At 52.5% G+C, this 57,671-nt stretch carries 51 protein-coding genes (1 of these 51 running past the window's edge); 35 read left to right on the top strand and 16 right to left on the bottom strand.

Annotated features, from left to right (window positions below; translation table 11 throughout):
* The 3 genes from EDI29_RS09865 to EDI29_RS09855 form a co-directional block, all read left to right on the top strand.
* Positions 1 to 309, top strand: partial view of an amino acid ABC transporter permease gene (locus EDI29_RS09865; protein ID WP_137740831.1) — the end only. It extends 363 nt beyond the left edge of the window; only the last 309 of its 672 coding nucleotides appear in the window; the start codon falls outside the window, past its left edge; its stop codon occupies positions 307 to 309.
* Positions 310 to 318: 9 nt separating this feature from the next.
* Positions 319 to 1,080 carry an amino acid ABC transporter ATP-binding protein gene (locus EDI29_RS09860; RefSeq protein ID WP_107168957.1) on the top strand — a complete coding sequence of 254 codons (762 nt, stop codon included), beginning with the start codon at positions 319 to 321 and terminating at the stop codon, positions 1,078 to 1,080.
* 77 nt (positions 1,081 to 1,157) lie between these two features.
* Positions 1,158 to 2,315 carry a M20 peptidase aminoacylase family protein gene (locus tag EDI29_RS09855; RefSeq protein ID WP_137740759.1) on the top strand — a complete coding sequence of 386 codons (1,158 nt, stop codon included), beginning with the start codon at positions 1,158 to 1,160 and terminating at the stop codon, positions 2,313 to 2,315.
* A 57-nt stretch (positions 2,316 to 2,372) separates the two neighbouring features.
* On the opposite strand, the gene EDI29_RS09850 is transcribed toward EDI29_RS09855, so the two are convergent.
* The 7 genes from EDI29_RS09850 to EDI29_RS09820 all read right to left on the bottom strand — a co-directional run bounded on the left by EDI29_RS09850 (position 2,373) and on the right by EDI29_RS09820 (position 10,595).
* Positions 2,373 to 3,173, bottom strand: coding sequence for an amino acid ABC transporter ATP-binding protein (locus EDI29_RS09850; protein ID WP_137740758.1), 801 nt, complete (start codon positions 3,171 to 3,173; stop codon positions 2,373 to 2,375).
* Positions 3,174 to 3,215: 42 nt separating this feature from the next.
* Positions 3,216 to 4,325 carry an amino acid ABC transporter permease gene (locus tag EDI29_RS09845; RefSeq protein ID WP_137740757.1) on the bottom strand — a complete coding sequence of 370 codons (1,110 nt, stop codon included), beginning with the start codon at positions 4,323 to 4,325 and terminating at the stop codon, positions 3,216 to 3,218.
* Between the two features lie 10 nt (positions 4,326 to 4,335).
* Entirely contained in the window at positions 4,336 to 5,559 is a 1,224-nt protein-coding gene (locus tag EDI29_RS09840) for an amino acid ABC transporter permease (protein WP_137740756.1), read from the bottom strand.
* Between the two features lie 125 nt (positions 5,560 to 5,684).
* A complete protein-coding gene (locus tag EDI29_RS09835; protein ID WP_137740755.1) occupies positions 5,685 to 6,737 on the bottom strand; it encodes an amino acid ABC transporter substrate-binding protein in 1,053 nt (350 codons plus the stop codon).
* 265 nt (positions 6,738 to 7,002) lie between these two features.
* Entirely contained in the window at positions 7,003 to 7,764 is a 762-nt protein-coding gene (locus EDI29_RS09830; RefSeq protein WP_137740754.1) for a sulfite exporter TauE/SafE family protein, read from the bottom strand.
* Between the two features lie 75 nt (positions 7,765 to 7,839).
* Positions 7,840 to 9,165 (bottom strand): MmgE/PrpD family protein, encoded by a 1,326-nt coding sequence (locus EDI29_RS09825; protein ID WP_137740753.1) that lies wholly within the window; start codon positions 9,163 to 9,165, stop codon positions 7,840 to 7,842.
* Between the two features lie 77 nt (positions 9,166 to 9,242).
* Positions 9,243 to 10,595 carry an MmgE/PrpD family protein gene (locus tag EDI29_RS09820; RefSeq protein ID WP_137740752.1) on the bottom strand — a complete coding sequence of 451 codons (1,353 nt, stop codon included), beginning with the start codon at positions 10,593 to 10,595 and terminating at the stop codon, positions 9,243 to 9,245.
* Between the two features lie 336 nt (positions 10,596 to 10,931).
* On the opposite strand from EDI29_RS09820, the gene EDI29_RS09815 reads away from it, so the two are divergent.
* Positions 10,932 to 11,582: a GntR family transcriptional regulator gene (locus EDI29_RS09815; protein ID WP_137740751.1), complete on the top strand. Its 651-nt coding sequence runs from the start codon at positions 10,932 to 10,934 to the stop codon at positions 11,580 to 11,582.
* A 587-nt stretch (positions 11,583 to 12,169) separates the two neighbouring features.
* Here the strand turns inward: EDI29_RS09815 and hemY are convergent.
* The 4 genes from hemY to hemC are packed head-to-tail and all read right to left on the bottom strand — an operon-like array spanning position 12,170 to position 16,192.
* Positions 12,170 to 13,363: a protoheme IX biogenesis protein HemY gene (gene hemY, locus EDI29_RS09810; protein ID WP_137740750.1), complete on the bottom strand. Its 1,194-nt coding sequence runs from the start codon at positions 13,361 to 13,363 to the stop codon at positions 12,170 to 12,172.
* Positions 13,364 to 13,365: 2 nt separating this feature from the next.
* Complete coding sequence (hemX, locus tag EDI29_RS09805) at positions 13,366 to 14,490, bottom strand: uroporphyrinogen-III C-methyltransferase (protein WP_137740749.1); 1,125 nt, start codon at positions 14,488 to 14,490, stop codon at positions 13,366 to 13,368.
* 23 nt (positions 14,491 to 14,513) lie between these two features.
* Positions 14,514 to 15,254 (bottom strand): uroporphyrinogen-III synthase, encoded by a 741-nt coding sequence (gene hemD / locus EDI29_RS09800; RefSeq protein WP_137740748.1) that lies wholly within the window; start codon positions 15,252 to 15,254, stop codon positions 14,514 to 14,516.
* Positions 15,251 to 16,192: a hydroxymethylbilane synthase gene (hemC, locus tag EDI29_RS09795; RefSeq protein ID WP_137740747.1), complete on the bottom strand. Its 942-nt coding sequence runs from the start codon at positions 16,190 to 16,192 to the stop codon at positions 15,251 to 15,253. Before hemC ends, hemD begins: the two co-directional genes overlap by 4 nt.
* A gap of 333 nt (positions 16,193 to 16,525) precedes the next feature.
* Here hemC and EDI29_RS09790 point away from each other — a divergent pair, with 333 nt between their 5' ends.
* Positions 16,526 to 19,084, top strand: coding sequence for a class I adenylate cyclase (locus tag EDI29_RS09790; protein WP_137740746.1), 2,559 nt, complete (start codon positions 16,526 to 16,528; stop codon positions 19,082 to 19,084).
* 240 nt (positions 19,085 to 19,324) lie between these two features.
* A complete protein-coding gene (locus tag EDI29_RS09785) occupies positions 19,325 to 20,497 on the top strand; it encodes an MFS transporter (RefSeq protein ID WP_137740745.1) in 1,173 nt (390 codons plus the stop codon).
* A 12-nt stretch (positions 20,498 to 20,509) separates the two neighbouring features.
* On the opposite strand, the gene cyaY is transcribed toward EDI29_RS09785, so the two are convergent.
* Entirely contained in the window at positions 20,510 to 20,830 is a 321-nt protein-coding gene (gene cyaY, locus EDI29_RS09780; protein WP_107170507.1) for an iron donor protein CyaY, read from the bottom strand.
* Positions 20,831 to 20,889: 59 nt separating this feature from the next.
* Between cyaY and lptM the strand changes: the two genes are divergently transcribed.
* The 10 genes from lptM to EDI29_RS09735 all read left to right on the top strand — a co-directional run bounded on the left by lptM (position 20,890) and on the right by EDI29_RS09735 (position 30,426).
* Complete coding sequence (gene lptM / locus EDI29_RS09775; protein ID WP_107170506.1) at positions 20,890 to 21,075, top strand: LPS translocon maturation chaperone LptM; 186 nt, start codon at positions 20,890 to 20,892, stop codon at positions 21,073 to 21,075.
* A 77-nt stretch (positions 21,076 to 21,152) separates the two neighbouring features.
* Positions 21,153 to 21,977, top strand: a complete 825-nt coding sequence (gene dapF, locus EDI29_RS09770; protein WP_137740744.1) for a diaminopimelate epimerase — start codon at positions 21,153 to 21,155, stop codon at positions 21,975 to 21,977.
* Positions 21,974 to 22,678 carry a DUF484 domain-containing protein gene (locus tag EDI29_RS09765; protein ID WP_107170504.1) on the top strand — a complete coding sequence of 235 codons (705 nt, stop codon included), beginning with the start codon at positions 21,974 to 21,976 and terminating at the stop codon, positions 22,676 to 22,678. The genes dapF and EDI29_RS09765 overlap by 4 nt, the downstream gene beginning before the upstream one ends.
* Complete coding sequence (gene xerC / locus EDI29_RS09760) at positions 22,675 to 23,610, top strand: tyrosine recombinase XerC (RefSeq protein ID WP_137740743.1); 936 nt, start codon at positions 22,675 to 22,677, stop codon at positions 23,608 to 23,610. The genes EDI29_RS09765 and xerC overlap by 4 nt, the downstream gene beginning before the upstream one ends.
* A complete protein-coding gene (yigB, locus tag EDI29_RS09755; protein WP_137740742.1) occupies positions 23,610 to 24,326 on the top strand; it encodes a 5-amino-6-(5-phospho-D-ribitylamino)uracil phosphatase YigB in 717 nt (238 codons plus the stop codon). The genes xerC and yigB overlap by 1 nt, the downstream gene beginning before the upstream one ends.
* Before the next feature lie 82 nt (positions 24,327 to 24,408).
* The gene (uvrD, locus tag EDI29_RS09750) at positions 24,409 to 26,571 is read left to right on the top strand and encodes a DNA helicase II (protein WP_137740741.1); all 2,163 of its coding nucleotides are present in this window, start codon (positions 24,409 to 24,411) and stop codon (positions 26,569 to 26,571) included.
* Positions 26,572 to 26,701: 130 nt separating this feature from the next.
* Complete coding sequence (locus EDI29_RS09745; RefSeq protein WP_137740740.1) at positions 26,702 to 27,448, top strand: cyclase family protein; 747 nt, start codon at positions 26,702 to 26,704, stop codon at positions 27,446 to 27,448.
* Positions 27,449 to 27,637: 189 nt separating this feature from the next.
* Positions 27,638 to 27,694 carry a YsgD/CorL family protein gene (gene ysgD, locus EDI29_RS23205; RefSeq protein WP_349814568.1) on the top strand — a complete coding sequence of 19 codons (57 nt, stop codon included), beginning with the start codon at positions 27,638 to 27,640 and terminating at the stop codon, positions 27,692 to 27,694.
* A 166-nt stretch (positions 27,695 to 27,860) separates the two neighbouring features.
* Positions 27,861 to 28,811, top strand: coding sequence for a magnesium/cobalt transporter CorA (gene corA, locus EDI29_RS09740; protein ID WP_137740739.1), 951 nt, complete (start codon positions 27,861 to 27,863; stop codon positions 28,809 to 28,811).
* Between the two features lie 556 nt (positions 28,812 to 29,367).
* Entirely contained in the window at positions 29,368 to 30,426 is a 1,059-nt protein-coding gene (locus EDI29_RS09735) for an AbrB family transcriptional regulator (RefSeq protein ID WP_137740738.1), read from the top strand.
* On the opposite strand, the gene rarD is transcribed toward EDI29_RS09735, so the two are convergent.
* Together rarD and EDI29_RS09725 are read right to left on the bottom strand one after the other, a co-directional pair.
* A complete protein-coding gene (gene rarD, locus EDI29_RS09730; protein WP_137740737.1) occupies positions 30,392 to 31,321 on the bottom strand; it encodes an EamA family transporter RarD in 930 nt (309 codons plus the stop codon). The genes EDI29_RS09735 and rarD overlap by 35 nt on opposite strands.
* Before the next feature lie 90 nt (positions 31,322 to 31,411).
* A complete protein-coding gene (locus EDI29_RS09725; RefSeq protein ID WP_137740736.1) occupies positions 31,412 to 31,900 on the bottom strand; it encodes a thioesterase family protein in 489 nt (162 codons plus the stop codon).
* A gap of 254 nt (positions 31,901 to 32,154) precedes the next feature.
* On the opposite strand from EDI29_RS09725, the gene pldA reads away from it, so the two are divergent.
* The 3 genes from pldA to rhtC all read left to right on the top strand — a co-directional run bounded on the left by pldA (position 32,155) and on the right by rhtC (position 35,661).
* Positions 32,155 to 33,027 carry a phospholipase A gene (gene pldA, locus EDI29_RS09720; protein WP_137740735.1) on the top strand — a complete coding sequence of 291 codons (873 nt, stop codon included), beginning with the start codon at positions 32,155 to 32,157 and terminating at the stop codon, positions 33,025 to 33,027.
* 133 nt (positions 33,028 to 33,160) lie between these two features.
* A complete protein-coding gene (recQ, locus tag EDI29_RS09715) occupies positions 33,161 to 34,987 on the top strand; it encodes an ATP-dependent DNA helicase RecQ (protein ID WP_137740734.1) in 1,827 nt (608 codons plus the stop codon).
* Between the two features lie 50 nt (positions 34,988 to 35,037).
* Positions 35,038 to 35,661 (top strand): threonine export protein RhtC, encoded by a 624-nt coding sequence (rhtC, locus tag EDI29_RS09710; protein WP_005969249.1) that lies wholly within the window; start codon positions 35,038 to 35,040, stop codon positions 35,659 to 35,661.
* Between the two features lie 70 nt (positions 35,662 to 35,731).
* Here the strand turns inward: rhtC and rhtB are convergent, their stop codons facing one another.
* Positions 35,732 to 36,352 carry a homoserine/homoserine lactone efflux protein gene (rhtB, locus tag EDI29_RS09705; protein ID WP_014701754.1) on the bottom strand — a complete coding sequence of 207 codons (621 nt, stop codon included), beginning with the start codon at positions 36,350 to 36,352 and terminating at the stop codon, positions 35,732 to 35,734.
* Positions 36,353 to 36,484: 132 nt separating this feature from the next.
* Between rhtB and pldB the strand changes: the two genes are divergently transcribed.
* Positions 36,485 to 37,522: a lysophospholipase L2 gene (pldB, locus tag EDI29_RS09700; protein WP_137740733.1), complete on the top strand. Its 1,038-nt coding sequence runs from the start codon at positions 36,485 to 36,487 to the stop codon at positions 37,520 to 37,522.
* Positions 37,523 to 37,570: 48 nt separating this feature from the next.
* Complete coding sequence (yigL, locus tag EDI29_RS09695) at positions 37,571 to 38,371, top strand: sugar/pyridoxal phosphate phosphatase YigL (RefSeq protein WP_010294521.1); 801 nt, start codon at positions 37,571 to 37,573, stop codon at positions 38,369 to 38,371.
* 98 nt (positions 38,372 to 38,469) lie between these two features.
* Here the strand turns inward: yigL and glpT are convergent, their stop codons facing one another.
* Entirely contained in the window at positions 38,470 to 39,819 is a 1,350-nt protein-coding gene (gene glpT / locus EDI29_RS09690) for a glycerol-3-phosphate transporter (RefSeq protein WP_137740732.1), read from the bottom strand.
* 320 nt (positions 39,820 to 40,139) lie between these two features.
* Between glpT and glpA the strand changes: the two genes are divergently transcribed.
* The 14 genes from glpA to EDI29_RS22900 all read left to right on the top strand — a co-directional run.
* On the top strand, positions 40,140 to 41,810 hold the full coding sequence (gene glpA / locus EDI29_RS09685; RefSeq protein ID WP_167494495.1) for an anaerobic glycerol-3-phosphate dehydrogenase subunit A: 1,671 nt from the start codon (positions 40,140 to 40,142) through the stop codon (positions 41,808 to 41,810).
* Complete coding sequence (glpB, locus tag EDI29_RS09680) at positions 41,800 to 43,062, top strand: glycerol-3-phosphate dehydrogenase subunit GlpB (RefSeq protein ID WP_137740731.1); 1,263 nt, start codon at positions 41,800 to 41,802, stop codon at positions 43,060 to 43,062. Before glpA ends, glpB begins: the two co-directional genes overlap by 11 nt.
* Positions 43,059 to 44,267, top strand: coding sequence for an anaerobic glycerol-3-phosphate dehydrogenase subunit GlpC (gene glpC, locus EDI29_RS09675; RefSeq protein ID WP_137740730.1), 1,209 nt, complete (start codon positions 43,059 to 43,061; stop codon positions 44,265 to 44,267). Before glpB ends, glpC begins: the two co-directional genes overlap by 4 nt.
* Positions 44,268 to 44,781: 514 nt before the next feature.
* A complete protein-coding gene (locus tag EDI29_RS09670) occupies positions 44,782 to 47,394 on the top strand; it encodes a sigma 54-interacting transcriptional regulator (protein WP_137740729.1) in 2,613 nt (870 codons plus the stop codon).
* Positions 47,395 to 47,773: 379 nt separating this feature from the next.
* Positions 47,774 to 48,739, top strand: a complete 966-nt coding sequence (locus EDI29_RS09665; RefSeq protein WP_137740728.1) for a hydroxyacid dehydrogenase — start codon at positions 47,774 to 47,776, stop codon at positions 48,737 to 48,739.
* Positions 48,740 to 48,971: 232 nt separating this feature from the next.
* Entirely contained in the window at positions 48,972 to 49,454 is a 483-nt protein-coding gene (locus EDI29_RS09660) for a PTS sugar transporter subunit IIA (protein WP_137740727.1), read from the top strand.
* Entirely contained in the window at positions 49,451 to 50,626 is a 1,176-nt protein-coding gene (locus tag EDI29_RS09655; protein WP_137740726.1) for a glycoside hydrolase family 88 protein, read from the top strand. Before EDI29_RS09660 ends, EDI29_RS09655 begins: the two co-directional genes overlap by 4 nt.
* A gap of 23 nt (positions 50,627 to 50,649) precedes the next feature.
* Positions 50,650 to 51,144 carry a PTS sugar transporter subunit IIB gene (locus tag EDI29_RS09650; RefSeq protein ID WP_137740725.1) on the top strand — a complete coding sequence of 165 codons (495 nt, stop codon included), beginning with the start codon at positions 50,650 to 50,652 and terminating at the stop codon, positions 51,142 to 51,144.
* Positions 51,145 to 51,155: 11 nt separating this feature from the next.
* Positions 51,156 to 51,959 (top strand): PTS mannose/fructose/sorbose/N-acetylgalactosamine transporter subunit IIC, encoded by an 804-nt coding sequence (locus EDI29_RS09645; RefSeq protein ID WP_137740724.1) that lies wholly within the window; start codon positions 51,156 to 51,158, stop codon positions 51,957 to 51,959.
* The gene (locus tag EDI29_RS09640) at positions 51,952 to 52,809 is read left to right on the top strand and encodes a PTS system mannose/fructose/sorbose family transporter subunit IID (protein WP_137740723.1); all 858 of its coding nucleotides are present in this window, start codon (positions 51,952 to 51,954) and stop codon (positions 52,807 to 52,809) included. The genes EDI29_RS09645 and EDI29_RS09640 overlap by 8 nt, the downstream gene beginning before the upstream one ends.
* A gap of 109 nt (positions 52,810 to 52,918) precedes the next feature.
* Positions 52,919 to 53,743 carry a Cof-type HAD-IIB family hydrolase gene (locus tag EDI29_RS09635; RefSeq protein ID WP_137740722.1) on the top strand — a complete coding sequence of 275 codons (825 nt, stop codon included), beginning with the start codon at positions 52,919 to 52,921 and terminating at the stop codon, positions 53,741 to 53,743.
* A gap of 60 nt (positions 53,744 to 53,803) precedes the next feature.
* Positions 53,804 to 54,985 (top strand): mannose-6-phosphate isomerase, encoded by a 1,182-nt coding sequence (gene manA, locus EDI29_RS09630; protein WP_137740721.1) that lies wholly within the window; start codon positions 53,804 to 53,806, stop codon positions 54,983 to 54,985.
* Between the two features lie 601 nt (positions 54,986 to 55,586).
* Positions 55,587 to 57,461 carry a heparinase II/III domain-containing protein gene (locus EDI29_RS09625; RefSeq protein WP_137740720.1) on the top strand — a complete coding sequence of 625 codons (1,875 nt, stop codon included), beginning with the start codon at positions 55,587 to 55,589 and terminating at the stop codon, positions 57,459 to 57,461.
* 15 nt (positions 57,462 to 57,476) lie between these two features.
* Positions 57,477 to 57,671: hypothetical protein (locus EDI29_RS22900; protein ID WP_206664360.1), on the top strand; the 195-nt coding region annotated here is incomplete at its 3' end.

Genomic DNA, 57,671 nt, shown 5'->3' with positions numbered 1-57,671 from the left:
ACGGAAGCGGGTCTATCCATTGGCATGAGTAAAGCGCAGGTCTATCGCCGTATTGTGTTGCCTCAGGCGATGTTGAATGCGCTGCCAGCGACGGGGAACACCTTCATTTCCCTGATTAAGGATACCTCGGTGGCCTTCGCGCTGGGCGTCTCCGAACTGTTCGCGGAAGGCAAGATGATTGCCGCTGAATCTCTGCGTTTCTTTGAGACCTTCCTGGTCGTGGGTCTGATTTACTGGATGGTGATTGTTGTTTACGCCTGGCTGCAAAAACAGCTGGAGAAGAAACTGAATCACTCGCTACAGCGATAAGGGGCTGACATGATCAGTGTAAAGAATCTTTCTAAACGCTTTGGCGATCAGGTGGTGTTGGACAACATTAGCCTCGATATCGCGAAAGGCGAAGTCGTGGCGATTATCGGCCCCTCCGGCTCGGGTAAATCCACGCTGCTACGCTGTCTGAACCTGCTGGAAACGCCGGAGTCAGGCACGATCAAAATTGGCGACCAAACGCTGGATACGCATCGTTACTCCTCCAAGGAGGCTTACGCACTGCGCCGTCAGACGGCGATGGTGTTCCAGAGTTATAACCTGTTTAAGAACAAGACGGCGCTGGAGAATGTAACGGAAGCGCTGATTGTCGTGAAAAAAATGCCGAAGAAGCAGGCGGATGAAATTGGTCTGGCTTTGCTGGAGCAGGTCGGCCTGCTCCCGCAGGCGGCGCAGTATCCGGTGACGTTGTCCGGTGGGCAGCAGCAGCGCGTGAGTATTGCACGTGCGCTGGCGGTCGATCCGAAAGCCATTTTGTTTGATGAACCGACCTCGGCGCTGGACCCAGAAAGGGTACACGAAGTGCTTCAGGTGATTCAGAAGCTGGCGAAAAACGACACCACGATGGTGATCGTTACCCATGAAATGCAGTTTGCGAAAGAAGTGGCCGACCGGGTGATCTTCATGGCGGATGGTCACATCGTTGAGGAAGGCCCGGCAGAGCAGGTGATTAGCTTCTCGGACAACCCGCAAACCCAGCGTTTCCTGCGTCAGTTGACCAAGCTGCCTGAGCCGCTTGAATACGATATTTAACGCACACGTAGACACACCTGCACGCCTGAACAAGGCCGCCCTGCCAGACAGGGCACGATAATGTGGAGCAAGAATTGATGAGAACAGCACCTCAGCACGAGCCTCTGGCTCAGTTTATTCAGGCATTTCGCCACGATTTACACCGCAACCCTGAACTGTCGAATCAGGAGTTCGAAACCACGAAGAAGATTCGCGCGGTACTGGAAAAAGAAGGGATTCGCGTTCTCGATCTGCCGTTGAAAACCGGTCTGGTCGCAGAAGTCGGTGGTCTACAGGAAGGCCCATTGGTCGTGGTGCGTTCGGACATCGACGCCCTGCCGATTGAAGAAGAGTCTGGCGTAGAATTTACGTCGCTTAACAAAGGCGTGATGCACGCCTGCGGCCATGATTTTCACTCTTCCGCAGCGCTGGGTGCGGCGATTCTGCTGAAGAAAATTGAGCCTGAGCTGAAAGGCACGGTGCGAATTTTGTTTCAGGCTGCTGAAGAAACAGGATTGGGCGCGCCGGAAGTCATCGCTGTTGGCGCATTGGACAATGCGGTAGCGATTTTTGGTATTCACAACGATCCAACGCTGCCGGTTGGCGTCATCGGTGGGAAAGACGGTGCACTGACGGCGGGCGTTGACCGCTTTGAGATCAAGATCGCAGCGAAAGGCTGTCACGCCGCGAAGCCGCATGAAGGCAACGATCCGATTATCATTCTGGGTCAGCTGATTTCTGCTGTACAGACCATTATCAGCCGCACAGTATCGTCCGACAATAACGCGGTGGTGTCGATTACGCAGGTACATAGCGGCAGCACCTGGAACGTTATCCCCGACACGGCCTATGTTGAAGGCACGGTCAGAACGTTCAATCAGGCCGCGCGTGATTTAATTGAACAGCGTTTTCGTCAGATCGTTGCGGGTATCGCCAGCACCTTTGGCGCGGAAATTGAGTTCCTGTGGCACGCAGGGCCGCCCTCGGTGATTAATACGCCAGAGTGGGTTGAGTTTGCGCTGAATGTGGCGAGTGACGAAGGGTTTGAAGCGCGTCGCGTGGAAGCCAGCCCGATTGGTGAAGATTTTGCGTTCTATCAGCAGAAATTGCCGGGTACGTTCATGATGGTTGGCTCCGGCGGACCGTATGCGCTGCATCACCCGAAATTCCGCGTTGACGACCGCGCGCTGTTCCCGACGGCACACTATCTGTATCAGGTGGCGAAGCAGAGTTTAGAACAGCTGTCTTCCCGCTAATCCACGGTTAAGCCATGCTATCCGCGTCGATTCCTCGGCGCGGATATTTTTTGCCTACTAATGGCTCAGAATCTGATCCAGGAATTGGCGTGTACGCGGGTGTGATGGCGTGTTGAAGAAATCTTGCGGTGGGGCGGATTCCACAATGCTACCGTCGGCCATCAGAATGACCTTATCGGCTACCGTCTTGGCAAAACCCATCTCATGGGTGACGACGATCATCGTCATGCCGGATTCTGCCAGATCGAGCATCACATCCAACACTTCTTTAATCATCTCCGGGTCCAGCGCAGACGTGGGCTCATCAAACAGCATGATTTCCGGCTGCATACACAGCGCCCTGGCAATCGCCACGCGCTGCTGCTGGCCGCCAGAGAGCTGTAGCGGGAATTTGTGCGCCTGATTGGCAATATGCACCTTCTCCAGATAGTGCATCGCTAAATCGATGGCTTCTTGCTTTTTACGCTGTTTGACCAGCGTTGGACCGATCGTCAGGTTATCCAGCACGCTTAGGTGGGGAAACAGGTTGAACTGCTGGAACAGCATACCGATACCGGAACGTATACGGTTGATGTTCTTGATGTTGTCGTTAACTTCGATGCCATTCACGCGGATATGGCCGTCGTGGTGTTCTTCCAGTCGGTTAATACAGCGGATGAGTGTGGATTTACCAGAGCCGGAGGGGCCGCAAATCACCACGCGTTCGCCTTTCTGCACGTTAAGCGTCACGTTATTCAACGCCTGAAACGCACCATACCATTTGCTGACAGCGTCGATCTCAATGATGACGTTGTTGTCTGTAACAACATTCTTTGTAACTAAGGTGTCTGGAACGAAAGTGTCTGCGGCTAAGCTCATGATAACAAAGCTCCTGTCTGTATTTTCATCAACGGCTGTCGCTTAACCGTGATACATTTCTGGGTTACGGCTGGCGTCAATGCGTTTTTCTACCCACAGCGCGTAGCGTGAGAGCAAAAAGCCAAACAGCAGATAGATAGCCGAGATAAAAATATAGGTTTCAATGTAATAGCGCCGCCATAGTGGGTCCTGCATCACTGAACTGGTGGCGGTGAGAATGTCGAACAGCCCAATAATGATGACGAACGAGGTATTCTTCATGGCGGCGATAATATGGTTGGTCATGGCGGGCAGGCAGATACGCAGCGCCTGCGGCAGGATGATTTTGGTCGTGGTGTGCCAATAGCTGAGATTGAGCGCCATCGCTGCTTCATATTGCCCACGCGGAACGGACTGTAAACCGCCACGAATCACCTCGGCCTGATAGCAGGCGAAAAACAGCGCGATGCCGATGATGATGCGCAGCAGCTTGTTGATTTCCATGCCTGCGGGCAGGAACAGCGGGAAGACATTAACGGCGACGAACAGAATTGTGATGAGCGGCACACCGCGCAGACCCTCGATAAAAATAACCGACAAACCGCGTAGAAAAGGCAGTGGCGATCGCCGCCCCAACGCCAGCAAAACCGAAACTGGCATACCGATGACAACCGTGCCGCTAAACAGCAGAATCGTCAGCGGTAAACCGCCCCATTCGCTGGAAGGTACATGAGATAAGCCAAACACGCCGCCGGACATCAGGATGGCGATGGCGACCACTGCGACAGTCCACAGCGGTAAGAGGACGCGTGAATGCCAGAAGCGCGGCATCAGCGACAGGCCAAGCGCCAGAAACCAGATTCCCATCGCCAACACCAGACGCCAGTGTTCATCGTAAGGATAAAGGCCAAACAGGATGGGGCGATGTTTTTCCACGATCACTGCCCAGCAGGCGCCAGCGGCCACACGACAAACGTCTGGGTCAGCGGTGTACCACACGGCATCGAGAATGCCCCAGTGCAGCAGTTTATTGCCGACGTTCCACATCAACACCACTAGCAGCAGTGTGAGTACGGTTTGCGGCACGCTGCTGAACAGGTGGCGACGTAGCCACAATAGCGTCGTGCGCAAGCGGCTGGGAACAGCGGAGAGTGACAGTGTCGGAAATAACATACGGTGCTCCTCAGCGCTCTTTGATGGCGACGACGCGGTTAAACAGATTCATCAGCAGCGATGTCACGATGCTGACCGTCAGGTAAACCACCATCATGATGGCAATCACTTCGAGTGCTTGACCGGTCTGGTTCATCAGCGTGTTGCTGATATTCGCCAGCTCCGGGTAACCGACCACGACCGCGATCGAGCTGTTTTTTGACAGGCTGACATATTGACTGGTCAACGGCGGAACGATGACGCGCATAGCCTGTGGAATGATGATGTGGCGCATCATATGCCAGGGTGAAAAAGACAGCGCGCGTGCCGCTTCCAACTGGCCTTTGGGGATAGACTGAATCCCTGCCCGCACGATTTCTGCGATAAACGCAGAGGAATAGAGCGCAATGCCGAGCAGCAGCGCGGTAAATTCGGGGCTGATGGTAAAGCCGCCGCGGAAGTTAAAGCCGCGCAGGATCGGGCGATCAAGCTCTGCCGGTGCGCCAGAAAGCCACCAAACCAGCAGCGGTAACCCGATGATCGCGGCCAGCGTCAGGCGACCTGTCGGCAGTGCGCGGCCTCGACTTTCCCGAACATAGCGCGCTACGCGGGTCAGGATCAGACTAATCAGGACGGCGGCGAGTAGCGCGATCCCCGTCCACAGCCAGCCGTGATGCGCAGCGGGGACGGAAAAAGACAGGCCGCGATTGGTCAGAAATCCCAGGCTACCAAGCTCGATGGCGTCGCGTGGCGAGGGCAAATTACGGATCACCACCGACCAGAAAATCACCTGCAAGATCACCGGAATATTGCGCATCAGCTCGATGTAGCCCCCGGCGAGTCGCGCCAGCAGCCAGTTACGGGAAACGCGGGCGATGCCGACGGAGAAACCGAGCAGCGTAGCGAGTACGATGCCGCATAGCGTGACGTACAGGGTATTGAGTAACCCGACGCCAAGCGCGCGCAGGTAGCTGTCGCGTGGGGTAAACGCGATGAGTTTTTCACCAATCTCAAACTGTGCGGTGTGATCAAGAAAACCGAAGCCAGTGGCAATGTTTTGTGAACGCAGGTTTTCGACCACATTGGCGTATAGCCAGTAGCTGAAAGCGACAATCAGGAAGCCGAGCAGGCACTGATAAATCCAGGCACGCAGCGCTTTGCTGTCAAACGCATTCAACAGACGGTGCGAATAAGATAGCGTTCCCGGCCACGGTGGTGCAGAGGCTGATGACAGCGTCTTGTTTGGTGATTTCATTACCGGCGGTCTTTTCTTCTGGTCAGTACCGCTGCTCAACATGCGACCTGATAGCGGTAGGGCGTGAATGCGATGGCATGGCATCAGCTCAGAGATTTCCGGGCTGATGCCGATGGTTTAGTGAATTAACGAATGGGCAGGCCGTAGAGCAGACCACCTTTCGTCCAGAGATTATTCAGGTCGCGTTCCAGTGGTGCCGGGGTGTCTGGCCCGAAATGACGGTTATAAATATCGCCGTAATTCCCCACCTGTTTAATCAGGTTGTAAGCCCACTGATTACTCAGTCCCAGTTTCTGACCATAATCACCGGTGACTCCGAGCAGCGCCTGTTCGTCCGGGTCTGTTGATTTGAGCTTGCTGTCCACGTTCTTTTGGCCAATGTCCATCTCTTCCGCATTGAACGTGGCGTAAACCACCCACTTCACGATGTCGTACCACTGGTCGTCACCCTGACGAACTGCCATTGCCAGCGGTTCCTTTGAATAAATCCCCGGCAAAATCACGTGGTCAGCGGGTTTTTCCGCATCAAAGGTACGCACGCCAGGCAAAGCTACTTTGTCACGGGCAATGACGTCGCAGCGCCCAGACAGATAGGCCGCGACATACTCTTTATTGTTCTCTATAACCACTGGGGTGTAGTGCAAATTGCGCGACGCAAAAATCTGCGCGACGTTGCGCTCGGTGCTGCTGCCCGGCGTGATGCAGACGGTCGCGCCGTCCAGATCTTCTACCTTCTTCACATTGGCGCTGGCTCGTACCATAAAACCCGTTCCGGTGTAGAAAGTCGGGGGGGCGAAGTTCAGCCCCAGTGAGGTGTCACGAGATAAATCGGCGGTAATATTGCGTGACAGCACGTCAACTTCACCCGACTGAATTGCCGGGAAGCGTTGCGCGGTAGATAGGGCGGCAAAACGTACTTTGTTTGCATCACCAAAAATAGCGGCGGCTAACGCGCGGCAGTAATCGACGTCCAGCCCGGTCCATTGTCCTTTACTATCAATCGCGGAAAAGCCGTGACGTGCCGGGTGCACGCCGCAAACCAGCTCGCCGCGTGCCTTGATCTTTTTGAGTGTCTCGCCGTTTCCTGTGTCAGCGGCGTTAGCGTGTGTGACGGGCAGCAGAAGCCCCCCTAAAGTCAGCGCTGTGGCAGTCGTCAACGAGAGTAGTTTTCTCAGCATAAGTATCCTCAGAATGGTCGGTGTTGTTGTATACCCGTCAGATTTCAAGCTGCCTGCAACTCGAATTACCCAGGGGTTAATTTGTTGTAATTGACTGTTTTTATTGTGATGCGTTCTTTTGTATACAAATGTTCTCAATGTTGTCCGCAAATGGCAAATAGCATATTTCTCTATCTAAAGCTGAATAATGGATATAGCTATTTCGGGGATGATTCGAAGGAGAAAAGCGAGCGGTGCCTTGCGCGATAAGCAAGGCACAGAGGGGTTAACGGGCGATCAATCCTTGTATGCCTTGCCACATGAGCTGCGCACTGAGGATCAGCATGGTAAGGCGAAAAGTCGTGCGGAAGAGTTTTTCGGGCAAATTATCCAGCAGGCGCGTACCCAACCAGGTTCCCAATACACCGCTAACAATCATCGCAGCCAGCATCGGCAGCCAGTCGTGATAGGCAAATCCCATCATTCCGAATGCCAATATCTTTAGGCCGTGTTGTAACACCATGCAGAGCGCATGCGTGGCGATAAGCGGCTTTTTAGTCACCCCTTGTGAACTGATCAACCCGGCGACCATTGGGCCTGTTGCGCCGACGACCATCGTGCCAAGGCTGGTGAGTGCGCCGCCCAGAATAAAGAACCCTCGATTCACCTGTTTTGGTGCGGTGCGTTTACGGAAAATCGACCACAGAATGAAACTGGCCAACGCGATTTTTGCCACACTATCTGGGAGCCAAACGGCGACGGGGGCACCCAGTGCGATACCAATGACGCTGCCGATAAAAAACCACAGTGCCAGCGGCCAGACGATATACAGACGCTGGATCAGGCTGCGGCTCAGGTTAGAGCCAAGCTGAACAATACCGTGAACTGGCAGTAGGCTGCTGACCGGCATACCCAGCCCCATGATGGCAAGCAGCGTGACGCCACCACCCAGCCCCAGCGCTGCCGTTATCGCCGATGTCAGAAAACTGCAAAAAATCAGCACGCCAGCAAAGAGTGGAGAAATGTCGGGTGGAACAAGATGTAACATGGTGGAACCCATCGCGTGGTAGAACAAATGATCATGCCTGATGCGATCAATGCGTATCAAGCATCCTTTCCGCCGTTAACGATAATCGTCGCGTAGCAGTCGTTGATACAATGCCAGCGCCTCAGCCTGCGGCAAAGCCTGACTCGCGCAGTCGATAAACTTCTCCTCAATCAGATTGTCCGGCAACGGATTCTCCGCGCTGGAGCCTCGTGCGCCCGCTACACGGCGATGATAGGTATGTCCGTTGTGCGTCACCAGCGTGATGTGTGCCGTATGCGTGGTGCTTTCGTCATGGCAGATCAGCTCAACGCGTGCCATCAGCGATTGTGTCGTGGGATCGTGTAGCGCTGCCTCGTCAATAAAATCCTCCAGTGTCAGCTTCCCTTGTATCCAGGCGCGAGCGATGCAGTAGTGCAGACTGAATTTCCCTGCCAGCGGCGTATCCGGTGCGGGAATGTTGATGTGCGGGAAGCGAATTGGGTGGATAGCAATCTGAATCCGCTCCAGCGATTCGGGAGCAAGCCGGGTTTCCTCACGCAGCGCCAGCAGCCCATCCAGCGGTGCCAGAATGGCGTAGCAGCAAGGGAAATACTTAAAATTATTCCCTTTTACGAGGTCGAGAATATGGGACGGAGCAGACCAGGGCTCGGTTAACGGCGTGGTGTCATAGTTCTCATTAGTACGGTTGTAAACGTTGAAATAGCCGTGGTGATGTTCAAACGCGGTATCACCCGCACTGTACCCCTGACGCGCTAATAGTACCGCCATGATGGCATTACGGTTGGCATGACCGACCGCCAGTGATTTCGTCTGGCTACCAAAGTTGGATTTGATGCCGGAGGCCAATGATGTGGTAATGGCAAAGGCCGTTGCTGTCTCCTCTTCGCTAAGTTTCAGCAAGACTGCGCAGGCAGCGACGCCCGCGAAGATGCCGACAGAGGTTGTTGGGTGCCAGCCGTTGCGATATTGAAAAGGGCTGACGGCTTTGCCCATGCGTACCGCAGTTTCATAGCCGCACAGGTAGGCGTGCAGGATGGCTTCGCCATCGATTTCCTGCTCGTCAGCCAATGCCAGCAGCGCGGGAAGTACGGCGACGGAAATATGCCCGTGTAGCCAGGAGTTGGAATCGTCGAAATCAAGTAAATGTGCGGATGTGCCGTTCAGCAACGCGGCGTCCAGCGCATTGAGTTTGAGGTCGGTGCCGAAAATGCGGCTCTTTCCCACGGCGGCGGAGGGAACGATCACCGCCCTGAGTTTTTGTGCGCCGTCCTGAATTCCCCCGGCGAGCGTGACGCCCAGCGTGTCAATGACGGCAGTGCGGGCGTGTGCCAATACGTCGGCAGGAAACGTCTGGCGAGAGAATGCCAGCAGATTATGGGCAAGCTGACGGGCAATGGTCATGAAAGTATCCTGTCGTTATCGTGAGATTTTTATGTCGAATGGTTTATACCGAATTGCTTATGTCTAACGACAGCGCGTTAGCCCGCCAGCAGCTCAGTAAGCGTTGCGAGCGAACCCGGCTGCTCAAAGTGGAAAGCAGCCTGATAGAGCCGATCGCTACGGGCTTCCCCTAATACGGGGAGGGTCAGCGCGTCAAATTTGGCACGCAGCTCGGTGTCGGTCAGCGGGTTTTGCGGGTGGCCGCGATACACGTCGGTTTCCGCATGCAAGATTTCGCCGTCTTCCAGTTCGATATCGATAAACGCAGAGCTGGCCGATTGCCCCTCTACCGTGTCGATCTGCAAGCGCGACAGCAGTTGGCGAGGTGCCGGATCGTCAACGGTCTGCTGCGTGAAGTCTGTATCGGTGAGGCGGTAGCCGCTCAACGCCAGTGCAATACAGTGCGGAATGCTGAATTTGCTCTCCAACGGCGTTTGCGGGTTGGCGATCCCTGCGTTCACCATTCCCATCGGGTGGACGTTGGCATGAATACGGGCGATAGCACGGCCTTTCAACTGCGGGTAGAGCTTCAGCGCCGTTTCGATGGACGCGTGGGTGCCCCGACAGCTGGCATACAGCTTGTAGCCGTTACCTAATAGCTCCCAGCTGTCGCCAAAATCGAGCGGTGGAATGACGGCACTACCGTCTTGTACAAAGGTTTTCACCCAGCCATCGGTTTCATAAAAGTGATGGGCGGCGATAAAGCCTTCATCTGCTAGTTCCGCTGCCGTAATGCCGTCCATTGCGGCTTTGCCTGCATGGAACGGTTTGCCGTGCGTGCCGGATGATTTCTGTAATCCTCCCATCATGGTTGCGGCTGCACCCAGTGCATTGGCAATGGCGTTGGGCTCAAGATGCAGAATGGAAGCGGCGACGGCGGCTGCCCCTGCACGCCCGACAATTGACGTCGGATGAAAACCTCGACGTTGCAGGCTGCGGCCTACGCCGGGCACCCAACCGCCTCCCAATCTGGCCATGACTTCAAATCCGGTGATGAAAGCGATAAGCGTGGTGCGTTCATCTGCACCGTAGTGTTGCGCCATGGCCAGAGCTGTAGACCAGCAAGGGCCGCTAGGATGCCCCGCACCAGCCGGATGGGTATCGTCATAATCAGCGGCATGAGAAAGTGTGCCGTTGATCAGTGCGGCCAGCGCGGGTGTGGTTTTCGTGCCGAGGATGACTTGCGCATGGCCCTGGGCCTGCCAGCGTTGTGCCACGCGCTGAACCGCGCTCGCTGCGTTGTCTCCTACCGCACCAATAGCGACGCCCAGGTAGTCAACGAGCGCTCGCTTAGCCTCATGCCAGACGGCATCGGGGATTGTCATCGAGGGTGCGGTGTGAATAAACTGGCTGAGCGCGTTGCCGCGAGGAAGCGTCGGCGTAACTGACATCGTGGGGCTCCTTAAGCAAAAACGCGATGACATTGCCAGTACCGCCGAACAAGTCTTGGGATTCGCGTTTTGTCTTGTTGAATGCATTTGTATACAGTGTGTGACGAAAGCATATTCAATCGCTCATTCAGTGACAAAGACGCTTTTTCGCTAAGCTAAGCACAAAATATGCGATACGACTGCTTGATAAAGGCAGGGCGTCGGGCAAACTTGAATTTTTCTCAATACATGACGATCCGTGGCGCAGCGAGAACTGGCGAGCTGCCATAAAGACCAGGCATTTTACCTATCTGTACGTAGCCTCGTACTGACCGTCATACCACATATCAAGGGATTATGAACTTAATACTTAACGACAAAGAGCTGGCGTTGTCGCCGTTCGAGATACTGATTAGCGCGATTGAGAAGGGCGAACTACTGCCTGGTGAACGTTTACAGGAAACTCGGTTGGCGCAGCAATTTGGGCTCAGCCGCACGCCGATTCGTGAGGCGTTGCACCGGCTTGAAGCGCTGGGATTGGTGGAACCGGGTCCTCAGCGCGGGTTAATGATTGCGCAGATCAGCTATGAGCGGCTGCGTCAGCTTTTCGCCGTGCGTGAAGGGTTGGAAAGATTGGCGATGGAACTGGCCGTGGCGTCTGCTTCAACGGAAGAGCTGGAGCTGTTGCAGGATATGGTTGAAGTGGAGAAAACGCTCACAGACAGCCGGCAGTTGCACGATCACAACCGCCTTTTTCATCGGCAGATTTATCGAGCGACCCACAATCCCTATCTGAACGAAATGCTGGAAAACCTGCGTATTCATCTGTCGCTATTGCGTGGAACCACTTATGAATCGATGGCGCGTACCGCAGAGGCGCGGCGTGAACATCAGGCGATTGTGGAAGCGTTAGTACGGCGTGATAAGGAGGCGGCACAAGAGGCAGCCTGCCAGCATATTCGTAATGGCTATCGAGCACGGTTAAGCATGTTGAATCAGCAGCTTTGACAGGACTGTCGGAAAAACACGACACGTGGGGTGATCTGGTGTCGCAAAAAAGAGACATTTAATTTATTGATTAATAATGATTAATATTTTATTTGATAAATTCGTCTCTGAATGGAGACAGTTTTTGTGAGTTCGATCTCGTTTTTACCCCCTAGGGTGTTTTTGCTTTTATCGCAGTGAATAAATAAAAATAGTATTTATTATTAGCTGGTTATCACGAATTTATGGATCGATAGCAATAAAATTATGCATGTTGGCATAATTTGTGCTTAAATAAGCGGGTAGATGCTCATTCCACCTTCTATGCTTGCTTCGGCTTCATAATCCTGGGAATGACGCAGAGCCAATTTGAGGTGCCTATCGTCCAACTCCAGATGAAGATGCAAATCTCCATCGGGCTTTCCGGACATAACGTTGAGTGAGGCACCATACTGTTGTCTGACAGACCTGATATTTTCAACGCTTACCGTTTATCGGTAAGCGTTTTTTTTCGTCTGGTGAAAATGCTCGGTCATATAGCCAATGCTAGAAATATAAAAAGTCATAAGGCTCCAGAAAGGAGCCTTATGAAGGGGATAACCGAGTGATTAGTTAGCGGGCTGCTGTAGCGTGAGTAACAGCCCTTCACGCCGCATTTGTGCCGCTTCATCTGGCAGACGCAACCGATCGAGTGCGTCTGCACGCCAGGCATAATCATAAGCATCCGGGCGTAACTCTAGTGCGGTGCGGAAGGCATCGCTGGCCTGCTGCCATTCGCCGTGTTTCATCAGCAATTGGCCTAATGTGCTGTTTAACAGCGGTGTTGCACCTTGCTGCTTGATGTACTGGTGTAGCATTTTTTCCAGCTGCTCTGGATTTCCCGCTTTGAGGCGAGGCATCAGCAGGATCAAACGTTCGTCATACTGACGTTTGAGCCCATCGAGAATGATCTTCTGGGCAGTATCATGATCGTCACACTCGATCAAATGCTCAGCCATCGCGATCTGAAGTGGGATCTCGTGACGTACTTTGCGGCTCTGATTATTCCACCATGATTTCAGCCCTTCGCTGCCACCATCCGCCATCGCCTGGTTCATCAAGCCGATATAGGCCTGCTGTTGCAGATCCAGCAAACGCGCTTCAGGGTACAGATTGGTCTTGCGCATCGCAGGCAGAATATCCAGCAGTGCGCCATAGGCGTGAGTGCGTAGGAAAGCCTGTTCCGCTAAACGCAACACTTCAGGGTGACGAGGGGCGACTTCCAGCAATTTGTCCACGCCGTGACGTGCAGCATGATCTTCATTACGCGCTAGCTGAATACGCACGCGCGTAATATCTACCGGAAGCTGATCGGTATCTGCCACTTCGGCGGCACGCTCCAGGTATTGCTTGGTGCGGAATTCGTCACCGCGCTGCTGTGCAGCTTCGGCTGCCAGCAGGTAGTTAACCACGGGCTGCTCGGCATGGTCTGCGTTGCGAGTTAGCAGCTTTTCTACCTGTAAATAATCCCCCTCGGCCAGCTTGAGCAGCGCGGCTTTGGTTTGTTTTCTGGCACGGCTGCGTTTGCGACCGAGGAACCAGCCGCGTGTGCGGGAGCCGGTGCGAAAGAGCCGACGCAGCAGCCACTCTACCGCCAGAAAGGCGAGGAAAAATAGCACCAGCATGATAACCAGAGCGGTCACGCTGGTTTGAATGTCATAGTCCTCCGTCTGAATCAGGACGTAGCCTTGGTGACCTGCGACGATCGGGCCGATCACAACGCCAGCGATCAGGATCAGGAACAGCAATAAGACCTTCAGCATGTTCACTCTCCCTGCTGTGTGGCTGGCGCCTGAGCCAGTAGGTTACGGACGCGCGTTTGCATCAATTTTTCCAACAGCGCCTGACTTTGTAACTCGGCTGGGACATCCAGTGAAACCGACTGCTGGCTTAAGGCATCGAGCTGATCCAAAAATGCCTGCGTCGTGGGGTCGGTGGTATCGAAGTAGGCACGAACCCAGGTTGCGGCCGTTTCCAGTGACTGTTTGTACACTTCGTTCTGGTGACGAGGAATGGCCTGTGCGGCAACCAACAGGCGTGAACGGATATTCTCACGCAGATACACATCCTGATTCGGTGCCAGCAGGGGTTCTGCGGCGCTGTCACGGCGGCGAATGGTGATGAAATCAGCCATGAAATTGTGCCAGCTTTTGCTCAGATTCTGGCGCCACTCGCTCAATGACGCGGACAGCTCCGTGCTGTTAGCGTCCATCGGCGCTTCATCGGTGTTGTTGTCGGCGAGCTGCAAGTTGTCCAATTGGTCGGTGAGCTGGTTCACTTTCAGAATGATGCCATCAAAATCAACCTGGCTCACGCCAGCCAGCGCGCCGATATCGTTGGTCAACGCGCGACGAATGTCTATCAGGCTAGGATCGTTCATTTCTGCCAGACTGGCATCCGCGCTTTTCAACAATGCGCCTGCGGTGGTGACATCTTTGTCGCTCCACAGCTTACGTCCCGCCAGTTTTACCAGAAAATCTGCCTGAGCGATCAGCCAGGTATTGGTGTCATGACTGGAAAGCGCCGCCAGCTTATCGCGTAGCTCGTCTGATTGACGCGTTAGCGCCTCGAGACGCTGTGTGGCGGTGTCTTGCGCTTTACTTTGCTGCTGTTGAGCGTCCAGCCACTGCTGCTGTTCCTGCTTATGCTGCTGTTGCAATGCGTTCAGCTGTGATTCCAGACGTTGAAGCGAGGCCGTTTCTCTCTGTGCCTGCTGGTGGCCGTGATAATACAAGCCAGCGCCTATTGCCAGCGCAATCACGATGGCGATCGCCCCGAGTACGGCACCACTGCGCTTGGGCTGTGGTACGGGATCTTGCTGCTGATGAGCGGGTTCAACCCGTTCAGCAACCTCGTCGGATGGAGCTGTGGGGGTATTGTGTTCCGTCATAATGGTACATCCCATGATCAGGTTTATTGTAGTGCGCGCACGAGCGCATCGTTATCGGCGTTATCGGCCACCCGGATATCATGCCAGCCGAGCTGACGCGCCTGTTCTGCCAGTCGTTCGCTGACGACGATCAACTGGCAGCCAAGTAACCAGGAAGCCCGATAGTAATCAGGTACTAAAGTATAGATCCGTTGTAGCATTTCTCCGCTGGTAATCACCAGTTTGTCGATGCCTATTTGCTGCCAGTGGCGGCTTTGTTCCAAGCCATCATAGTGAACATCTCTACGCTGATAGCATTCACAGTAGGTGACCTGTGCGCCCCGCTCAGTTAACGTTTCGCCCAATAATTCCCTTCCGCCATTGCCGCGCAGTAAGAGCGCGCGTTTCCCTGCAACATCTTGCAACTCAGGGAGTTGCAAGAGCGTTTCGCTGGTTTCACGTTCAGGTGGATAGGTAACAGGGTGTGCGCTGATTTTATGCAGCGCCAAGGCCGTGGTTCGGCCAATGGCATAATAAGCGAGATGGGCAGGCCAGCTTATGCCCGTGCGTGCCAGCATGGGATCGGCGTAATGAATCGCGTGTTGTGAGAGTGCAAACACCAGATCGTCGGCGTGTAGGGCTTGTAATTGTGTGGGTAGGCCAGCGAGTTCTCGTCCAGGCGAAAACTCGATCAGCGGGCTGTGCCAGGCGTGATAGCCGAGCTTTCTTAAACGGGTCACCAGTTGTTCGCCAGCGGGTGACGGACGGGTAACCAGAATTGTCATGATGAACGTGACCCTTGATAAACGGCTTGAAGGATGGCGCTGGCCCCTTTCGCTAACAGCTCTTCAGCCAAGGCAATGCCGATTTTTTCAGCATCGACGACGTTTCCTTTACGTTCACCGACAATCATCTGGCTGCCATCCGGTGCACCAACCAGCGCACGCAACCACAGCGTATTGCCTTCCAGTTCGGCGTAGCTGCCAATCGGCACCTGACAGCCGCCTTCAAGGCGCACATTCATCGCGCGTTCAGCCAGTACGCGTGCGGCGGTATCGGGGTGATTGAGTGGGGCAAGGAGCTGGCGAATGCGGTCGTCATCCAAACGGCATTCGATGCCGATAGCGCCTTGTCCTACGGCAGGCAGAGACTCTTCCGGGCTTAAGGCACTGCGGATGCGTTCTTCAAGGCCGAGGCGTTTCAGACCCGCGACGGCAAGAATAATGGCGTCATACTCGCCGTTGTCCAGTTTTGACAGACGCGTGCCGACATTGCCGCGCAAATCACGAATCACCAGATCGGGGCGTCGGGCGCGCAGCTGGCACTGACGGCGCAGGCTGGAGGTGCCGACACAACTGCCTTCCGGTAACTGTTCGAGGCTGTCGTAATGATTGGAAACAAAAGCGTCGCGCGGGTCATCGCGTTCGCAAATGGTAGTCAGGCCAAGGCCATCTGGGAATTCGACAGGGACATCTTTCATGGAGTGGACGGCAATATCGGCGCGCCCTTCAATCAGCGCTAATTCCAGTTCTTTAACAAACAATCCCTTACCGCCGACCTTTGCCAGTGGCGTATCGAGGATGATGTCGCCGCGGGTTACCATCGGCACCAGCTCCACATGTAAATCCGGGTAGAGGTGGTTCAGACACTGCTGAACATATCGTGCTTGCCACAGGGCGAGCGGGCTTTGTCGGGTGGCAATTCTAATAATATTGGCTAACATGCTTGATACCGTTTTTATCATTTTCCGCCATCGTATCACTGATGGTGCGTTGGTGTCAGGTTGTGGGCATTAGCGGCGCGCCTTTTAAAACGGTCTGAAATTCGGGTGCCGCAAGTCGAGTAAGAAGCCGGGCTGATGCAGTCGGGTAGGGAAATTCGCAATAAAGCAAGATAGATAAGTCTAACTTTCTTTACTTTCTTTACGCCCAATCAGCAAGGTGTTAAATTGATCACGTTTCCAGCAATAATTCGCCAAACATTCTTCTAATTTTATCATTGGCGGGTTTGGAACACGGGGTTTTTCTAGGCACTGGGATAAATCAGGCGAAGCGTCTTGTACTTCTACATCGAGACTTTGAAGCAAAGACTGGATGCGATCAACCAACTGCGTGTTGACCGTGCTCTGGGAGCAATGAAACCCGCTTTTCAGCAGGTTTACAGTCTTCTGCCCATTTTATTACATCATCATCACCCGTTGATGCCCGGCTACCTTGAAGGCAAGGTGCCTCACGGTATCTGCACTCACACGCCCGATGAAAAGCAACAACAGTACCTTGATGGCATCGCGTTGCGTTGGGGTCAGTTTGACAGCTCTCATCCGCAGGGCGAACTGCCGATCACGGGCATCTATTCAATGGGAAGCACCTCGTCTATTGGGCAGAGCTGTAGCTCCGATCTCGATATCTGGGTGTGCCACCAATCCTGGCTGGATAGCGAAGAGCGCCAACTCCTACAGAAAAAATGTACGCTGCTGGAGCAGTGGGCCGCTGCGCAGGGCGCTGAGGTCAGCTTCTTCCTGATGGATGAAAGCCGTTTCCGCCATAATGAAAGCGGTAGCCTGAGCGGTGAAGACTGCGGCACCATGCAACACATCCTGCTACTCGACGAATTTTACCGCACCGCTGTGCGTATGGCGGGTAAACGTATTCTGTGGAATATGGTGCCGGTCGAAGAAGAATCCCACTACGACGATTATGTGCTGTCGCTGTACTCGCAGGGGGCGCTGGCACCGAACGAGTGGATGGATTTAGGCGGACTAAGCACGCTGTCGGCGGAAGAGTATTTTGGTGCGAGCCTTTGGCAGCTCTATAAAAGTATCGATTCCCCGTATAAAGCCGTGCTGAAAACGCTGCTGTTGGAAGCCTATTCCTGGGAATACCCGGATACCAGTCTGCTTTCGACTGAAATTAAAAAACGTCTGCATGATGGTGAGATCGTCTCTTTCGGCCTCGATCCTTACTGCATGATGTTGGATCGCGTGACGCACTATCTGACGGCGATCAACGATCCCACTCGCCTCGATCTGGCACGTCGATGTTTCTACTTAAAAGTGTGTGAAAAGCTCTCCAGAGAAAAAGCCTGCGTTGGCTGGCGTCGCCAGATCCTGAGCCAACTGGTACAAGAGTGGGGCTGGAGTGATGAACATCTGGCGATGTTGGACAACCGCGCTAACTGGAAAATCGAACAGGTACGCGAAGCGCATAACGAGCTGTTGGATGCGATGATGCAGACCTATCGCAACCTGATCCGCTTCGCCCGCCGCAATAATCTGAGCGTCAGCGCGAGCCCGCAGGATATCGGTGTGTTAACCCGTAAACTGTACGCCGCGTTTGAAGCGTTGCCGGGCAAGGTCACTCTGCTGAACCCACAAATTTCGCCCGATTTGTCAGAACCGAATTTAACCTTTATTTATGTTCCGCCGGGTCGTGCGAATCGTTCGGGCTGGTATCTGTATAATCAGGCACCGTCGATGGATGCGATCGTCAGCCATCAGCCGCTGGAATATAACCGCTATCTGAACAAGCTGGTGGCATGGGCCTATTTTAATGGCCTGCTGACGCCGAGCACGCGCCTGTATATTAAAGGCAACGAGCTATGTGACATCACGCGCCTGCAAGCGCTGGTGGACGATGTGGCTGGTCATTTCCCGCTGCGTCTGCCTGCACCCACGCCGAAAGCGCTGTACAGCCCGTGTGAAATTCGTCATTTGGCGATTATCGTTAATCTGGAACACGATCCGACCGCGGCTTTCCGTAATCAGGTCGTGCATTTCGATTTCCGTCATCTGGATGTGTTCAGCTTCGGCCAGCAGCAGCAGTGTCTGGTTGGCAGCATCGATCTGTTGTATCGCAACTCATGGAATGAAGTCCGTACCCTGCATTTCAGCGGCGAGCAGGCGGTGTTGGAAGCGCTAAAAACCATTCTGGGCAAAATGCATCAGGATGCCGCGCTGCCGGAATCGCTGGAAGTGTTCTGCTACAGCCAGCACCTGCGCGGGCTGATTCGTACCCGCGTGCAGCAGTTGGTGTCCGAATGCATTGAGCTGCGCCTGACCAGTACGCGTCAGCAGGAGCCAGGGCGTTTCAAAGCGGTGAAAGTCGCGGGTCAAACCTGGGGGCTGTTCTTTGAGCGGCTGAGTGTCTCGGTGCAGAAGCTGGAAAATGCGGTCGAGTTTTATGGCGCGATTTCTAACAATAAGCTGCAAGGCCAGCCGGTTCAGGTTGAAACCAACCATGTGCATTTACCGCCGGTGGTTGATGGTGTCGCCAGCGAAGGGATCATCCAGTTCTTCTTTGAAGATCTGACAGAAAATCAGGGCTTTAATATCTATATTCTGGATGAGTCGAACCGCGTTGAGGTGTATCACCACTGTGAAGGCAGTAAAGAAGAGCTGGTGCGTGATGTCAGCCGCTTCTATTCGTCTTCACACGATCGCTTTACCTACGGTTCCAGCTTTATCAATTTTAACCTGCCGCAATTCTACCAAATCGTACAGCTCGACGGCCGCACGCAGGTCATCCCGTTCCGCAGCAGTGCACTTTCTCATCTGTGCATTACGCCGGTGGTGGATGATGAAGCGATGACGATGAAGCAGCGGCTACAGATTTTATAACCACTCCATACCCTAAATAATTCGAGTTTCAGGACAAAAACGGCAAGGCGTTTTTGAACAGCGCTTGCGCTGACCCCGAAGGGGTGAGGCCATAAGGCCGAATAACGCGGCGAATGAGGGAATCCCGATGAGCTTACTCAAGTAAGTGATTCGGGTGACCGAATGAAGCCAACGCACATGCAACTTGAAGTATGACGGGTATATACTCGGCTTTCAGCGTATTCAGAAAAGGATGTATTGATGGATTCGTTGCAACGCCGAAATCTGATACTGCTGGCGCTCGGACAAGGGCTGACTGGCAGTATTATTTCCCTGATGACGTTGTGTTCTACGCTGGTTGGCGTATCGATGACGCCTGTTCCTCTATTGACCACGCTGCCGATTACCGCGACGGTATGCGGCGCAGCGCTGATGATCTACGCCGTTTCCTCATTGATGACAAAATATGGCAGGCGCAATGCGTTCATCATCGGCACCCTGCTAGGGTTGTCAGGGGCGCTGTTGGCGGCGCTGGCGATTATGCTACATAGCTTCCCCTTCTTTGTGTTTTCGACGTTTGTTCTGGGAATGTCCTGCGCCTTTAACCAATATTATCGTTTCGCGGCTGCTGAAATTTTTACCGATAATCAGCAGAAAAACCGAGCGATATCATGGGTGATCAGCGGTGGTATTTTGGGGGGCTTCCTCGGTCCGTTTGCCGCTAGCCAATCTTCTCAACTCTGGGCATCGTACCCGTTTCTCGGCAGTTTTATTGCAGCCGCATTTATCTGCATTGTGACATCACTGCTGTTGCTTGGCCTTAAACTGCCGCCGATGCCGATGATTACAGCCAGCGCTCAGCGTAGCGAACCGCTGGCGTCGATTCTGAAAAGTCGGGCATTTGTGTTGGGAACCGCAAGTTGTTCCGTCGGATTTGTGGTGATGACGCTATTAATGAACTCGGTGCCGTTGGCGATGCACCAGCACCACTTTTCCATTGGCCACAGCGCGACGGTGTTGCAATGGCATTTTGTCGCTATGTATGCGCCCGCACTGCTATTAGTACTGCTAGCTAAACGGTTGACGCCGGTTCAGGTCGTGGCGATCGGCGTGGCTTGTAACGTGGTGGGGGTGGCGGTCGCGCTGAGTGGTTTGACGTTCTGGCACTTTCTTTTTGCGCTGATGTTGTTTGGCATCGGGTGGGCGTTTATGTTCAACGGTGGAACATTCATGCTGAACGCGTTTACCCATTCCGTGCATAAATCTCGCTTGCAGGGCATTAACTCGCTGCTGATTTACCTGCCCAACGCACTGGCGTCGCTGTCTGCTGGTAGCCTGATGGCGCTAACCAGCGGCTGGCCGCTGGTGAATATGGTCGGTATTGGCATGCTGTTGTTGCTGATACTGGTGCCGATCGTTCTGGAACGGCGCTGAGGTATGGCATGTTTACTCGAAGTGAACGGTTTCCCCGGCCTGCGTCGAGCAGGCGGATGACAGCAATGTGAGAAAGTCTTCACCGCTGCGATTGCATATCCAGCGTTCTGCCTGAAGGGTGAAGTGGTAGCCACCCGCTTTGGTCGCTAACCAGATTTGGTGCAGCGGCTCCTGCCGATTAATCACGATTTTGCTGCCGTTCTCAAAACTCAGCGTCATCACGCCGCCGTTGATTTCATAATCGATGTCGGCGTCACCCTCAAACCGATCCAGCGTTTCTTCCAACTGAAGCATGAGTTCGTCGGCTAATTGGTGGAACTCGCTATCGTTCATTTTCGATTCCTATTGATTTTCATGATCCACCTGCGATTATAGAGAGCATACGAGTATTAATGACAGGTCTTAACGTAATGAAAAACGTGTTTCGCCCACTTCTTCTGGTGTTATCAGTGGTAAGTTTACTCGGTTGCGGCCTGAAAGGTCCGCTTTATATGCCAACCGATAGCAAGTCCGGCGCGTCAACGACTCAGCAAAATGAGAACCAGCCGCCACAAAAGAAACCGTCAATGCGTCCTTAATGTGTGACGACAACAAATAATAACAGGTCACGTATACGTTTATCGCGCCCGGTTAAGTAAGCGGGGGAGTCAGGATAATGCAGTTCGCTAAGATGCACGGATTAGGCAACGATTTCATGGTTGTTGATGCCGTTACGCAAAACGTTTATTTTTCACCCGAACTGATTCGCCGTTTGGCGGATCGGCACTGTGGTGTGGGTTTCGACCAACTATTGGTGGTCGAGCCGCCCTACGATCCTGAACTGGATTTTCATTACCGCATTTTTAACGCGGATGGGAGTGAGGTGGCGCAGTGTGGTAATGGTGCGCGCTGTTTCGCCCGTTTTGTTCGCCTGAAAGGGTTGACCAACAAGCGTGATATCGCCGTGAGTACGCAGACTGGCCGGATGGTGCTGTCTGTGACGGATGATGAGCTGGTGCGTGTCAACATGGGTGAGCCGAATTTCGAGCCGCAACAGGTACCTTTTCGCGCGGTTAAAGCGGAGAAAACCTACATCATGCGTGCCGACGAACATACGGTGCTTTGTGGCGTGGTGTCGATGGGCAACCCGCACTGTGTGATTCAGGTTGAAGACGTGGAAACGGCGAAGGTGGAAACGCTGGGGCCGTTGCTGGAAAGCCACGAGCGCTTTCCTGAACGCGCCAACATTGGCTTTATGCAGATTGTCGATACCCACACTGTCCGTTTACGCGTATATGAGCGCGGTGCCGGAGAAACGCAGGCGTGTGGGAGCGGCGCGTGTGCGGCCGTGGCGGTCGGTATCCAGCAGGGGTTATTGTCCGCGAAAGTTCGCGTATCGCTGCCGGGTGGAGAGTTAGATATTCAGTGGGATGGGCCGGGGCATCCGTTATTCATGACCGGACCAGCAACGCATGTCTACGATGGATTTATTCATTTATGAAGAATGTCGAGGAACAGGCAGAACGCGAGATCGCACTCAGTGACGAGATGGTTTTGCAGTTCCTGCAACAAAATCCTGATTTTTTTATCCGCAATGCGCGTCCCGTCGAACAGATGCGCATTCCTCACCCCGTTCGGGGAACGGTGTCGCTGGTGGAATGGCAACTGGCACGCCAACGTAACCACATTACGCAGCTTGAGGAAGAAATCACGTTGTTGATGGAGCAAGCGGGCGCGAACGAAGTGCTGTTCAATCGCCTGCTTGGGTTACAAACCGAATTGGCATCGGCGGATAGCCTCACAGATATGTTGGATCGGTTGCAGCGCTGGGCGCGTCAGCTTGGCCTGGCAGGGGCAACGGTTCGTCTGTTTAGCGACAAATGGCGCATTGGTGCGCCTTCTGGTTTTACTCACCTTGGGCTAAACCGTTCCACGTTTGAGCCGTTGCGCATTCAGCGCTTCGGACAACAGAACCACTACCTTGGCAGCCTGAACGGGCCGGAATTGTTACTGCTGTTGCCACAGGCTCGTCAGGTTGGTTCGGTCGCGCTGTCGCTGATGGGCAATCATCACGATTTGGGCGTGCTGATTTTCAGCAGCCGTGACAGCCACCATTATCAGGATGGTATGGGAACCGTGCTGCTTCAGCAAATGGCTATGATGTTGCCAGCGATGCTGGCACGCTGGGTTGAGCGGGTATGAACCGGCAGCCCGAACCATCGGAGTCACCTTCCTCTTCTCTTTTGCAAACTGATGTTGATGCTTTCCTGCGTTATCTGAAAGTAGAACGTCAGTTAAGTCCGTTGACGCTGACCAGCTATTCGCGCCAATTATCTGCGGTTATCACGATCCTCTCCGCTGCGGCTATGGTTGACTGGCGCAAGCTGGACGCCTCTGGCGTCCGTTCCGTGGTGTCCCGCAGTAAGCGCGATGGTCTCCATTCCAGCAGTCTGGCGCTACGTTTATCTGCATTACGCAGTTTTCTCGACTGGATGGTGTCACGCGGTGTGCTGGTGGCAAACCCGGCTAAAGGGGTATCCACGCCGCGAGCGGGTCGTCCATTGCCCAAGAATATGGATGTGGATGAGACGAATCGCCTGCTGGAAATCAATTTGGACGATCCCCTCGCGGTGCGCGACCGTACGATGCTGGAAGTGATGTACGGCGCGGGGCTGCGTCTTGCGGAGCTGGTCGGTATGGATTATCAGCACATCGATCTGGCAAGCGGTGAAATCTGGGTGATGGGGAAAGGCAGCAAAGAGCGCAAATTGCCGATAGGAAAAACGGCGGTAACCTGGCTGGAACGCTGGCTGGCGCTGCGCGAACTGTTTGGCCCGCAGGATGATGCCGTGTTTATCTCCAATCAGGGACGACGCATTTCGATGCGCAACGTGCAGAAGCGTTTCGCCGAATGGGGAATTAAGCAGGGCATCAATAGCCATGTTCATCCTCATAAGCTGCGCCACTCCTTTGCGACGCACATGCTGGAATCCAGCGGTGATTTACGTGCGGTTCAAGAGTTGCTCGGTCATGCCAACCTGTCCACGACGCAGATTTATACCCATCTTGATTTTCAACATTTAGCCTCCGTGTACGATGCTGCGCATCCACGCGCCAAACGAGGGAAACCCTGATGCATTTTTACCGACCCCTTGGTCCGATCCGTGCGATCACGTTCGATTTGGATGACACGTTGTACGATAACGCGGACGTCATTCGACGCACCGGGCAAGAGTCAATCCGCTTCCTGCAAGCGTACCATCCTGCGCTTCGTGATTTTCAGGCGGATGATTTCCAAAACTTACGCCAGACCTTGCTAGAGCGAGAACCGGACGTTTATCACGACGTCACCGAATGGCGTCGCCGCGCGGTTGAACTGGCAATGTTAGATCGTGGCCTGAGTGCTGCGGAGTCGAAGAGTGGCGCAAAAGCGGCAATGGAAAACTTTGCCCACTGGCGTAGCCAGATTGCGATTACGGAAGAGACACACCAGACGTTGGCAGCATTAGCCGAGAAAGTGCCGCTGGCGGCGATTACTAATGGCAACGCCGAACCGCACCGCTTTGGCCTCGATCGCTATTTTTCTTTCACTCTGCGCGCTGGTCCAGATGGCCGTGCCAAGCCGTTTGATGATATGTACCATCTGGCGGCGAAAAAACTCAATCTGCCTTTGCATGAGATTCTGCACGTGGGTGACGATCTTACTACCGATGTGGCGGGGTCGATCCGCTGCGGTATGCAGGCCTGCTGGATTAACCTGCGTGAAGGCAGCCTGACGCAGATTGGCGACGCTCGACTGCTGCCGCATATTGAAATTTCGCGGTTGGCATCGCTGTCGGCATTGTTATAATCACGGCATTAGTCTGTATAAATCACCAGTGGAAACGCCCCTGATATGCGCGGTGTTTCCCGTCACCGGATAACCCGTACCTATGGACGTTTCTGATCTGCTCGATGGCCTCAACGACAAACAGCGTGACGCGGTAGCCGCGCCGCGCAGCAATTTATTGGTGCTGGCGGGGGCAGGCAGCGGCAAAACGCGGGTACTGGTTCATCGTATTGCCTGGCTATTGTCTGTTGAAAACTGTTCGCCGTACTCCATCATGGCGGTGACGTTTACCAACAAAGCCGCGGCGGAGATGCGTCATCGAATCGACCATCTGATTGGTACGAGTCAGGGTGGCATGTGGATTGGCACCTTCCACGGATTGGCGCACCGTCTACTGCGTGCGCACCATATGGATGCCAATTTACCGCAGGATTTCCAGATTCTGGACAGTGAAGACCAGCTGCGTCTGCTGAAACGGCTGATTCGGGCACTGAATCTGGATGAGAAACAGTGGCCGCCGCGTCAGGCGATGTGGTTCATCAACGGTAAAAAAGACGAAGGTTTACGTCCGCAGCACATTGAAAGCTACGGTAACCCTATTGAGCAAACGTGGCAGCGTGTATATCAAGCCTATCAGGAAGCGTGCGACCGCGCTGGGCTGGTGGATTTCGCCGAGCTGCTGCTGCGCGCGCATGAACTGTGGCTGAATAAGCCGCATGTGTTAAACCACTATCGTGAGCGTTTTACCAATATTCTGGTGGATGAATTTCAGGACACCAACCGTATTCAGTACGCCTGGATTCGCATGCTGGCGGGTGATAGCGCCAAAGTCATGATCGTTGGGGATGACGATCAGTCAATTTACGGCTGGCGCGGTGCACAGGTCGAAAATATTCAGCTGTTCCTTAAAGATTTCGCCGGCGCAGAAACGATCCGTCTGGAGCAGAACTATCGTTCTACCAGCAACATCCTGAAAGCGGCGAATGCCCTGATTGCGCACAACGGCGGGCGGCTTGGCAAGAACCTATGGACGGACGGTGTCGAGGGTGAACCCATTTCGCTGTATTGCGCGTTTAACGAGTTGGATGAGGCGCGTTACGTCGTCAACCGGATTAAAGCCTGGCAGGAAAAGGGTGGAGCACTGAAAGATAACGCCATTCTTTACCGCAGCAACGCCCAGTCGCGCGTACTGGAAGAGGCGCTGTTGCAGCAGAGTATGCCATACCGCATTTACGGCGGAATGCGCTTCTTCGAACGTCAGGAAATTAAAGATTCGCTGTCTTATCTGCGCCTGATCGCTAATCGTAATGACGATGCGGCGTTTGAGCGTGTGGTGAATACGCCGACGCGCGGTATTGGCGATCGCACGCTGGACGTGGTGCGCCAGACGGCGCGCGATCGTCAGTTGACGCTGTGGCAAGCCACGCGGGCGCTGTTGCAGGAGAAGGTGTTGGCCGGACGTGCGGCGGCATCGCTGCAACGCTTTATCGAATTGATTGATGCGCTGGCCTATGAAACGTCTGAACTGCCGCTACATGTGCAGACTGACCGAGCGATTAAAGATTCTGGTCTGTGGAGCATGTACGAACAGGAAAAAGGTGAGAAAGGGCAGGCGCGGGTAGAAAACCTGGAGGAACTGGTGACGGCGACGCGTCAGTTCAGCTATCAGGAAGAAGATCAGGATCTGATGCCGCTTCAGGCTTTCCTGTCGCATGCCGCGCTGGAAGCGGGTGAAGGTCAGGCGGATGCCAATCAGGACGCCGTGCAGCTCATGACGCTGCACTCAGCAAAAGGGTTGGAATTCCCGCAGGTGTTTATCGTCGGTATGGAAGAAGGCATGTTCCCTAGCCAGATGTCGCTGGATGAAGGTGGGCGTCTGGAAGAAGAACGTCGTCTGGCTTATGTTGGCGTCACGCGTGCGATGGAAAAGCTGACGATAACCTATGCCGAATCTCGCCGTTTATACGGCAAAGAAGCCTATCACCGACCGTCACGATTTGTTGGCGAACTGCCTGAAGAGTGTGTTGAAGAGGTGCGATTACGCGCTAGCGTCTCCCGCCCGGTTAACCACCAGCGCCTTGGCACGCCGGTCACGCAAAACGACAGCGGCTACAAATTAGGGCAGCGGGTTCGCCATGCGAAATTCGGCGAAGGCACTATCGTGAATCTGGAAGGCAGCGGCGATCACGCCCGTCTTCAGGTCGCGTTTCAGGGGCAGGGTATTAAATGGCTGGTCGCCGCCTACGCCAGACTGGAAACGGTGTGATCGCTATGTTTTCTCTGGCATATATCTTATAAAAATCCTGTATTAATCTTTTTCGTCATTTTCGACAATGCTAGGTGACCTGCCGCGTATCCATGGATGTGTGGTATCACAATAAAAAAGGAGCATGCCCATGACGTTAGACCAGATTATTGCCGAGTTACAGAAGAAAAAATGGGTCGATCTCACGCACACGATTACGGAGTCGATTCCTATTTTTGGCGCGTTTGAAGGCGTGTTGCAGCGCAAGACCTTATTCAACGTCGAAGATCACGGCTTTTATGCACAAGCTGTGACGTTCGCCACGCAGACGGGGACGCATATTGATGCGCCGGGGCATTTCGTGGCGGGTAAGCGTTATCTGGATCGGATTGATAATAAAGAGTTGTTGCTGCCAATCGTGGTGCTTCATAAACAAGATGCCGTCGCGCTCGATCCCGATTATCGCCTTTCTGTTGAAGATATTCTGGCGTTCGAGCGTGAACATGGGGAAATCCCCTCAGGAAGCTTCGTTGCATTTGCCAGCGGCTGGAGCACACGCTGGCCCGATCTTGATGCCTTTGCGAATAAAGATGAGCAGGGAGACAGCCATACGCCGGGGTGGTCGCTTGAGGCGCTGACGTTCCTGTTTGAAGAACGCAGTATTAGCGCGGTAGGGCACGAAACGCTGGATACGGATTCCGCTGCTGATTTTCGTCGTAACAGCGGGCTTATCGGCGAGTTCTTTGTGCTGAATCAGAATGCCTGGCAGGTCGAGGTGCTGAACAATCTGCATCAACTGCCGCCTACCGGCGCTTATATTCATGTTAGTTACCCTAATTTCGCGGGTGCACCCGGCTTCCCCGTCCGCGCCATCGCCTATCTGCCAGACAACGCCTAATGTATAAACGCGGTGCCTTTTTATTTTGAGGTAACCGCGCTTCTTATTGATTTAATGAATAATTTTCTTACTTTCACCTTATCCATTCAGCCAATATTTTACAGCGTGTTTCAGCCACGGTTTTAAAGTTGAAGTCTTTTTCATCTCAGCGTAACATGCGCGCATCATTATTCTCGGAGGACTAACGCCTTGGACACACCCAGTCGATACTGGCTCACTAACCTGTTCATTAGGTACAACTTCTAAGGCTATCTTCCTCTGCTGATACCCTTCGTGGTTGTCAGCGATGCTGTTTTTGTCGCTATGAGTCAGATCCGTCGAACGGACTGAAACCTGCTGGTGACACCTCACCTCTGTTTCTGTGCTTCAATCGCGTTATCCATCTCTGCTACTGAAAGGGGAGCTATGGCCCATGCTGAGCGCATTTAAACTGGATAATTGCCGTTTATCTCGTCTGGAATTGGATGACTCCGATGATCTCACTACGTCAATTTGGGTCGATTTGATCGAGCCGGAAGACGATGAGCGTGAGAAAGTACAAACCGAGCTGGGACAAAGCCTGGCAACCCGCCCGGAACTGGAAGACATTGAAGCGTCAGCGCGTTTTTTTGAAGATGAAGACGGCCTGCATATTCACTCCTTTTTCTTCTTTGAAGACGCGGAAGATCACGCGGGCAACTCTACCGTGGCGTTTACTATTCGCGATGGTCGCTTGTATACCTTGCGCGAGCGTGAACTGCCCGCATTCCGCCTGTATCGTATGCGTGCACGTAACCAAACGCTGGTAGACGGCAATGCTTATGAACTGTTGCTCGATCTCTTTGAGACGAAAATTGAGCAACTGGCGGACGAAATCGAGAACATCTACAGCGATCTGGAATCGCTGAGCCGCATCATTATGGAAGGGCGGCAGGGTGAAGAGTACGATGATGCGTTGTCTACGCTGGCGGAACAGGAAGACGTGGGCTGGAAGGTTCGCCTGTGTCTGATGGATACCCAACGCGCGTTGAATTTTCTGGTGCGTAAAGCCCGCTTGCCATCCGGCCAGTTGGAGCAGGCGCGTGAGATTCTGCGCGATATCGAATCCCTGTTGCCACATAACGAATCGCTGTTCCAGAAGGTTAACTTCCTGATGCAGGCGGCGATGGGCTTTATCAACATCGAACAGAGCCGGATTATCAAGATCTTCTCGGTGGTCTCCGTGGTGTTCCTGCCACCGACGCTGGTGGCATCCAGCTACGGGATGAACTTCGAGTTTATGCCGGAACTGAAGTGGTCGTTTGGCTATCCAGGTGCGATTGTGCTGATGATTCTCGCTGGACTGGCTCCGTACCTCTACTTCAAACGTAAAAACTGGCTTTAAGTTTTTACGGATGCGCTTGATGGAAATTAACCATCAGGCGCGTCACGTTTTCTCTCTTCGATGCAAAACTCCTTTCCTGCTTGATAGTTTGCGACCTTACTATTCCTGTTTATTCTCCAACTATTCTGTTTATACTCGTCATACTTCAAGTTGCATGTGCGTTGGCTACGCTACTCGGCACACTTATGTGTGCCTCGCCCCGTTGGGGCCGCTGCAAGCAGCGTTCAAATCTGCCCTTGGCAGATTTGTTAGTCACCCGAATCACTTACGTGAGTAAGCTCATCGGGATGAAATGAGAGACATCCTGTCTCTCACCGAAGGCCAGCCGTTGGCTGGTCAAATTCGTTCTCGACGAATTTGTCCTTCGCTTGCCGCGTTATTCGGCCTTATGGCCTCACCCCTTCGGGGTCAGCGCAAGCGCTGTTCAAAAACGCCTTGCCGTTTTTGTCCTGAAACTCGAATTATTTAGAGTATGGAATGGTGGACTGCTTTTCTGTTCCTACTTTCTATTTTTACTCTTACTCTTACTCTTTATTCCTAAACAAGGGTCGTGTGCATGAAAGGGATGTCACCGTGGGTGCAATGGGGAATCCTGCTGTCGGTCTCATTAATTCTGGGGTTTGGGCTACAGGTTTACCACGTTCCCGCCGCGCTGTTGCTGGGCCCAATGATGGTTGGCGTCGTTATGGGGTTAAATGGCGCGACGATTCGTATTCCGCCCGTCGGCTTTGCAGGTAGTAATGCCATTCTGGGCTGTTTGGTTGCGCAAAGCCTGTCTTTTTCTATCCTGACCCCTCTACTGAGTGAATGGCCGCTGGTGCTGTTCATTCTGTTGGCAACGCTGGCAGCCAGTGGATTATCTGGCTGGCTGTTGGTCAAATTTAGCGAGCTGCCCGGAACGACCGGAACCTGGGGGGCATCGCCGGGCGGTGCGTCTGCGATGGTCGCGATGGCTGGCGAATTCGGTGCGGACGTGCGGCTGGTCGCCTTCATGCAATATTTACGCGTATTGATGGTCACCGCGTCGGCCGCGTTTGTGGCACGCCTGAGTTTGGGTGATGACGCGGCGGAAAACAGCGCGATGCTGGTCTGGTTTCCTGCACTGGACTGGCGCTTTCTGGCGACGCTCGGGGTGGCATTCGGTAGCGCATGGCTAGCAAGGCGCTTACGTATTCCATCAGGGGCATTACTGGGGCCGATGATTATCGGTTCGATGCTGCATGCCAGCGGCACATTACAACTACAAACGCCGGAATGGCTGCTGGCATTGGCTTATGCTGTGATTGGTTGGAGTGTGGGTTTATGTTTCACTCGCCCGATCTTTTTGCTGGCGATACGCACGTTGCCTCACATGATGGCGTCGATTGTCGGGTTGATGCTGCTGTGTGGCGGAATGGCATGGATGGTGACGAAAATAATGCCGGTGGATATGCTGACCGCTTTTCTGGCGACCAGCCCTGGCGGGCTGGATTCGATTGCGATTATCGCCGCAGGCAGTCGAGTCGATATGGCGTTTGTTATTGCCATGCAGACGCTGCGGCTGTTTTCGACGCTGTTGTTTAGCCCGATCTTATCGCGCTTTATTTCCCGCCGAGTTGAGGTTGGGACGTTGTAGCAGGCGTGCGGCGTAGCTTACGCTGCGTATACAGTGCATCCAGAATGAATAGCGCCAGCGCGCCCCAAATGAAGGCAAAGGTAATCAGTTTGTCACTGCTGAATGTTTCACCGTAGAATACCACTGCCAGTATGAACATGATGGTGGGGCCGAGATACTGGAAAAAGCCGAGCGTTGACAGGCGCAGACGCATGGCCGCCGCGGTGAAGAACAGCAGCGGTACGGTGGTGACGATACCGGCAGAGAGCAGCAGCAGATTCAGCGACCAAGGGTTAGCAGTCAGATGGCTGCTTGGCGTGTCGGCAATAAAAAACAGATAAATGACGGCGACTGGCAGCAGCCATAGCGTTTCGATCAGCATGCCGGTTTGCCCGTCGATGCCAATTTTTTTGCGCAGCAGGCCGTATAACGCGAAGCTGAATGCTAGCCCCAGTGCAATAACCGGCAGCGAACCGAATGTCCATAGCTGAACCAGTACGCCAGTCACCGCGAGCAGTACCGCCAGCCATTGCAGACGACGAAAACGTTCCCCTAGAAAGATCATACCTAGCATGACGTTAACCAGCGGGTTGATAAAATATCCCAGACTGGCTTCCAGCATGTGATGATTGTTGACCGCCCAGATATACAACAGCCAGTTCCCGCCGATAAGTACCGCTGTTAACGCCAGCAGAAACAGATGCTTGACGTTGCGGCAGGCATGGCTCACCTGACGCCATTTTCGGCCGAGCGTCAGCAGGATCAGCATAAAGAAGAATGACCAGATAATACGGTGTGTCAGTATTTCATTGGGTGGAACGTGCTCAAGCAGCTTGAAGTAAACGGGAGCAATTCCCCAAATAAAATACGCACCGAGGGCGAAAAATATCCCCTCACGGGTTTGTTGCGCATTCATGGGTGACTCGATAAGGACGGCGGGAAAACGCTAAGTCTACCCAAAACGGTGAGCGCTTTCACGTAAAGTGTTCATTACATGGTTTGCCCGCTATCCGATAATATAGGTTGCGGTGGCACTGGCCAGATGCGAACCCTGTTCGTTATGCAATTCGGCGCGTGCGACGGCGATTTTATTACCACCGCGCAGCAGCGTGCTGGTAATAGTGAAGTGCTCCCCATAGCCCGGCCGCAGATAATCGACTCGCATGTCAATGGTTCCCATGCGTGCAAGTCGGTGATGAAATTCCCGATCGCTGATCGTTTCATGGCGCAGCAGCGTGTTGCCGACGCACACTAATCCGGCTGCGACGTCCAACCCCGCCGCAATCACGCCGCCGTGCAGAATCTGTTGTGCCGCATTGCCGATGAGTTTCTCTTGCCGCGCGAACGTCAGGACGGCTTTATCGGCGTCAAACTGCTGTAGCTCAAGGCCTAGCTCGATGTTGAATGGCATCTTATAAATGAAAATCTCACCAACGAGCTGGCGCACGGTCTCTCTGGTTAAGATCGTTCCCTGAAATGATGGTACGTCAGCCATAGTGGTTTTCCGCTCAAATAAGAAATACGCGTTAATTGTAGTTAATTTGATGCTTTAAAGTTATGTAGGTGTTTATTTTATGCATTGATTTTGTTTCTTTCCAGAAAAGGTCGAGAAACCGGGGAACGGTAATTCAAACGCCGCGGAACTGTGTAGAATGGCGGGCTTGCATTGCGGAAATACCCATTACTCATTGGTTAAAACGAATATTGGTTAAAACGAACGCCGGTTAAAACACATGTCGGAGAAAATGGATGCGTAAAATAGGATTCGTACTGGCAGCAGTATTGATAGCACAGGCTCATGCTGAAACAACAACGAACGCAAACGCGCCAGCGCCGAATCAACCGGCGGTACGCGGCAGCATTATCGCCAGCCTGTTACAAGAGCACGACACCCCGTTTATTCTCTATCCTTACGAGAGCAACTACATACTGTATACCTATACCAGCAACATCAATAAAACGGCGATACAGAGCTATAACTGGGGCGATGAAGCACGTAAAGACGAAGTGCATTACCAACTGAGTCTGGGGTTCCCGATCTGGCGCGGTATTCTGGGGGGAAACTCGTTATTGGGCGCATCTTATACCCAGCGCTCCTGGTGGCAGTTGTCTAATAAAAGCGAGTCTTCTCCGTTCCGTGAAACTGACTACGAGCCACAGGTCTTCCTGGGCTGGGCCACCAACTACACCTTCGCGGGCTGGACGCTGCGGGATGTGGAAATGGGCTTTAATCACCAGTCTAATGGCCGTTCCGAGCCAACGTCGCGCAGTTGGAACCGCGCTTATGTTCGCCTGATGGCGCAGAACGGCAACTGGCAGGTCGATGTGAAGCCGTGGGTGCGTTTCTCCGACAGCGAGGACGATAACCCGGATATCACCAAATACATGGGGCATTACCGTTTACGCGTCGGCTATGTGTGGGGCGATAGCGTGTTTAGTGCGGAAGGACGCTATAACTGGAACAGCGGCTATGGCGGCGGCGAGCTGGGCTGGAGCTACCCGCTGACGCGTCATGTCCGTTTCTACACCAAGGTGTTTAGCGGCTACGGCGAATCCCTGATTGATTACAACCACCGTCAGACCCGCTTTGGCGTTGGGGTGACGTTGAACGACATGTTCTAACGATCGTGTTTTAAAGACGGGTGTTTTAGCGATTGTCGTTTTAACCCTCGTCGTTTTACCAAACTAACGATTGCAGTTTTACCCGACGGCGCTGAAAATAGCGCCTGTTTGATTTCATTGAATTGGGGAAGGCGTGTCTACGGCGGAAGTATTGAATAAGGAAGCGCTGGCGGTTCAGGTTCTACGGGACACGTTCGGCTACCAGCAATTCCGACCGGGTCAGCAGGAAATTATCAGCGCGACACTCAGTGGGCAGGACTGTCTGGTCATTATGCCGACAGGTGGCGGTAAATCGCTGTGCTACCAAATCCCTGCGCTGGTGATGGACGGGCTGACGCTGGTGGTGTCTCCACTGATTTCGCTGATGAAAGATCAGGTCGATCAGCTTCAGGCCTACGGTGTTTCGGCAGCTTGCCTTAATTCGACGCAAACACGCGAACAGCAGCTTGAGGTGATGGCAGGTTGTCGTACCGGTCAGATCAAGCTGCTTTATATCGCCCCCGAACGCCTGACAACGGACAGTTTCCTCGATCACCTTGCCCACTGGCAGATCTCACTGATCGCCGTGGATGAAGCGCACTGTATTTCCCAATGGGGACACGATTTTCGCCCTGAATATCGCGCACTGGGGCAGATTAAACAGCGTTTCCCTCATCTTCCTTTTATTGCACTGACGGCCACCGCCGATGAGACCACGCGCAACGATATCGTTCGCCTGTTGGATCTCCAGTCACCGCTGATTCAGATCAGCAGCTTTGACCGCCCGAATATTCGCTACACGCTGGTGGAGAAGTTCAAACCGCTCGATCAGCTCTGGATGTTCGTGCAGGGGCAGCGTGGCAAAAGCGGCATCATTTACTGTAATAGCCGCTCCCGCGTGGAAGACATCAGCGCACGTTTGCAGGCGCGCGGGCTGAGTGCGGGGGCGTATCACGCCGGGTTGGACAATGAACGGCGCGCGCAGGTACAGGAAGCGTTCCTGCGCGACGATCTCCAGGTGGTGGTAGCGACCGTCGCCTTTGGTATGGGCATCAACAAGCCTAACGTGCGGTTTGTGGTGCACTTTGATATTCCGCGCAACATCGAATCCTACTATCAGGAAACGGGGCGAGCTGGACGTGACGGCCTCGCCGCCGAAGCGGCACTGTTCTACGACCCGGCGGATATGGCGTGGTTGCGCCGTTGTCTGGAAGAGAAACCGGCTGGGCCACAGTTGGATATTGAACGTCATAAGCTCAATGCGATGGGCGCGTTTGCCGAAGCGCAAACCTGCCGCCGTCTGGTACTGCTGAACTATTTCGGTGAAGGACGCCAAGAGGCCTGCGGCAACTGCGATATTTGTCTCGATCCGCCGAAGCGCTATGACGGGTTAGTAGAGGCGCAAAAAGCGCTTTCCTGCGTATACCGCGTTGGGCAGCGTTTTGGTCTGGGGTATATCGTCGAGGTGCTGCGCGGGGCGAATAACCAGCGTATCCGTGACTTCGGCCATGACAAACTGCCGGTTTACGGCATTGGTAAAGAGAAATCGCAAGAACATTGGGTCAGCGTGCTGCGCCAGTTGATTCATCTGGGTTTACTGAACCAGAACATTACGATGCATTCTGCCGTACAGCTTACCGAATCTGCGCGTCCGGTATTGCGGGGAGAAGTGCCGCTGCAACTGGCCGTGCCGCGTGTGATTAACCTGAAACCCCGCACGAATCAAAAATCTTATGGCGGGAATTACGACCGTAAGCTGTTTGCCAAATTGCGCAAACTGCGTAAATCCATCGCGGATGAGGACAATATTCCGCCTTATGTGGTGTTCAGCGATGCCACGCTGCTAGAGATGTCGGAACTGATGCCGATCACGGCGGGTGAGCTGCTGAATATCAACGGGGTCGGTCATCGCAAACTTGAACGTTTCGGTGCACCTTTCATGAACATGATCCGCGATCATGTCGATAATGATGACGAGTGACGCTCTGACGGTCGTCTTGTCTGATGGTATTTAAAAACAGGAAAACCAACATGCTGATGCTATTTCTGACGGTGGCGCTGGTGCATTTCATTGCGCTGATGAGCCCAGGGCCAGATTTCTTTTTCGTTTCACAAACTGCCGCTAGCCGTTCGCGCCGCGAAGCGATGATGGGCGTGCTGGGTATTTCTCTGGGTGTTGTGGTCTGGGCGGCTATCGCGCTGCTGGGGCTGCACCTGTTGCTACAAAAAATGGCCTGGCTGCATACCGCTATTACCGTCGGCGGTGGGCTGTATCTGTGCTGGATGGGCTGGCAGATGCTGCGTTCGGCACGGCGTAAAGCGCAGTTGGAAACCACGCAGGAAACGGCGGTGGTATTGCCGCAGCGTGGCAAAACCTTCATGCGTGGGCTGCTGACGAATCTGGCTAACCCAAAGGCGCTGATCTATTTCGGCAGCGTGTTTTCGCTGTTTGTTGGTGATAGCGTCGGCAGCGGTGCACGTTGGGGGCTGTTTGCGCTGATATCGATTGAAACGCTGATCTGGTTCAGTCTGGTTGCGATGGTTTTCGCCTTACCTACCATACGTCGTGGCTATCAGCGTCTGGCTAAATGGGTGGATGGCGTAGCGGGCGTGTTGTTTACCGGTTTTGGCCTACACCTGATTTTCTCTCGCTAACCGTTCTTCCTGAACGTTCCCGCAGGAGAAACAACAACGCGCCGTGATTCTATACGGCGCGCTGCCTTCATCAGGCCTTTCTCGCGGTGGCGAGTAATGCGCCGACCAGTACGAACAGCGATCCAAATATCCGGTTGAGCGTCTTCATCTGCCGTGGGCCTTTCAGCCATCCAGCGATACGCGTGGCTAGCGTGGCGTAGCCAATCATCACGATAATATCGACCACAACGGTGGTGATACCCAACACCAGATACTGTGCGGCCTGCGGTTGATGGGGGATAATGAACTGCGGAAACAGCGCCGCCAGAAACACAATGCTTTTCGGGTTGGTCAGGTTGACCAATATCGCGCGTTTAAAGAGCTTACGACGCGGCATGGCGCTGGCAAGCGCCTGAAGGTCGAGTGCGCCCGCGGCGCGCCACTGCTGAATACCTAACCAGATCAGATAAGCTGCGCCCAGCCATTTCAACACATCGAAAGCCAGTACGGACTGGTTAAGCAATGCGCCTAATCCGATGCCGACCAGCACGATATGAATAGCCAGCCCGACCTGCAAGCCACAGATCGAGGCCGCTGCGCCGCGATAGCCGTGGCTGATGCCGGTGCTCATGGTATTGATGGCACCCGAACCGGGGGATAGACTGAGAATAAGCGTTGTGAGTAAGTAGGTTAACCACCAATCCAATGTCATGAAATACTGCTCCTGAACCACGTTCTGTATTACGAGAGTCTGTCTGTTTTTTATGTCACAATACGCTCGTGCTCTACTGCTTGTCATGTTCTTCCGCTAGCTTTGTTTTCCCTGCGTCACCGGAGAGGTGTGATGATTCAACGCCCCAATACGTTGTTTACGTCGGAACCGTTAACGCCTGAATCGTTAATGACCAGTCTGCTGACGCGAGAAGCGCAGTTTGCCGCTTTTTCTACCGGAGAATTACTGGATTTCTGGCGTCAGCGCGAAGAAGGCGAATTCTCTGGCGTGGATGCTGTGCCAATCCGGTTTGTTCGTTTTACTGCGCCCCAGAATGACAAGATTGTTGTTGTTTTTTCAGGCCGTATCGAAAGCTATGTCAAATATAGCGAAGTGGCTTACGATCTCTTTCATCGCGGCTATGATGTGCTCATCATGGATCACCGTGGGCAAGGGCGATCTGGACGGATGTTGCAAGACGGCCACCGTGGACACGTGCTGCGCTTCAGTGATTATGTCGATGATGCCGAAACACTGTGTCAGCAACACATTGATGTGAAAAGATATACCCGGCGGTTTGCGTTAGCACATTCAATGGGGGGCGCGATTCTGGCACAGCTTCTGGCTCGCCAACCTGCGATATTTGATGCGGCGGCACTGTGCGCGCCGATGTTTGGCATTCGTTTACCGCTTCCTCATTGCGTGGCCGGATGGATTGTCGATTGGGCGGAGCGCCGCCCGGCGATACGTGATTATTACGCTATCGGCACCGGACAGTGGCGTCCTTTGCCTTATCGGATGAATGTGCTGACGCACAGCCGTGAGCGTTACCAGCGCAGCATCCGCTTTTATGCGGATTCGCCGGATTTGCGCGTAGGCGGGCCGACTTACCATTGGGTACGTGAAGCGCTACAGGCGGGAAAACAGTTGCTGGCGCAGGCTAGCACCATCACCACGCCGCTTCTGCTATTGCAGGCGCAGGAAGATCGCGTGGTCGATAACCGTAGTCAGAATGCGTTCTGTCAGGCACTGGTGCAGAACGGAAACGCCAATTCTGACGGCGTTTTACAGGTTATCTGCGGTGCGCGGCATGAAATTCTCTTTGAAACGGATACCCTCCGCGCTCAGGCATTTGCGCTGATTTTTTCGCACTTTGCGCGTTATCATTAATTTTTGCGGCGTATGCCGCCAATACACCAGAAGTGAGATCTCATCGTTATGTACCATGTCGTTGCGTCCGATTTAGATGGCACACTGCTGTCACCTGACCACTCGCTGTCCCCGTATGCGAAAGAAACCCTCAGGCTGCTGACGGAGAAAGGGATTCACTTTGTGTTCGCTACCGGAAGGCATCACATGGATGTCGCGCAGATCCGCGATAATCTCGGTATCAGCGCGTTTATGATTACCTCGAACGGCGCGCGTGTGCACAACTCGCAGGGCGAGCTAATTTTCAGCCACAATTTGGATCAGGATATTGCCCGCGACCTTTACAGCGTCGTACACAATAACCCCGATATGCTGACGCACGTTTACCGCGATGATGAGTGGTTTATGAACCGTCCGCGTGCGGAAGAAGAGCGTTTCTTCAAAGAGTCGATCTTTAAATACAAGCTGTTTGAACCTGCACTACTTGAGACCGATGGCGTCAGCAAGGTGTTCTTTACCTGCGATTCCCACGAGCAGCTGTTGCCGTTGGAAGAAGCGATCAACGCGCGCTGGGGCGATCGCGTCAACGTGAGCTTTTCGACGCTCACCTGTCTGGAAGTGATGGCGGGCGGCGTGTCTAAAGGCCATGCGCTGGAGCAGGTGGCGAAGATTATCGGCTTCTCGCTCAAAGAGTGCGTAGCGTTTGGCGATGGCATGAATGACTACGAAATGTTGTCGATGGCGGGTAAAGGCTGCGTGATGCAGAACGCGCATCAGCGCCTGAAAGATATGCTGCCGGATCGAGAAGTGATTGGCTCTAACGCGGACAGCGCAGTGCCGAATTACCTGCGGGAATTGTTTCTGAAGTAATTCATCGCCAAGGTCGATGGCGACGTACTGGGTGAGGCAGTTGGATAGGATGAGGCGCGGCGTAGCAGGTACGCCGCGCAGAGAGTACACGTCAAAAGTTAAGCGCGGTTGGCTAACTCTGCTTTATGCTTTTTCTCATTCAGCATAACAACAATCAGCAGAAGTACAGCCATAATGCTGCCGCCGATCATCACCATGAAGCCGCCGTCCCAACCGAAGAAGTCAACGGTATAGCCAACGATAGCGCTGGCGGCAACGGAGCCACCGAGGTAGCCGAACAGGCCAGTGAAGCCCGCTGCGGTGCCAGCTGCTTTCTTCGGTGCCAATTCCAGCGCGTGCAGGCCAATCAGCATAACCGGTCCGTAAATCAGGAAGCCGATGATGATCATACACGCCATGTCCACACCCGGATTGCCGGCTGGGTTCATCCAGTAAACGATGGTTGCTATCGTGACGAGCGCCATAAAGAACACGCCTGTTGCACCACGGTTGCCTTTGAAGACCTTATCAGACATCCAGCCGCACAGCAGCGTGCCCGGAATACCCGCGTATTCGTACAGGAAGTAAGCCCAGGAAGACTTATCCAGCGCGAAGTGCTTCACTTCCTTCAGGTAAGTGGGTGACCAGTCGAGTATGCCGTAACGCAGCAGGTAAACGAAGACGTTGGCGATAGCGATGTACCACAGCAGTTTGTTCGGGAAAACGTACTGCATGAAAATCTGCTTAGCCGTCAGTTCTTCTTCATCTTTTTCATTGTAATCAACCGGATAGTCGTTTTTGTACTCTTCGACTGGCGGTAGACCACAGGATTGCGGGGTATCACGCATTAAGGCAAATGCGATTAGTGCAACCAGAATCGCGGCGAAGGCTGGCATGTAGAGTGCGGCTTTCCAGTCGTTAAACCAGGCCATACCCAGCAGGAACAGCAGAGGTGGAAGTCCGCCGCCGACGTTGTGAGCACAGTTCCATACTGACACAATGCCGCCACGTTCTTTCTGCGACCACCAGTGAACCATGGTGCGCCCGCACGGTGGCCAGCCCATTCCCTGGAACCAGCCACACAGGAACAGCAGGACGAACATAATTGCGATGCTTGATGTTGCCCACGGCACGAAGCCCATGAATAGCATCACGGCAGCCGCCAGAATCAGACCGGCAGGCAGGAAAACCCGTGGGTTGGAACGGTCAGATACCGAACCCATGATGAATTTGGAAAATCCGTAGGCGATGGAGATACCGGACAGCGCAAAGCCAAGATCGCCGCGCGAGAAGCCCTGCTCAATCAGGTAAGGCATTGCCAGGGTGAAGTTTTTGCGTACCAGATAGTAGGCGGCGTAGCCAAAAAAGATCCCCATGAAAATCTGCCAGCGTAGGCGGCGATAGAGGGGATCGACACGATCCTGAGACACGCGTGGCTGGTGGGCTGCGGGCCTAAAAATACTCAGCATAGATATCTCCAATGCGAAAAAAAACGATAGCTTTTTTGTTCTATTACGAACGTTATTGTAAGGGGATAGCGTGCAAATGAGTGTGATTCATGACGCTAATGTTACACTTTTATGAAACTGTGACGATTTTTGCGCTCATGTTAACAGAATCGGAAAATTCCACAGTGTGGTTTTAGTGATGTAAATCACACTTATTGTTTTTAAACTCTCATTTATTTTCGTTTAGTGTTCGTTTTTGCTCTTTATCAAACATTAACCCTTCTTTTTGTGTCCCAATAGCAACATATATACCCTCTATATCCTCCGCCTGGAGCGAGAATATGATGCAAAACACTGGGAACTGGCGTGAAACTGACGTGGTTGTCATCGGCGGTGGTGCGACGGGGGCGGGTACGGCACGGGATTGTGCCCTGCGTGGGCTGCGCTGCCTGTTGCTTGAACGCTATGATATTGCGACCGGTGCGACCGGGCGTAATCATGGCTTATTACACAGCGGTGCCCGCTATGCGGTAACCGATGGTGAATCTGCCCGCGAATGTATTGAAGAGAACCAGATTCTCCGGCGGATCGCTCGCCATTGTATTGAACCTACCGATGGTCTGTTTATCACCTTGCCGGAAGATGACCTCGGCTGGCAGACGCAATTCATTACCGCTTGCCAGCAGGCGGGGATTCGCGCACAGGCGATAGACCCGCAGGAAGCGCTGAGGCTTGAGCCGGCGGCAAACCCTACATTGATTGGTGCGGTTCGCGTGCCGGATGGCTCTGTCGATCCTTTTCGCCTGACGGCGGCCAACATGATTGATGCCTGCGAGCATGGCGCGGAAGTCCTAACCTATCATGAAGTTATCGGGCTGATTCGTCAGGGCGATCGAATTACCGGCGTGCGCGTTTTCGACCACAAAAAAGGTGTAGAAACAGAAATCTATGCGCAGGTGGTGGTTAATGCTGGCGGTATCTGGGGACAACATATTGCGGAATATGCCGATCTGCGTGTGCGCATGTTCCCGGCAAAAGGCGCGCTGTTGATTCTTGGGCACCGTATCAACAACATGGTGATCAACCGCTGCCGTAAACCGGCGGATGCCGACATTTTGGTGCCGGGTGATACCATTTCGCTGATTGGCACCACCTCAACTCACATCGACTACGATCAGATCGACACTATGCTGGTGACGCCTGCTGAAGTGGAAACGCTGATGCGGGAAGGCTCGCTGTTGGCACCGTCGCTGGCAAGCACGCGAATTCTCCGCGCCTATGCGGGCGTTCGCCCGCTGGTTGCCAACGATGGTGACCCTAGCGGGCGTAGCGTGAGTCGCGGCATTGTGCTGCTCGACCATGCCAGCCGCGACGGGCTGGAAGGATTTATTACCATTACTGGCGGCAAGCTGATGACCTATCGGCTGATGGCGGAATGGGTGACGGACGCTATCTGCAAAAAGCTAGGCCATGACGTCGCGTGTTCAACGGCGCAGACGCCGCTGCCCGGTTCAGAATCGCTGGAAGAGGTGAGAACTGCCCCCCATGCCCTGTCCGCTTACCCTGCGGCAAAACCGCTCTCTGCGCCACTGCGCGGTTCGGCGATTTATCGCCACGGTGAGCGCGCCGGGCGAATGCTGTCCGGTGAACGTTTGGACCGCAGTCTGGTGTGCGAATGCGAGGCGGTGACGGCGGGAGAAGTGCGCTACGCCGTGGAATCGTTGCAGGTAAATAACCTGATTGATTTGCGTCGGCGTACTCGTGTTGGCATGGGTACCTGTCAGGGGGAGCTGTGCGCCTGCCGCGCGGCAGGTCTGTTATGCCGCTTGGGAACCGCGACGCCAGAGCAGTCGCTTACGCAGCTCAGCCAGTTTTTGAACGAACGTTGGAAAGGCATTCGCCCCATCGCATGGGGTAATGCGCTACGCGAAAGCGAGTTTACCAACTGGATTTATCAGGGACTGTGCGGCCTGACGGCCAGCGACAGTCAGGAGGATCGCCATGCGCTATGACGTTGTGATTATCGGCGGTGGGCTGGCGGGGCTGACCTGCGGTATCCGCCTGGCGGAGCAGGGAAAACGCTGCGCGATTGTCAGCGCTGGGCAGAATGCGCTGCATTTTTCTTCCGGTGCGCTGGATTTACTTTCCCATCTTCCTGACGGGCAGCCCGTGAGCCAGCCGCTTGAGGCACTGGATGCGCTAACGCGTCAGGCTCCTCATCACCCGTATTCCCGTATGGGGGCGGCAGCGGTTGCCGCACTGTTGCCACAGGTTGAGGCGTTGCTGGAGCGCAGCAACATCTCTCTGTTGGGCAACCATCAGCAGAACCACTGGCGCATGACGCCGCTAGGTAAGTTTCGTGCGTGCTGGCTAAGTCCGGTGGATGGCGTCACGCGTGGTCTGCCGGCGTCCCGCTTTGGCGACAATCCGCTGATTGCGGGTATCGAAGGTTTTTTGGATTTTCAATCTCGTATTGTGGCCGGCACGCTTCAGACGCAGGGTATTGCGGCACGCAGCGATGAGCTTAAGCTGCCGGTGCTGGATCGGCTACGCCAGAACCCCAGCGAATTCCGCGCGGTAAATATCGCCCGCGTGCTGGATCGGCCGGAAAACCGATCGGCGCTGGTGGAAGAGCTGTCGCTTCTGGCTAACGGTAACGATGCCATCATCATGCCTGCCTGTCTGGGATTAGACAGCCCGGAGATCGTGCGTGAACTCGCTGATGCGTTAGGTAAACCGGTGCTGCTGTTGCCGACCTTACCGCCGTCAGTACTCGGGTTACGCCTGCATCAGGCGCTGTCGCAGCGCTTTCGCCAGTTGGGTGGCATGGTGATGCCGGGCGATCGCGCGGTGCACGCCTCGCTGTCTCCACAGGAGATTGCCGTTCATAGCCACCATCACCGTGATATTCCGCTACGGGCGAAGTACGCGGTGCTGGCGAGCGGCAGCTTCTTCAGCAACGGGTTGGTGACACAGTTCGATCGGGTGACAGAGCCGGTCTTTGGGCTGGACGTTCGGTTTGCTGAGCAGCGCGAGGGCTGGAGCCAGCAGGATGTGTTTGCGCCACAGCCTTATATGCAATTTGGTGTGATTGTCGATGAACACCTGCATCCGCGTATCGGGGGAGAAACGGTCAACAATCTGTATGCGATTGGTGCGGTGTTGGAAGGGTTCGACCCTATTGTACAGGGATGCGGAGCGGGGGTTTCCTTGCTCAGTGCGCTTCATGTTGCCGAACAGATGTTGAAGGAGGGCAACCCATGAGCCTGCTTAGCGATAACAGTTTTGAAGATTGCATCAAGTGTACGGTCTGTACCACGTACTGTCCGGTTTCGCGTGTGAATCCGCTTTATCCTGGCCCGAAACAGGCTGGGCCGGACGGTGAACGTCTGCGGCGTAAAGATCCGGCGCTGTATGATGATGCACTGAAATACTGCACTAACTGCAAACGCTGTGAGGTGGCATGTCCGTCGGATGTCAAAATTGGCGACATCATTCAGCGTGCGAAAGCGACGCACAGCAGCCACAAGCCGACATTGCGTGACGCGATTCTGAGTCATACCGACCTCATGGGGTCGATTGCCACGCCGTTTGCGCCGCTGGTTAATACGGCTACCAGCCTGAAGCCCGTGCGCCAACTGCTGGATAAAGCGTTGAAAATTGACCATCGTCGCCAACTGCCGAAATATTCGTTCGGTACTTTTCGACGCTGGTATCGTCAGCAGGCGGCAAAGCAGCAGACCTATGATGAACAGATCGCTTACTTCCACGGCTGCTATGTGAACTACAACCATCCACAGTTGGGTAAAGATCTGGTTCAGGTCTTTAACGCGATGGGCATTGGCGTCCAGTTGCTGAATAAAGAGAAATGCTGCGGTGTGCCGCTGATCGCCAATGGTTTTCATGACAAGGCTAGAAAACAAGCGCATGCGAATATCAAATCACTGGATGAGGCGATTAATCATAAATCCCTGCCGGTGGTCGCGACGTCATCCAGCTGTACGTTCACGCTGCGGGATGAATACCCGCATCTGCTGGGTGTGGATAACAGCCACGTGCGTGATGGCGTCGAACTGGTGACGCGTCAGCTTTATCGCCTGTTGGAAGAAGGGCGAACGCTGCCGCTGGGTAAATTGCCGCTGCGGGTGGCGTATCACACGCCCTGCCATCTGGAGAGGATGGGCTGGACGGCGTATACCCTAGCGCTATTGCAACGCATCCCCGGTCTTGAGCTGGTGATGTTGGATTCCCAGTGCTGCGGCATTGCGGGTACCTACGGTTTTAAAAAAGAGAATTACGCCACGTCGCAAGGTATTGGCGCTCCGCTGTTCCAGCAGATTGAAGAGAGCGGCGTCGATATCGTGGTGACGGACTGCGAAACTTGTAAATGGCAGATTGAGATGTCGACCAGCAAAAAGTGCGAACACCCGATCACCTTGCTGGCAAGGGCATTGGCGCAGCCAGAGTAGCAAACAGAAGGGGAGCAAAACGGGCTGTTCCGCAGTCCGTATTGAGAATAAGAATTTATCGCAAAAAGCACTTTACAACTGCGAATGATAATGATTATTATTGCTGTGCGTTCCGGGGAACGGTGTCATGTACCTGTGTTAGTGGTGTTTATGACGATCTGGCTTCCCTGTGAAGGCACGACATTGCTCACATTGCTTCCAGTATTATTTAGCCAGCTCGGGTGCTGGCTTTTTTTTTGCCTACTGTCCGCTCCTGAACGACTCTGTCTCCGATCTTCCGCACATTTTCTCCCTGATTCCATAGCGATAAGCCATTCTCTGGCGCTTAACCGATGCGTTGCACATCACTCTCTGGCCAGCCGCATTTAGGATGCGAAGACGATCACAACAAAGTAAAAACGATGTTTCATTTTCTCTTTATAGAGCAGATAGTTATTAGTGTTTAATTAATTATTAGTGTCTAGTGTCTAAAAATTAACGGACACTATCCTGCTCACCACGGTGGAATCCGCTCATGGCTTTGTCCGCGAAAGATAAATTATTCCAAAACATCACCACGCACTATGCCAGCAATACCCATGGATTCACGGCGCTGGATTGTGCCGGTTTTATTCAGGTAAGCCGTAGCGTTATCAGTCATTACCTTAATCGCCTGTGTGATGAGGGCAAACTCCATAAGAAGAATACTCGCCCTGTCCGTTTTTATATTGATACCCGCCCGCAAACCCCGCCAGATACGGCTATACCGCTCAAGCATGATGATATTTTTAGCGAACTCATTGGCGCTACAGGAAGTTTGCAGAAAGCCATCTCTTCTTGCCGTTCTGCGGTAAATTATCCTGGCCGGGGGCTACCGATATTGCTCTCTGGAGAAAGTGGCGTCGGGAAAAGCCACCTGGCGGCGATGATTCATCGCTATGCGCAGGATCGCGGCATTGTTGCCTTGGATAAGCCACTGGTCGAGCTGAACTGTGCCGATTATGCCAATAATCCTGAACTGCTGTCTGCAACGCTGTTTGGCTATATCAAAGGGGCATTTACCGGGGCCGATCGGGATCAAAAAGGTGCCTTTGATGATGCTGACGGCAGTTTTCTGTTTCTTGATGAAGTACATCGCTTATCGGCGGAAAATCAGGAAAAACTCTTTTTATTTATGGATAAAGGTTACTTCTATCGTCTGGGAGATAACCGCACTCGCCACTTGGCCGCTATCCGTTTTATTTTTGCTACGACGGAAAATGTCGATACCGTGTTGTTGAATACTTTTCGCCGGCGTATTCCCGTTCGTATTGCGTTACCCAATTTTATTTCCCGGCCACTCACAGAGCGCGTTGCCCAAGTCGAGTATTTTTTACGTCGCGAGGCGCGCGATCTGAATCGTGATATTCATATGGATAGCCTGTTGATGCACCAGTTGGTGGCTTCTCCTATCCGAGGCAATATTGGCGAATTGAAAAACCAAATCAGAGTGATGTGTGCCAGTGCATGGAGTGAAAGCCAGCATTCAGAATATATTGCATTACCGTCCCTCCAGCCCGGTAAAGTGAATGGCGATACGCTGGTGTTCTCCGTGCGGAAACCTTCAACTTCTCTCGATATTTCATCGTTATTGCCAAAAGCGATGCGGGATGACGTGATATTCAAAGAGTTTTGCCATAGCGGTAATACCCTACTGTTAAATCGCAAGCTCGAACAGTTGCTCACCACGCTTAACTGCACCGTTCAGAAAGATGAACTCTACAGCGGCTATATCTGGCAAAACACGATGCGAGCCATTAATGAGTTGGAAAATCAAACGGGTATCGAATGTAATGCAGACTATCGAAAAACGGTTTGGCTCTGCCTGCATTACGCCATGAATAATGCCTGTGAAGAGCAACACATCAATGAACTTACGTCCATTACCGATTACGTTTCGGCAAAAGCCAGGCTGTTGGCACTTGAATGTATGTCCTTGCTGAAAAAACAGGTGACAAATACCGATTATCCTTTGCTGATGCCGCTGCTGAGCTGTGCCATGAACAAATTATCCGGCGATGATGATTTGATTCAGGGCGTTATTGTTTCCCACGGTCGCTCCACCGCTTCCAGTATTGCAGGGATTGCAAACCAACTAACGGGGGGATACTACTTTAAAGCGTTTGATATGCCCAATTCGACCTCGACACGAGAGATCATTGATATGTTGATTGCTCACCTGGATAGCATCAAACAGCGTGCGGGGTTGATTATATTGGTCGATATGGGATCGCTGAAAGAAATCTATGAAGAGATAAAATTGCATCTTCATGGTGAGTTATTAGTCATTAATAATGTCAGTACGGCAATGGCATTAGATATTGCGTCTAAGATTCAGCATCGATTATCAATGGAAGAGATAATCGATGGCGTGAAAGGTGCCTATGAGGTCGAGACAAGGTATTACGCGGGGATGCTTCCCGGCAATAAAATTATCATTTCATGCATATCTGGTGAGGGGATATCCAGAAAGCTGAGAGATATTGTATTACGCTATCTGGCTTCTGACACAATAGATATCGTCACAATGGAATATGATGATTTGAAATATAAGCTGTCACAGGCCGATCCGGCATTAAATGGCACACGGCTCGTGATTACCACGACTGCGCTTGATGCAGGGTATATCCCGATTATTAGCGTTGAGCAATTAATAAAAGAGAAATTCGACATCTTGCATCGGGACTATTTTACCGATCTGCTTGTTTCCGGTGGAATGGAGCCGATGATTGATGAAGTGGTTAAGTTATTTACGGTAGAAGGCGTTGCCGGGCGTCTTAATTTCCTTAATCCGGTGATTATTATTGATGAAGTGGAAGCCGTGATTAAGCAGTATGAATTCTTCTACAAAATTCATTTTGAAAGCTATTTACGCATTAATCTTTTTATGCACATTGCACTGATGATTGAACGGGTTATGGTCAATACCGGCATGTGTCACCGCGATGACTCCGCACTAACGTCTGAACAGCAGGCGTTTGTCGAGGTTCACGATACATTTTTTCAGGTACTGAACCGTAAATACCATATTGCCATTCCATTGACAGAAGTGCTGATGATTTATGAAATCATGGAGCCCTGGATTTCTTCAGACCCAGCGCTGTCATGATCGGTGTTGGCTAATCAGCCCACACTGCCTTTCGACACTCGGTGAGATGCCACACTAGACAGTCTTTTTCAGCGTCTAATAAACGAATAAAACCAAATAAAAACAGGTAGATAATTCGACGGCATAGTTATTGCTTTCTTGTTTAAGCAAGAAGCGCGTCAGCGATCGTCATCAAGCAGCTTTGATGCGGACGTTGCCGCAATAACAAAGAAGAAGCCAAACCGTCTAATGCCGATCGTTTAAGCATCGAGATACACGGAGCGACCACAGGGCGAGGTGTCCCTGCGGGAACCTCCCTCTGTGTTTCCCCTAATAACAGGCTTAAGTGACCAGTATTAGCAAAACCGTCTTCTTTTCATCACTCCAGTGGGGATAGGTTATGTCGTATTACGCCGCAGGTTTCACCTGTCAGCCCGAAAAATTTGATCAGATATACACTTCGTCAGTTAGGGAAAAATTATCATCATTGTGTCATTTACATCCCAACGTGATTACCCCTGCGACGTTTGAGCAAGAATTACCTGCACTAAAAAATGTGGAGGTCATTTTTTCCACTTGGGGAATGTTAACGTTAAGTGAGGCGCAACTAGACCAATTACCGAAGTTGAAAATTATTTTTTATGCCGCAGGAGCAACGGACTATTTCTCCGCCCCTTTTATTGCTCGGGGAATAAAAATAGTCAGCGCCTGGAAGGCCAATGCTGTTCCTGTCGCGGAATTCTGCCTCGCACAAATCCTTTTGGCATGTAAAGGCTATTTCCATAATCTGCGTAACTATAATCGGCCTGAAGATTTTCATTCTATTACAGCTGATTATCCTGCTCCGGGCATTTACGGTGAGCGCATCGCGTTGATTGGTGCCGGAGCCATATCCCAGGTGCTCACTGAATTACTGGCGCCTTTTGCGTTGGAGGTAGTGACTATCCCTTCACGGCAGGAAAGACGGGATATCTCTTTGGAAGCGGCATTTAGCACATCCTTTGTTGTCAGTAATCACCTTCCTAACCGCCCCGATAATATTGGCGTGCTGAATGGCGATCTGTTCCGGCTTATGCGCCCCGGTGCGGTATTCATTAACACAGGACGGGGATTACAGGTTAATGAAAAAGATCTCATTGACGTATTCAGCGAACGTACAGATTTAACGGCACTGTTGGATGTGACGAAACCCGAACCGCCATTGCCGGGCTCACCGCTTTATGACATGCCGAATGTGTTACTGACCAGCCATATTGCCGGCGCACTCAATAATGAAACACGGCGACTGGCAGACTGCGTAGTCGAAGAATTCCAACGCTGGATAAATGGTGTGCCGCTGAATGATGAAATTACGGGAAAGGCGTGAAATGCGAATTTTTCATTTCTCTGTTTTCTCGTTTCTTAATTTTTTGTGGATGATGCTGTGCTGGCATAAATACGCTGGCACCGCGTTTCGACACATCGCGTTATATCGATCTGGACAGTATTTTTAGCGTCTAATAGAGATAATAAAACTCAATAAAAACAAATAAATATAGAGATGGCATGCTAAGTGCATTAATGCCGTCAGTTGCTGTAAATAAATTAAGGAACGCGTTATGCGAGAAATTTATATCGCCAGCCATGGCCGATACGCCGAAGGGACGGTATCGGCCCTGAATTTACTGATTGGCGAAGATCATGCGATTCAACCTATTTGCGCCTATTGCGGCGATATTGGTTCTACTGCTGAACTGGCTGAACGTTTTATTGAGATTGCGCAGGAATCGGCGCGGCGTGGCAATGAGCTGGTTATTTTTACCGATATGCAGGGAGGTAGCGTCAATAATACCGCGGTGCAATTGATGGTGAAATATCCACATATGCACGTGATTAGCGGTGCCAATCTAATCATGCTGATGGCGTTTTGCCTGTCTGAAAGCAGTGATACTGCGGCGCGAGTACACGAGGCCATCACGATGGCGACAGAAGGTATGCAGTACATGAATACCGTCCCCGCGCTTCAGGCGGCACGCGAAGCGAATTTTACCTCTGAGCAGGATGGCTCCGACGATTTCTTTACTACGGAGCTATCGCAATGACGATCATTCTTGAGTCATTAGATACACGTTACGAGGCATATCAGCCCCCCCTTTCTCAGGTATGGCTCAACGATGCCATTCAGGATGTTTTAAAAAGGCTGGACGAGATGTTGCCGCGCTTTAGCCACACGTTTCCTGCTGCCAGTGCCAGCGAGGGTCGCTATCCGGCGGTTGAGAAGGTCGATTGGACGGAAGGATTCTGGACCGGCATGTTGTGGTTGGCCTGGGAGGTTACTGGAGATGATAAGTATCGTCAGGTGGCGGAAGGGTTGCTGGATAGCTTTGAAACGCGTCTGGATAACAGAATCAAGGTCGATACCCACGATTTAGGATTCTTGTATCTGTTGTCCTGCGTGAATGCCTGGCGTCTCACCGGCAATGAACGTGCTCGTTCACTTGCGCTACGTGCTGCTGAACTGCTTTATCAGCGCTATAACGAAACTGCGGGAGTGATTCAGGCATGGGGCGATCTCAGCGATCCGGCACGTCAAGGGCGCATGATTATTGATTGCAACCTGAATGTCCCTCTCTTGTTTTGGGCCGCTAACGAAACGGGAAAGGCTCACTATCGGCAGGCCGCACAGCGCCACCTCGCGTTGGCGGCGCGCCATTTGGTCAGAAACGATGCCTCAACGTTCCATACGTTTTATATGGATATCCACACTGGCCGCCCGCTGCGTGGCGATACCCATCAGGGATTTAGCGATGATTCCTGCTGGGCTCGCGGCCAGGCTTGGGGGATTTATGGCTTTGCGTTGGGCTTTAACTATACCGGTGATGTTGAGCTGCCTGAGCTGTCCCGCAAGCTGACTCACTACTTTCTCAATCGGCTGCCGGAAGATTACGTCTGCTATTGGGATCTCATCTTCACGCCGCAGGATAACGCATTTCGTGACACCTCTGCGTCCGCCATTGCGGTATGCGGGATGGCGGAACTGCTCAAGCAGTTGCCGATTACCGATCCGCTGCGTCCCGCCTATCACCATGCCATCACGCTGATCGCGCAGAATTTGCGCCAGCACTATTTTGCGCGTCACTCAGACGGGTTGCTGCGCGAAGGTGTTTATAACTTTGGCCGCAACATGGGGATTAACGAGCCCAATCTTTGGGGCGATTACTTTTGGTTCGAAGCCCTGATTCGCCTTACCCGAATCTGGACCCCCTACTGGTAAATTCTAATAACAGGAGTAACACCATGATTTCGCTTATTCGTATTGACGATCGTCTGATTCACGGGCAGGTCGCCGTGGTCTGGACAAAACACCTCGGTGTGAATCGCATTCTGGTTGCGAACGATCAGATTGTGAATAACGACGTCCAAAAGATGTCGCTACGCATGGCCGCCCCGGATACGGCTAAATGCGCCATTATGACGGTAGCCGATGCTGTTGATGTACTAAATGACGTCCGCTCCGACAGCATGAAAATTCTGATCATCATTAATAACGTCGCCGATGCCCGACGCCTGATTGAACAGGTTCCTGCGATAAAAACGTTAAACGTTGCGAACTATGGGCGTATTACCGACAACCTGGCGGCAAAAAAGAGAATCAGCGATACCGTTTATGTCACCCCGGAAGACGTAGCTGATTTTCATGCGATAGCCGAACGTGGCGTGGCGGTGGAGTATCAGGTCTTACCTTCACACCCGATAAAAAACCTGATTGAGATGCTGGATAGCGCTCATTAAGCGAGGTCATCATGTTAACAACAGCACTTCTTATTGCGTTGGTGATGTATATCGCCAAATTTGCCGACCATACGCTGGGGCAGCCACTGATTGAACGCCCGCTGGTGTGTGGCGCAATGGTCGGGTTCGTTCTGGGCGACTTCCAGCAAGGGATTATTATTGGTGCCGCGCTGGAACTCATTTTCCTTGGCACCATCACCATCGGCGGTTCGGTGCCTGCCGACTTGGCGGTCGGTTCGGTTCTGGCTACCGCGTTTACCATTTTAACGAACGCAGAGCCTGCCGTCGCCGTGGCGCTGGCATTACCGATTAGCTTGCTGGCGGTTTTTGTCTATCAGGTTGAGAAGCTGGTTTATACCGGTTTGGTCGAGAAATATGACGCTTTGCTTGAAAAAGGTAAGGATCGCGCAGCGCTCGGTATGACGCTGGGGATGACCCTGTTTTACGGTGTACCGTTTGCGGTGATCGCGTTCTTTGGCGTGCTGTATGGCACAGATGTCATCCGTAGTCTGGTGGAAAGTATCCCCAGTACTGTCATGCGCGGTATGACTGCGGTGGGCGGCATGCTTCCCGCTCTGGGCTTTGCCATTCTGCTTCAGGCTCTGTGGAACCGTAATATTGCCGCGTTCTTCTTTATCGGGTTTGCCATGGCGGCCTACTTAAAGCTGCCGATTATGGGGATCGCGATTATTGCCGCTTCTGTCGCTGTTTACCTGTGTTTTAACGAGTTCAACCAGCTCAAAGCCAACAAACAGAATACTGCCGCTACTCCTACGGCTTCTGTAGACGATAAGGATGGGTTCTTTAATGACTGATATCCAAACAAACTCTGTCAGCGACACCAAGCATGTCAGCGCATATAACGATGACAAGAGCGAGAAAAAACTGTTTCGCCAGCTATTCTTCCGACAGTTTCAATTGTTGGGGTCAATGAACTTCACGCGCATGGAAGGACTGAGCTACGGCTGGGCGCTAGCGCCGATGCTGAAAAAGATTTACCCAGACCCGCATCGCTATCTTGATGCGTTGAAGCGTAACAGCCAGTTCTTTAACACCAATCAGCATTTGGCACCCTTCATTATGGGGTTGACGCTGTCGATGGAGAAAGAGAACGCCAGTAATCCTGACTTTGATAAATCCAGTATTAACGGTATCAAAGTTGCCCTGATGGGGCCGTTTGCGGGGGTGGGAGACTCTTTCTTCTACGGTGTGTTGCGTATCATCGCTACCGGGATTGCTATCGGGCTCGCTTCTCAGGGGAACCCGCTCGGCCCTCTGCTCTTCTTGCTGGTCTACAACATTCCAAGCTATCTGGTTCGCTACTATGGCGGGGTGATGGGGTATCGACTGGGGTCGAAATACATTGCGGAGGCGACCCAGTCAGGTCTGTTGGGATGTATTACCAAAGCCTCGTCGATTATGGGCCTGATGATGGTCGGCGCGATGAGTGCCAGTATGGTGAAGTTTACCGCGACCTATAACACTACCATCGCCGGACAGCCTTTTGTCTTGCAGGAGATCCTCGACAAGATATGCGTCGGCCTCATTCCGCTGCTGCTGGTATTGGGGTGTTTCAAGCTGCTCCAGAAGAAAGTCAGTCCTAATCGGGTGCTTATTCTGTTGATTGTTTTAGGCTTCGCTGCGGCGGGCGTTGGCATCATCTAAATCTCGCCTCCCTCATTCGAGGGAGGTGTGTCTTATTCTCTGGTGGAGCGGGAGCGTTGATATATGACGCTTTCGTTTGCTTCAGGAACGATAATGAGCAGGAAGGGCAATGGGATTTAAATTGCTGGCTATCGATCTGGATGGCACGTTGCTGACGTCACAAAAAGCAGTGACGCCAGCGACATGCAGAATATTGCAAGAGGCTCTGGAGATGGGCATCCACGTGGCGCTGGTTTCTGGACGGACGCTGCCCAGCGTATTGCAAGTCATGGAGCAGTTAGCATTAATTGGCCCTCGCTGCTGGGCTATCGCCTGCAATGGGGCGTTGATCTGGAGCCAGGAAAAATCCGTCATGATTAGCGCCTGTGTTCTGGAGCATGACGACATTCTGGCGTTGACACAGTTTGGCCGCAGTCTGAATCTGGAATGTTACCAAATTGAGGGGCAACAGTTGGTCGCCAGCAGGCCTGTTCTACCCGATGCGGGGGCCTTGCGGTATTGCCGTATGCCGGTAGTCAGCCTGCCCTCAGGCTGGGAAAGCCATTCGCGGCGACAGACGCCAAAAATGATGTTTATTGAGGGGCGAACCACGATTGATACCCTGACCGAGCGCATCTCCCCCTCTCTTTCCCGCCGCTATTATTTCGTGCGCAGCGAACCCAACTATTTTGAAGTCATGCAGCGCGGCGTTAACAAAGGGGCGGCCTGTCAGGCATTGGCTGCCCATCTCGCAATTTCTCCAGAGGCGATTCTGGCGATAGGCGATGAGGAAAACGATAGAGAGATGTTAGCGTTCGCCGGAACGGGGATCGCGATGGGTAATGCGGTGCCAAAGATTAAAGCGATTGCGGATTGGGTAACGACCAACAATGACCAGGAAGGTGTGGCTATTGCGCTGCAACGTTATGTTCTGCCAAACGCAAGCGCACGTTGAGAGTGCGCTCGCTCATCACGCTTTCCTACGGAAACACCTGTTCCATCAAAAGGCGTCAATATGAAAAAAATGTGTAACCCCATTCAGCATTATGCATGGGGCAGTAAAAGTGCGCTCACCGCGTTGTACTGTATCGACAATAAAGACCAGCTCCCGATGGCCGAGCTTTGGATGGGCGCGCACCCTAAAAGCAGTTCCCAGATTGTGGATGAAAATAATGATGTCGTTAGCCTGCATGACTGGCTTGCTCAGGATTTATCTGGCCGCTTAGGCCATCAGATCGCGCACCGCTTTGGTGAACTGCCTTTCCTGTTCAAAGTGCTGTGTGCGGAACAGCCGCTTTCCATTCAGGTGCATCCTGGTAAAACGGCGGCGGAGCAGGGCTTTGCCCGGGAAAACGCGGCTGGTATCCCGCTTTATGCTGCGGAACGAAACTATAAAGATGCCAACCATAAACCTGAATTGGTCTTTGCATTGACGCCGTTTAGCGCCATCAATGGTTTCAGACCGCTATCGGAGATCGCTGCATTGGTACAGCCTGTTCGCGATGCTCACCCGGCTATCGCAGCGTTCTTGCAGCAGCCTGATACTGTCGGTCTGGCTCGTCTGTTTACCGCGCTATTGGATATGACGGGGGAAAGGAAAACGCAGGCGCTGGAGAGGCTGCGGAAAGCGCTGGCCGAGCTAACCGGTGAACCCTGGGAGACGATCCGCACTATTGCACATGCCTACCCGTCAGATAATGGCCTCTTTTCGCCTTTACTGCTGAATGTGATAACGCTAAAACCGGGTGAGGCGATGTTTTTGTATGCGGAAACGCCCCATGCTTATCTGAACGGCGTGGCGTTAGAGGTGATGGCCAATTCGGATAATGTACTTCGAGCCGGGTTGACGCCTAAGCATATTGATACGTCCGAACTCATCGCAAATGTTCGCTTCGAGTCTTCCCCTGCCGATCGATTATTGACGATACCGAAACTCACCGATCATACGCTGAATTTCCCTATTCCCGTTGATGATTTCGCTTTTTCTGTACATCACCTTAGTGATGAACCTCAGTGCATTAAACAGAATAGTGCCGCGATTGTTTTTTGTATTGAAGGTGCGGCGCAACTACAGAGCGACGGCCAAAGGCTTAAGCTGGAACCGGGCGAATCCTGTTTTATCCCTGCCAATCACGCGCAGGTGGTGGCTCAGGGATGTGGGCGTTTGGCGCGTGTCTTCAATCTGTATCCGATGTGAATGTGACCCGCTTTGTTTACTGAGCGGGTCACAGTATTCGGGGGGGGGGGCAGAACATTGCCTAAATGGTACGTTTGCCCTTAAGCCAGAATTATGTAGTGTGGTTGCCTTTTTACACAGTAATCTTACTGTCTAATATCAACGAACTCTACGCGATGGCAACTTATCATCAATTTTTTATTGAGCCACATTTCCCATTAAGCATGTCAATATCGCCTATTATTTACTGGTAGTTATTCCCGCCTTATTTCATCCAGCACGCTGTGTTCCGCGCCAGTTTCGACAGGTTTTTTACTTCTGCTACGGACTCGCGTAAATTTCCGGAGGTTTACTGTGGTTACCGCCTTCCTGGAATTCTAATTATTCAAAATTTCTAGTCGGTTTGCTATTGAAAACAGAACGCCTATAGGGCGGTTTTACATTGTCTCCTTTGCGTAATGTGATCTATATAATATTTAGCGTCTTATTTTTTATTAAACACTAATTAATAAAAAAATAAACTTAAACACATGGCTGCAATCTATTGAATTTTAATTGATTTATTTTCTTGGCATACGTATTGCTATCTAATTGCTCACGAGATAAAAAAGGTATTAACATTATGAATAGAACATCACTGGCTATCGTCATCTCATCTTTGTTTATTTTTAATTCAGCTTTGGCTTCCGTCCCTGAGGCTCATGAGTTTCATGCCGTCAATTTTTTTACCCAAGATAATGTCGTTAAAGAAATAAATAAAAGCCATCCCCGGTTGTTGTTAAATGAAGGAGAGATAAGAAAAATCAGGGAGCAAGTTAAAACTGATGACAGCATGAAAAATCTGGTCAATGAAGTCGTAAGAAGGGCTGAAATTAGTATTAATCAGCCGATCATCGAGTACAAACTGAAAGGGCATGATGCTTCCCCATCGTTACTGGATACTTCACGAAAAGCCATCAAGATTATTTTAGATAATGCATTCGCCTGGAAAATAACTGGCGATGCACGTTTTGCACAAAAAGCGAAGACAACGCTGATTGCAGTATCTGATTTCCCAGACTGGAATGCGAAATCGCGTTTTCTTGATGCGGGCGAAATGATGTTTGCCGCCGCGATTGGCTACGACTGGCTTTATGACCAACTCTCTCCCGAAGAAGAAAAGAAAGTCAGGGAAGCATTGCTTGAGAAAGGCATTAACTGGGGATTAAAGGCATATGCCGAAAACGATCCTTCTGCCTCAAGTTTGGGATTCCCTTGGTGGGCAACCAATTGGAATGAAGTCTGTAATGGTGGGGTGCTCGCCGCAATCCTTGCGACAGGCGAGCATTATCCGCAGCAGGCACAAACGCTGCTGAACAATATTATACCCTCGCTAAAAATGGGGCTGGATGCTTACAAGCCGGATGGTGCGAGTGCGGAAGGCCCTATTTACTGGAGCTACGGTATGACGTATCGCATTATTGCGCAGGAAATGCTGCGAAGTGCATTTGGTCAGGATTATGGTTTATCGTCTGACGCCGTTCTGGAAAGAACGCCTTGGTATCGTTTTGCTATAGAAGGTTTCTCGGGTGAGGGTTTTAACTATGGTGATGCGGTAGAAGATCAGGGCTATACCCCGGCTTACGCATGGTTTGGCAATCGCTATAAACAAGATCTCATTATTAATGCTGCCAGAGGACAAATGCAGGAAGCGCTGGCGCGATCGGCGGCAGGGAAAGCGTGGGGAGAATTCGATCGCTTTCTGCCGTTATTTGCGCTGTGGTATCCGCAAGCGGTTAGTGTCAGTCGTGTAACGACACAAGATAATTTTTTGTTTCATGGACCATCAGCACTTTTTATTTATAAAAAGCGATTTTCAGATGGGGGAAATGTCTGGTTAGGCATTAAATCTGGTGACAATAAAGCGAATCATGCCCATCAAGACCTTGGCTCTTTTGTTTTGGAATATGATGGTATTCGTTGGGCCAATGATTTAGGGAAAGATTATTATAATCTTCCTGGCTATTTTGATAATGACGTTCGTCCATCTTATTACCGCGTTTCCGCACTAAGCCACAATACGATCACCTTCGATGGTAAAAACCAGGACCCTAAAGGCGTGGCAACATTAAACTGGGATGAGAAAAAATCTACGGTAACGGTAGATTTAACTCAGGCTTATCCTGATGTGGCGAAAAAAATAACCAGAAATTATCGACTGGATGGTCAAAAGATAACAATGAGTGATTCGATACAAGGTGCCTACAGAGAAATAAATTATCGTTGGGCTATGGTAACAACGGCTGAAATTAATATTAATGGCAATACGGCTTTACTAAAGAAGGATGGTAAAACAATCAAAGTGATAAAAAATGATGCGGAGGCTGAATTTAGCATTGTCTCAACGAAACCTGCGGATAGTCGGCAAAAAGATAATGCGGGAACCTCTATGCTGACCATACAAAAGGTTATTGCTGATAATGCTAATTATAAAATTGATGTAATTGTTGAAAAATAACTTTTGGGGATTGTTATGAAAAAATATCTTAACGCATTAGTTTTGACGAGTACGGTTATATTCACATCTTCAGTATTAGCGAATGACGTTACAATAAAAAAAGGTTCTGAAGATCAGGAAAAAGAGACTAAGCAGGAGAAAGAATATAAATACGTTCCTTTTTCGACAGCACAGTTTAATGCAAGAACGCAGTACCGTACCGGTAGTAAA

Origin of the sequence: Pectobacterium polonicum (genome assembly GCF_005497185.1) — a bacterium.
In the GTDB taxonomy this organism is placed as follows: Bacteria; Pseudomonadota; Gammaproteobacteria; order Enterobacterales; family Enterobacteriaceae; genus Pectobacterium; species Pectobacterium polonicum.
The sequence above is the reverse complement of the archived record's forward strand: the minus strand, read 5'-3'. Positions and strand labels throughout refer to the sequence as shown.

What these genes read in the sequence shown, in the direction of transcription:
- hemX (WP_137740749.1), bottom strand. Translation starts at nt 14,490, where the DNA reads ATGACGGAACACAATACCCCCACAGCTCCATCCGACGAGGTTGCTGAA.
- pldA (WP_137740735.1), top strand. Translation starts at nt 32,155, where the DNA reads ATGCGTAAAATAGGATTCGTACTGGCAGCAGTATTGATAGCACAGGCT.
- lptM (WP_107170506.1), top strand. Translation starts at nt 20,890, where the DNA reads ATGACAGGTCTTAACGTAATGAAAAACGTGTTTCGCCCACTTCTTCTG.
- hemC (WP_137740747.1), bottom strand. Translation starts at nt 16,192, where the DNA reads ATGTTAGCCAATATTATTAGAATTGCCACCCGACAAAGCCCGCTCGCC.
- EDI29_RS09860 (WP_107168957.1), top strand. Translation starts at nt 319, where the DNA reads ATGATCAGTGTAAAGAATCTTTCTAAACGCTTTGGCGATCAGGTGGTG.
- manA (WP_137740721.1), top strand. Translation starts at nt 53,804, where the DNA reads ATGAAAAAAATGTGTAACCCCATTCAGCATTATGCATGGGGCAGTAAA.
- EDI29_RS09635 (WP_137740722.1), top strand. Translation starts at nt 52,919, where the DNA reads ATGGGATTTAAATTGCTGGCTATCGATCTGGATGGCACGTTGCTGACG.
- EDI29_RS09830 (WP_137740754.1), bottom strand. Translation starts at nt 7,764, where the DNA reads ATGTTACATCTTGTTCCACCCGACATTTCTCCACTCTTTGCTGGCGTG.
- rarD (WP_137740737.1), bottom strand. Translation starts at nt 31,321, where the DNA reads ATGAATGCGCAACAAACCCGTGAGGGGATATTTTTCGCCCTCGGTGCG.
- EDI29_RS09645 (WP_137740724.1), top strand. Translation starts at nt 51,156, where the DNA reads ATGTTAACAACAGCACTTCTTATTGCGTTGGTGATGTATATCGCCAAA.
- rhtC (WP_005969249.1), top strand. Translation starts at nt 35,038, where the DNA reads ATGCTGATGCTATTTCTGACGGTGGCGCTGGTGCATTTCATTGCGCTG.
- EDI29_RS09625 (WP_137740720.1), top strand. Translation starts at nt 55,587, where the DNA reads ATGAATAGAACATCACTGGCTATCGTCATCTCATCTTTGTTTATTTTT.
- EDI29_RS09660 (WP_137740727.1), top strand. Translation starts at nt 48,972, where the DNA reads ATGCGAGAAATTTATATCGCCAGCCATGGCCGATACGCCGAAGGGACG.
- EDI29_RS09840 (WP_137740756.1), bottom strand. Translation starts at nt 5,559, where the DNA reads ATGAAATCACCAAACAAGACGCTGTCATCAGCCTCTGCACCACCGTGG.
- EDI29_RS09835 (WP_137740755.1), bottom strand. Translation starts at nt 6,737, where the DNA reads ATGCTGAGAAAACTACTCTCGTTGACGACTGCCACAGCGCTGACTTTA.
- yigL (WP_010294521.1), top strand. Translation starts at nt 37,571, where the DNA reads ATGTACCATGTCGTTGCGTCCGATTTAGATGGCACACTGCTGTCACCT.
- glpB (WP_137740731.1), top strand. Translation starts at nt 41,800, where the DNA reads ATGCGCTATGACGTTGTGATTATCGGCGGTGGGCTGGCGGGGCTGACC.
- EDI29_RS09655 (WP_137740726.1), top strand. Translation starts at nt 49,451, where the DNA reads ATGACGATCATTCTTGAGTCATTAGATACACGTTACGAGGCATATCAG.
- glpA (WP_167494495.1), top strand. Translation starts at nt 40,140, where the DNA reads ATGATGCAAAACACTGGGAACTGGCGTGAAACTGACGTGGTTGTCATC.
- corA (WP_137740739.1), top strand. Translation starts at nt 27,861, where the DNA reads ATGCTGAGCGCATTTAAACTGGATAATTGCCGTTTATCTCGTCTGGAA.
- EDI29_RS09785 (WP_137740745.1), top strand. Translation starts at nt 19,325, where the DNA reads ATGGATTCGTTGCAACGCCGAAATCTGATACTGCTGGCGCTCGGACAA.
- EDI29_RS09725 (WP_137740736.1), bottom strand. Translation starts at nt 31,900, where the DNA reads ATGGCTGACGTACCATCATTTCAGGGAACGATCTTAACCAGAGAGACC.
- EDI29_RS09815 (WP_137740751.1), top strand. Translation starts at nt 10,932, where the DNA reads ATGAACTTAATACTTAACGACAAAGAGCTGGCGTTGTCGCCGTTCGAG.
- rhtB (WP_014701754.1), bottom strand. Translation starts at nt 36,352, where the DNA reads ATGACATTGGATTGGTGGTTAACCTACTTACTCACAACGCTTATTCTC.
- uvrD (WP_137740741.1), top strand. Translation starts at nt 24,409, where the DNA reads ATGGACGTTTCTGATCTGCTCGATGGCCTCAACGACAAACAGCGTGAC.
- EDI29_RS09850 (WP_137740758.1), bottom strand. Translation starts at nt 3,173, where the DNA reads ATGAGCTTAGCCGCAGACACTTTCGTTCCAGACACCTTAGTTACAAAG.
- xerC (WP_137740743.1), top strand. Translation starts at nt 22,675, where the DNA reads ATGAACCGGCAGCCCGAACCATCGGAGTCACCTTCCTCTTCTCTTTTG.
- EDI29_RS09820 (WP_137740752.1), bottom strand. Translation starts at nt 10,595, where the DNA reads ATGTCAGTTACGCCGACGCTTCCTCGCGGCAACGCGCTCAGCCAGTTT.
- glpC (WP_137740730.1), top strand. Translation starts at nt 43,059, where the DNA reads ATGAGCCTGCTTAGCGATAACAGTTTTGAAGATTGCATCAAGTGTACG.
- EDI29_RS09665 (WP_137740728.1), top strand. Translation starts at nt 47,774, where the DNA reads ATGTCGTATTACGCCGCAGGTTTCACCTGTCAGCCCGAAAAATTTGAT.
- EDI29_RS09670 (WP_137740729.1), top strand. Translation starts at nt 44,782, where the DNA reads ATGGCTTTGTCCGCGAAAGATAAATTATTCCAAAACATCACCACGCAC.
- hemD (WP_137740748.1), bottom strand. Translation starts at nt 15,254, where the DNA reads ATGACAATTCTGGTTACCCGTCCGTCACCCGCTGGCGAACAACTGGTG.
- pldB (WP_137740733.1), top strand. Translation starts at nt 36,485, where the DNA reads ATGATTCAACGCCCCAATACGTTGTTTACGTCGGAACCGTTAACGCCT.
- EDI29_RS09825 (WP_137740753.1), bottom strand. Translation starts at nt 9,165, where the DNA reads ATGACCATTGCCCGTCAGCTTGCCCATAATCTGCTGGCATTCTCTCGC.
- EDI29_RS09650 (WP_137740725.1), top strand. Translation starts at nt 50,650, where the DNA reads ATGATTTCGCTTATTCGTATTGACGATCGTCTGATTCACGGGCAGGTC.
- EDI29_RS09845 (WP_137740757.1), bottom strand. Translation starts at nt 4,325, where the DNA reads ATGTTATTTCCGACACTGTCACTCTCCGCTGTTCCCAGCCGCTTGCGC.
- yigB (WP_137740742.1), top strand. Translation starts at nt 23,610, where the DNA reads ATGCATTTTTACCGACCCCTTGGTCCGATCCGTGCGATCACGTTCGAT.
- EDI29_RS09735 (WP_137740738.1), top strand. Translation starts at nt 29,368, where the DNA reads ATGAAAGGGATGTCACCGTGGGTGCAATGGGGAATCCTGCTGTCGGTC.
- dapF (WP_137740744.1), top strand. Translation starts at nt 21,153, where the DNA reads ATGCAGTTCGCTAAGATGCACGGATTAGGCAACGATTTCATGGTTGTT.
- cyaY (WP_107170507.1), bottom strand. Translation starts at nt 20,830, where the DNA reads ATGAACGATAGCGAGTTCCACCAATTAGCCGACGAACTCATGCTTCAG.
- glpT (WP_137740732.1), bottom strand. Translation starts at nt 39,819, where the DNA reads ATGCTGAGTATTTTTAGGCCCGCAGCCCACCAGCCACGCGTGTCTCAG.
- EDI29_RS09765 (WP_107170504.1), top strand. Translation starts at nt 21,974, where the DNA reads ATGAAGAATGTCGAGGAACAGGCAGAACGCGAGATCGCACTCAGTGAC.
- hemY (WP_137740750.1), bottom strand. Translation starts at nt 13,363, where the DNA reads ATGCTGAAGGTCTTATTGCTGTTCCTGATCCTGATCGCTGGCGTTGTG.
- EDI29_RS09855 (WP_137740759.1), top strand. Translation starts at nt 1,158, where the DNA reads ATGAGAACAGCACCTCAGCACGAGCCTCTGGCTCAGTTTATTCAGGCA.
- EDI29_RS09745 (WP_137740740.1), top strand. Translation starts at nt 26,702, where the DNA reads ATGACGTTAGACCAGATTATTGCCGAGTTACAGAAGAAAAAATGGGTC.
- EDI29_RS09640 (WP_137740723.1), top strand. Translation starts at nt 51,952, where the DNA reads ATGACTGATATCCAAACAAACTCTGTCAGCGACACCAAGCATGTCAGC.